The organism is Arthrobacter antibioticus (assembly GCF_030063205.1).
GTDB lineage: Bacteria > Actinomycetota > Actinomycetes > Actinomycetales > Micrococcaceae > Specibacter.
In genome coordinates this window covers 1-57,671 of sequence record NZ_JASISQ010000001.1, presented here as the reverse complement: position 1 = coordinate 57,671, position 57,671 = coordinate 1, and the positions used below count along the sequence as shown (strand labels likewise).

Sequence of the window (57,671 nt, the reverse complement as noted above, 5' to 3'; positions counted from 1 at the left end):
CCTCGTCAGGGCTGGCAATATGCAATGCCATCCGTGAGATGACCGCGGCGATGATAATGAGCACCACCAGCGCAGCAAGACCGATAAATACAGGAATGAGGTTCAGTAACATGAGACCTTTCGAATTTCACGGCGGCCCTCTCGGACTTCACGGTCCGCCTTCTGGGTCCAATCCTACGGACAATAGGATTATTCTCCACATGATGGAGTAATGTTCGCGCAATTTCCCGAATCTATGCGCGAATATCTCACACCAACCCGCTCATCCGCAGTTGAACAACCCGTAAGCACACTTATCGTCTTTACACGGGTGGGCCACTACAACACCCTGTCCCTATCCCTATCCCTGTCCCTATCCCTGTCCCTATCCCTGTCCCTATCCCTGTCCCTATCCCTATCCCTAGGGCATCATTCCCGACTGCACCGGCACGTAGTCAACGGCGTTGCGGCGATGTATATTCCTGGCCAGTCGGTCAAACCCCTTGGCATCAAGGTTGTTCCCCAACCTGTACGCTGCCAATGCCTCATCATAAATTTCATTCATCCGGCGGCCGCTGAATTCTGCCTGCGTGCCATCTGAAAATGTGATCGAAATTGTTGTCTTGGCGGGGAAATGCCTACTCATGCGAACATATCCGTCGCTGTCCTGTTTCAGTTGGATCATGGTGGTTCCGCCTTGGAATGTGAACGCCTCATGGAGCTAGAAACGTAACTGTTGTCCCCTGCTTCAGGCAAGGGTGAAAAACAAGACTCTCATAGACTCAGCGCTGTGCTGTTCTTTTAGTGCACAGGCATGCTCAGCTTAAGCTCTCCACTTGCGCCTAACACAGCTGCGCGGCCTTGATGGCTTGTGCGGACTGCGCAGCCGCATCGGCGAGTTGCGCACTGACCAGCGAGAGCGCCGTTTCAAAGGCTTCCGCTCGCTGGGCAGCTTTTGCATTCAGGGGTCTGGGCGTACTCCGGACACCTTCATCGGCTACTCGTTCAGCAGCCTTTCGCCGGTAATTAGTTGTGTATTTGTTGCGTGCCCGGCGCACCCGTTTGTGCAAAGCCAATAATTGGTCTTCGTCCAGCAAAGCCAACCGTTCAGACTCAACCTCACGAAGAAGCGAGGCTTCTTCAATTTTAAGTACACCCAACAAATTTTCCACGAGCGCCACTCCTCAACTAACCAATAAACAGGTATGAATCAGTTGCATATAAGCTAGCACGAGCTTTCATTGCAGGCGCTTACGCACCATTTCAGATATCATTTTGCCGTCAAAACGCCCAGCGATTTCGGTAGTGATCGGTTTCATGGCTGAGCCCATTTGCCGCATAGAGAACTTGCCTTGCTCAGCTTCTAGTCCCGTGATGATCCGCTCAACGATTCCAGCCGCTTCATCGGCGCTCAGAGGAAGGGGAAGGTAGGCTTCAATCACCTCCGCCTCTGCTATTTCTGCCGCGGCCCGATCCTGCTCTTGAGCCTGAATATAGATCTCTGCCGTATCTCGGCGTTTGGCAGCCTCTTTTTGCAACAGCGTGATGACCTGCGTGTTGTTGAACTCAATGGGAGTTTTTCCGCCCTTTTCGCGTGTTTCAATTTCACCCAAAACGTTGCGAACGGTGGTTAGCGCGATCTTATTGCCGGCTTTCATGTGCGCGACGACATCAGACTTGAGTTGTTGTTTAAGCGTTGACATGAGCTCCCTTATGATTCTGGTAATCAGCAGTTAGGCTGCCGTTATAAGTAATTATCCTCCCTCATGCCAGTGAACTGGCACCTCACCGGGATCCGGAACTATCAGACTGATGAAATCCTCCACCATCGAGTGGTGTTTGGGGCCGTTTGGTCCATTCTGGGCATGACCTTCGACGTGTTCTTTGCTCAGGACCCAAAGATAAGCTGCAGGCCTTGGCCCCGGAAGCCCCAAGTGACCCCAGAGAAGAAAACGGATACGCGCCAGCGTTGGGTCCATAATGTCGGTACCTACGCATAGGCTTGAAGCAGCAGGTTTTGTCCACGTGTTGCGGGATCAGAACAAAGAACCCGATAGTGCAAGGACGTGCCCTCATGATGGGAGCCCATCACGCTGCCAGCGGTGCCGCGCTCTGGCTGGCCCTGACAACACACTTTGAGGTGAGGCTCAGCGGCCTCTCACAATTACTGCCAGCCGTTCCAGAGCATCTTTCCATCGGGATGGGTATCCTTGATCCGACTCCTGCGGGTGTGGTTGTAGGAGCGTTGGTAACCGCAGGTGCTGGCCTGGTACCCGACGCCGACCACCGAAACGCAACCATTGCCAAGTCCCTCCCACCCCTGTCAAATATTGTGTGTCGAAAGATTGGCACGATATCTGGTGGGCACCGGCACGGAACTCACTCCATTTTGGGTCTCGCCTTCTTTATCAGCATCGCTGCCCTAGCCGGAATGTGGACGATTGAGCTGGCAAACTTCGGCACCATCTATCCGGGAGCGGGTTTGCTAGCTGTTCTGTTGGCATCCTTTGCTGCAAAAGCACTGAAGATCATTCCCGACACCATGCGAAAGTTCCCTTGGGTGCTGGGTATTGCTGTTGGCGTTTTCGTCATGATGTTTGCACCCCAAGAACCTTACTGGTTGCCTTTGACCATGGCGCTGGGCGTTGGTATCCACATAATTGGAGACATGCTCACGACAGGTGGCTGTAATCTTATCTGGCCCTTGCGAATCAGGCCCCCGAGTGCTTTGCGCGGGGTTGCTTTAGTAAATATTTTCTGGCGCCCTGGCGGCAGTTTTGCCGTGCCGATCCTCGGGAATGCTGGTTCAATACGCGAATGGCTGGTCCTTGTTCCTGTCAGTGGTTACGTCATCTGGGCAATTGCGGCAACTATTTTCCTTTGAGCGCCTGCGCTCACTAGACCATCTCCGAGCTTGGACCCATAGGAGCCAAAGGGCGGTTCCTGCTGTTAACATGGCAGTTATCTCCCTCGCGAAATTCATACCCGAGTGGCCCCTTTGAACCAGTCAGGACAGTGTCAGCCTTGTATATAAAGATTTGCGGATTGCAGACGCCCGAAACTGTTGCAGCGGCTGTGGACACAGGCGCCAATGCCATTGGTTTTATTTTTGCCCCTGGAAGCCCACGGACAATCACGGCAGCGCTCGCCGCCGAGCTTGGACGCGGCGTAGAAACGGGGTGCGGCGTCGAAACGGTGGGGGTGTTCCGCAACCAGCCCATCGATGAGGTACTCAGGACTGCACAGGGCGCCGCCGTAACAACTGTGCAATTACACGGGGATGAGTCCTTGAAAGACATGCATCGGCTTCGTGAGGAGGGTTTTCGCACCTTGCGGGCATTCTCGGCGCACGCGTACAGCTCTCTAAGCCCCAGCGAACGGCAGTTGTGGGAATCCGAACGCGTCTTGCTGGACGCCGTCGAGCCTGGTGCAGGGGTGAGTTTTGATACAAACATGCTCGCGAACGGTGTGCCGCCAGGTTTTTGGCTGCTGGCTGGGGGGCTGACCCCTGCCAATGTGGCAGGATATGCCAACGCGCTGCGCCCCAGCGGGGTGGATGTCTCTAGCGGTGTGGAATCCAGCCGCGGAGTCAAGGATGCCGGGCTTATTAGAGAATTTATAGAAGCGGCCAGGGCCGCTTAGCTGCAAACATGCGCTAAAGATGATCGAAGCCGGACGTCAATTCGAGGAGTATTTCTTGATGAGACGTTCGAGGGTACCCATGGTGCGGGAAGTTACGGGCACCCCAAGAACCCGTTCCAGCAGCACTGTTGCATCGCCTACCGTTCTCCTCTTTATCCAGCAGGCACTAATGGCATATTGCTGCGTCAGACGCCGTGTTTCAACGAGACCGTTCGTACTTTGAAACGGGACTTCTCTGGGTAGTTCAGTGTGGCAGTAGTCAAAGAACGAGACCATGATTTTGTGAAGTGTCTCCTCAGCTGGCACTACTGATTGCTCTGCAACGATGCGCACTAGATCTCCAAGGGGTCTAACAATCACTTCCTGCGAGAACCCGGAGGCTCGGAGTTTAGCCACGGCGGCTCGTGTGAGCGCTTTAGGCGTATCGGAGTGGAAGATAATAGTGCCGTTTGTCTGGTGATTCCTCGCCATATCTGGTCCGCCGAAAGCATCCACCAAATCCTTACTTGTGGGACTGCCCAATTTGCCGAAGTTAACGTAACGGAAGAAGGCAACATGTTTACTCATCGCTCACCAGCCTGTCCACGACTTGTTTCCTGTAGACCAGCATCAACTGTGGCTATGTTAGCGGCAACACGTAGGCGGTGAGCAGATTCATTCATTTTCTTCCGCATTTCTTCTGGTGAGCGAATAAAAAATGGCAGATTCGCGGACAGAAGGTAGACGGCAACAGTTTCGTAGGTGTCCGCACCGGTATGAACAACGCACGAGTTCTCATCCAGTGGCTCGATAAAGACCGCGTCAATCGGGAAAAGTGTGGCAACCTCTGACGCTGGTGCATGGAACACAGCCTCAACACGGAATGCATACGGAGCAGTGGCAATCGAATTGGCCGTGTATTGGGCCATGTCTGATCCCGGGGGCTGGCGAGGCACAAAATGGTGCTTACCAGGTAGGTAGGCAGCAATACGATCAATGCGCAGCGTTCGCCACTCGCCCTCGTGTGGATTCCAAGCAACCAGATACCAAAGGTAGTCATTTTGGATGACCTGGTGTGGCTCGTAAAGCTGTGCAGGCTGCGACAGTCCACGGGCATTGTAGGTAACTTCCAGTTGTAGACGAAGCCGACAATATTTGGCCAGTTCCCTTATGGTCGTCGCTGAAGTGCCGGGTACGGCGGCCTGGTATGAGGCAACATATCTGTTAATATCATCTACAGCCCGTTTATGCTTAGCAGGCAACAGGCGGGACAGCTTAGTGATGAGCAAGTCTCTATCAATGGCAGATGGCTGCAACGACATCGCTGCCGACGACGACAACCCTGCCAAAAGTGCCACGACTTCAGTCTCAGTAGGCAGCAAGGGAGCAACTCTGCGGCCCGGACCAAGTTGATACCCACCATGCGGACCGGGAACAGAGTCGATCCCGAATCCGACCTCTTTTAACGCTGAAATATGTCTGCGAATACTGCGTTCATTGACACCGAGAAGTTCCGCAATATTGCGCGCGGGTACGGGCACAGCAGCAGATTGCAGGACCTCAAGTAGCTCAAAACTTCGCCTCAAATATTCAGTCACGAACATCACTCTAATAACAAACCAGGACGGTTCAGCGCCGCATCTGTTGTTAACGTGGCAATACGGCTACTCCAAGCCCTACACCAGCCAGCAAAGAGGAACCATGAAGACGACACAAATCAGTCTTGCCAACCGTCCGAACCAGCAAATCAGGCCTGAAGACTTCGCCCTCGAAGTGGTGGAGTTACCTGAGCTCTCTGATGGAACGATATTAGTTAGAAACACTGCCATGGCGTTGACATCGGTCATGGCAGATCTGATGCGAGGAAATGACCTCCCCATGCCTCCTTACTGTCTTGGTGAGCCCCTATGGGGAGGTGCCGTAGGCGTTGTAGAGCAAAGTAAAAGTCAACGCTTCGTCCCAGGTGACATAGTCCAAAGCATGGCCGGGTGGAGAACACGTTTTGTGGCTGATCAGGATACGCTTTTTCCAGTTTCAAGCGCTCAGTTTCCCAATCCAGAAGTTTTGCTCAGTCAGGGGCCCACGGCCTATCACGGCATGGTGAATATTGCAGAAGTCGGAAACAATGACACCGTATTCATTACCGGGGCTGCTGGTGGTGTCGGATCACTTGCGGGCCAGATTGCACGGAAACGTGGAGCCCAGCGCGTGGTTGGCACAGCTGGTTCTGACGAAAAAGTAACTTGGCTCGTGGACGAACTTGGTTTTGATTCGGCCTTCAACTATAAAAATGCCGGAATTGAGGAATGGCTCGGCGAGCAGTTCCCCCAAGGCTTCAGTGTCTTCTTTGACACCGTTGGTGGCGCACAGTTTGAGATGGCGATCAGACATGCCGGCCAAAACGCTCGCTTCGCGCTGTGCGGGACTCTCTCCGAACAATTCTCCAAGGATGGGACGGATCAGCGCCCACGCTTCGACATCATGACGGGGATTCGCAAACAGTTGCATATTCGTCCGTTCAGCACCTACCACACACCGGAACAGATTCATGCTTGGACCACGCACTACGCCCAGTGGCTCGCCGACGGTGACTTTAGTTTTCCCCACACAAGAATTTCAGGCGGTCTAGCTGCCGGTCCGGAAGGCCTCATGACACTTATGCGCAGTGCCCATCGCGGCAATGTGATTCTTGATCTCAGCGAGATCATCCCCGAGTCGATTGCGAGATAAACAAAGCCCAAATCCCTGGGTTCCACGGGCAGTCTGCGCCAGGTTCTGACGCTGGGCCAGTATCTGCCAGTTAGTGACTTGTGAGAGACTTCAGCTCAAGGGCGCACCTTGACGTTAGATACTCCCATTGTGGGTATATTAGCTGATATGACTGAAGTAATGTTTTGGATTCTCGCAGCCCTTGCTGGTGGCAGACAACACGGATATGGCATCCTGCGCGATGTTGAAGCGCTAACGGCGGGAACCGTCTCGTTACGAGTGACCACGCTCTATGCCACGCTCGAACGGTTGGAGCGAGATGGACGCCTTCGTCGCGCAGGTGAAGAAACTGTTGACGGCCGCGCACGCCGCTACTACGAATTGACCGAAGATGGGCATCAAGCACTCATTCTAGAAACCGAGCGGCTCGCAGCAAGGGTTCTGGCCGCACAAAGTCGTCTACTAACGCCACGCCCTGCTCCGGGCAGACCCGCGGTGGCGACAATGTCATGGGCGCATCTCTGATGAGCAACCGCGGCAAGAGTCCTTACGGTCAACTGTTGCGCTGGTATTCAAGAGCGTGGCGGAAAGATCACGGGCATATTATGCTCGATACCCTAGAACAGCACGCAAGTGAACGTGGCAGTGCACGTCCCTCGATTTCCGAGGCTTGGTCCATCAGGGCTCACGGATTGAGTACAAGAGCCACACGACGTTGGGCGGCAATTAGCGCAGGCGCAGCGTTATTCGTCTATTTGATTGCAGGTTGGCTCCTACTCAGCAACGCGATAGTGCTCACAGGCGCAGAGAGTACTTACTACGCGCTAGCTTTTTTTGCTGCCCCGCTGGCACTTGCTCTCTCCGCCGTCGTACTCCTGCACCGGAGTGGGCAACTCTCCGCCCCGGCTGCCCTGTTAACTGCTGTCAGTGCCATACCTGCCTGTGCGTTTACGGCTTTTTCGGCAGCGAGCTTCTCAGTAGGGTTTGATGAAGCGGATGCCGGCCTGGGTTCTGGCTGGTTTGGATCCTCGACACTGATCTTTTTGGGACTGGCATGGATCGCTGGAACGTTCGCTCTTGTTGCACCGGCCAGTTCGGTACTGCCAAAAATTCGCATAGCAGCAATCCGTGTGCTGTTGCCCAGCCTTTTGGCGGCGATAGCTGTTCCTGTCGTGGGAATACTCATACACGCGGGCCAAATAATCGGAGTTATGAGTGCCACCACTCTCCTTGTCATGGCCCTGCGAGGTGACCCGTCCGTTCGGACGGCAGAAAAGCGTCAGTACAGTCCGATACTGGGCAAAGATCAAGCAACGATTTTGAACCCGAGGCTGACTCGTCGTGGGTACCTAACAATTAGTGTATGGGCAGGTGTGTCGCTAATTCTTGGAGCAGGCTGCGTTGTGTTCGCGCTCACAGGCAGTCTCATCTCCCCTGTTGCCCGCGATTCCACACATGCCATGAATCTAGGTTTGGCGGCAGGGGCCTTGGCGGCGATTCCAATTGTTATTGCTTACGGATTGACTCTTTTCCAGCGTTATGGCGCGCCTTTCCTAGCCGCCACACTGACCTGTTGTGGGAGCCTGGTCCTAGAATCGGCGGCCCAGGCGCTGGGGGCGGACCATTTGATGCAATGGCCCTTGACCCTCGCTTCGGCGCTACTCTTGGGCACTGCGCTTGCGCTACCTAGTGGACGCCTGCTCCCGGGCCGGGGCTCATTCCGGTTTGGTGTGACAGTAGCACTGGCTTTAGCTGCTTCAGCCATTGGAATCTTCATCGTGACGATGGCAGCCTTCATCGCCCCACTGGGAGCTGCGGCCCTGTTTATCTGGTCATTGGATAAACTCTCAAAACTAATGCAGCAACCAAACTTACCTATGGTCTATCCATCCTGAAACATCTCAAGCTCTTGGCGGGATTTCGGCTCTAAAGTTTGCGTGTAAGACTTAGGGAATGGCTGCGTTCAACGTCTTGACCTCTGCAGAAGTGTCAAACCACGAAATTCTCTCTTTATATGACTCTGTGGGGTGGATTGCGTATACAAATGATCCAGACCTGCTTTTTAGGGCCATCAGCAACTCATCATTCGTTGTTACAGCGCACAACGGCACGGGTCAATTGATAGGTCTTGCTCGGGCAATTTCTGACGACTCAACAATCTGCTATCTGCAAGATATTTTGGTTCGCCCGGAGTTCCAAAATACCGGCGTTGGCCGTGCGCTGATAGACCACGTCCAACAGAGATACCACCACGTACGGCAAACGGTGCTGATCACCGACGATGAGCCGAAGCAACGTGCTTTCTACCAATCACTCGGAATGGTTGAAGGCTCAAATGTCATTCCGAACGCAGTGCACGTTTTTGTTCATTTTAGATAGTTCAACCAGCAACTCAGGAGGATGTCTTGATGACCCTGCAGACAAAGCGTCTTGTCCTTGAACGCCTGGGGAACGAGGACGCCGAAGGAGAGCACTTAATCCGTAGTGACCCTTAGACTCTGGACACATGTTTGCGAGCATTCGGCACAGTGCAGCCCGGCAGATGACACACAATGCTGAATCGCCAGCTCAGATCGTGGGATCGAGACGAACTTGGGGCATGGATAGGCAGGAAACCCGGAGACTTCCAGATCATTGGGTAGGGCGGTTACTCGATTAGCCTTGGGGCGTATTGTAATCTCGGATATCGCTTCGCGTACGAAGCGCAAGGTCAAGTTTTTGACCACTGAACTCTCGCTTCTCGCCATGGAACAGGCGAGATAAAATCGATTGGCCTCCCGATCGTGGCGTATTTGCTTGAACGAATCGTCTCCTCAGCCCTGGTGGCGCAGAAAGCAGGTCTCTCGCTAGTGCACCGCTGCCTTGATGCTGGCAACCCCGAACCAACAGCTATAAGACTTGGTTATTTAGATCGGGATTTATCTCAGGTAGAACTGACCCAGACTACTGATTTTCGTCTCTAGGACACCGATGGTCGCACCCACGTGTTGACTGGTAACGAAGGAAGGACGTCGAGGATGACCGCATACAGTCAATTCGTTTTGACTCCAGGATCACTCCTAGGATGCGTATCTGGGATTAGCAAGAGCTGCCAGTCTTCCAGGGTCAAGGTTTGGAGCGTCGAGTCCTGAACGCCCTTGGGGGGAATGGAGATAGCCTGCAAGAATCAAGTGAAAGTGACTGATGTACTTATGAACCTTGAAACGGATCCGGAAGCTGCCACCCAACTCTGCCTCGACGCACAGGCAAGATTGGCATCCCGTGTGGCACACCTAACCGAAAAAGACATTCGTTCAGCGAGTCTCCTCCCGGATTGGAGCGTGGGCCATGTACTAACCCATCTGGCCCGCAATGCCGACGCACATGCCCGCCGTTTAGCAGGTGCATTGGCGGGAGAAGATGTACCGAAGTACCAGGACGGTGAACAGCAACGCCGTCACGAAATAGAACAAGGGGCCACGCGTTCCGCTGTTGAGATCATCACCGACCTTCATGCCAGCATGTCCGCACTCGAGCAGACCCTTGCCAAATGCAGCCTGGCGGGGTGGCCAAACGACAATTTTCTGGGTGGAGGAGACTACGGCGTTGCTGGATGTCCCGCGCACAGGTTGCGCGAAGTGGAGATGCACCATGTTGACCTCGGGCTTGGCTATTCACCTCTGGACTGGCCCGAGGAATACGTAGCTTGGGACCTGCCAGTGTTGCTTACAACTGTTCCGGATCGGTTGGAATCTTCCTCTGAGCGCCACTCCTTAATGGCATGGCTAGCCGGCCGTGGCCCACTAAGCACCACAACCAAACTTGAGTCCTGGTGAGCAAGAGTCCCCACCTAAGCCACGAGGACGAGAAGTCCACCAGCGCCCTGATAAGAGTTTGCGATTCTCTGGAACTGATTGTTTGTACCGGGTTGCTCCGACCTCACCAGTCCCCCGGAAAAGTCTTAAGGATCCGTAGTGTGGCTCCCAGTGAGCTGACCAACTACCCTCACAACCGTGTCCACTACCGCGTCCGGGCCATCCCTACCCGTTTGCACTAACTTCTGTCGGCGTGAGTAGCCCTATGCTGTCCTCATACCGCAGGCAGGAAGATGGAGAACTTCTGACCCAATTCTCGGATGGCGTGAACGCACGAACTAGTCTGCAGCTTGCTCATAAGCCAACTGCACTTCAACCCAGCTTGATGCCATCATGATTGAAAGTGTAGAACACCACCAACGATCGGCTGAGAACCTGGAGTATCACTAAAGGCACAGATTGCGAACGAGTCAAACTTATAGGACATCCGGACTGTCCGGAGCATTCTTTAAGGCACCAAAAAATGAAAGTGATCTCGTTAATAAAATGCGAGGGCATGAGGATTATTCTTCGCAAACACCGGCGCCGATAGCCGGTCCGGCAAATGCAAACCCAACAATTTCTCCATCAGTTTAATCGAGTCAAAGCTTACGGCTGGGACGTTCACTGGAGAGGATTTATGTCCCCCAATGCTCCCTCTGCGCTAGGGCGTCACTACCGAATCTGTCCCGGGGAGACAATGCGCCACAGGTTCCCGCCATGCTTCGCTGTGGACTGTGGACTGTGGAATGTGGAATGTGGACTGTCGACTGCGGCCAGAGCGTTGGCTGCGTTCACAGCTAGAGGTCGTATGAGCGTTCCTGTCTTGGTCACAGACCAGCCCTTCCACATTGGGTCACTTGGACCGCCGTGTCGATGCCAAATGGTTGACTAGCGGGGCTGGCCCAAACAGTTTCACTTCCTGGGTCTTACGCCCAGGCCGTGACGCGGCCACCACTTCCAGATCCAGCATCTTGAGGTTTGATGGACACCGGATGGGTGTGAGGACTACTCTTTATCCGCCAGCCCTGTACCCTCTGAATTCACTGAGTTCCCTGAATTCACTGGATTTGCGGCGGCCTGAGATGTGGGCGCAGTCCGCACCACCAAAACAGGGCTTTGCGCATGCGCGGTGCAGGCAGTGCTGACAGAACCCAGCAGCAATCCCTTGAACCCGCCCCGTCCTCGTGAGCCAAGGATCAGCATCACCGCAGACTTGCTTCGTTCCATCAAGACCTTTGCTGGTTGTCCACGAAAACACTCTGCGCTAAGTTCTTCGGGCACACTCTCGCCGAAAGCCTTGGATAAGGTCTCCGTGAGTATTTCTTGGGCGATCGCTTTGGGATGCCAGTCAGCTGCTGCGTAGGGACCGTAAACGGGCTCTAGTTGCCATGCGCTCACAGCTACGATCGTAGCGCCCAAAGCGGGCGCCAGTGTTGTTGCCCAGTGCAATGCAAGAATCGATTCCGGTGAACCATCAACACCGACCACAATTTCCGGAATACCAGCTGTTGTTGGAACTTTGGGAACTTGTTGCATAGTGTCTGCCGCCTTTTCATGAACCATAGGGCAGATCTCCGCCAGCCCGGTATCTACCATCATTGGCCTCTGGGGCTGATTTGGAAAGGCTTGACCCTCAATTGCCGAATTCCGCACAGTACCTCGCCGGTGGATTCAGAGAAACCAATGATGTCAATGCTGGAACGTACACCACAAATAATTTAAGTCAACAGGCTTTACAAAAGTACCCATGCTAGCTACATAATGGTCAGTGAGGGCCCTTTGAAAACATTGGCAGCCCCATATTTTAACAACTGAAAGAGGGCCCGTGCTCACATCCGATGACGATGTTTTGCAGGCAGTTCGCCGTAGACACGAGCTGCGCGTTCTGGACGCACTGGCAATTCATGGTACCCGCACCCGTCGTCAGCTGGAAACTGACACAAACCTCTCCCGCACAACCCTCTCGGCCATCGTTGGCGACCTGCGCCAGAACGGTGTGCTTGCTGAACATGACCAACTTATCCACGCCCCTGGACGGAGCGGCCGGCCCACCAAAGTACTCTCGCTTAACCCTAAAACATGCGCCGCAGTGGGCATCGAACTAGGCCGACGCCGTATCAGCATCACCGTCACAGGCTTTGACGGTTCACGCGTCACCCACGAAAGTGCGCAGATCCCCGGAACGCTCGCACTACAGGAAAAAGTCCAACACGCCGCCACCATGCTTCGCGAGCTTATTAGCTCTGGGGCCATCACCGCCGAAACCGTGATTGGCATGGGGGTTGGCATTGCCAGCAGGCACGCCAACCCCCACTCACTCTCAGACGGAGTGCAGCAACAAAGCGACCCTGAGGGCGCTTCCCTCCAACCACTCCGAGATGAATTAGCAGTCCCGTTGTTGTGGGATAACAACATTCGTCTGGCGGCAATGTCATATGTTAAATCCAACGACAACCTCCTCTATGCCGCACTCTCCGCCGGAGTGAGTTGCGCCGTCGTCAGCAATGGCAGGCTTCTGCGCGGCGCCAACGGAACTGCGGGAGAGCTAGGACATGTGAGTGTTGATTTCGCTGGTCCCGTGTGCTGGTGTGGACGTCGCGGTTGCTTGGAGAGTTACATCAATGAATCCAATGTCCTGCTTGAATCTGCACGTCGAGGCCAGACCTTTGATTCTATTGCCGCCATGGCCAAAGCGGCCGCAGACGGCAACAGTATTGCAAGGAGTGTAGTGGACTGGGCTGCTGAACTGCTGGCCCGAGCCATCAGTGGTGCCTGCGTGCTGCTGGATCCGAGCCGTGTGGTCATTGCCGGGGAACTTTCACAGTTTGGCGAACAGCTTTTAGTGCCCATCCGAAATGCTCTGGCAGAACAGTCCTTGGATATTGGTCCACGCTCCACCGATATCAGCACCGCTGTATTCGCGGTCGCCGCCGGAAGCGACGGAGCCGCACAGATGGTCCTCAAACACTGGGCCACGTCGAACCAAAGCTAGCCAAAGTCTCCCTAGAAGCGTTCCTGTGGCTCCAACGGTCAAGGAGGGAAATATGTCCGGACAATTTGGCGTCAACCCTACTTATGTAAATAGTCTTGACAGCATGTGATCTATGCCATAAATTTAAGCCATGGCACCAAAAGACACCGTCAGTCCGGTCTATGACGCACCCGCATCCACCGGCAGCCCAACCTCCGAAGAGGACCAGGGAATAAAAGCATCGAGTCCAAAGAAGTCGAGTCCACAAAAAACGCGAGGATCTGGCACTCGTAAGCTGAGCCGTCAGTCCATGATTGTGATCAATATAGTTTCTGTGGCGGCTGGCTTGGCAGCGTGGACGATTTTCTCAGCTTCAGGGCTGGTCACCTTGCCCGGCCCGTTAGAAGTAGGTGTTCGGGCCGGTGAGGTCATCGCTGACGGAACCTTGGCGGGAGACACTTGGGCCTCACTCTCCCGAGTCTTAAGTGGTTTCTTCCTAGGCAGCCTCTTGGCAATTCCGGTTGGTTTCATCATGGGTTGGTATGGCATAGGACGCGCAATTATTGAGCCCTATGTACAGTTTTTCCGCACCATTCCCCCACTGGCGCTGCTGCCTTTGGTCATGGTCACAATGGGGATTGGCGAGACACCAAAGATCTTTGTTATTTTCCTGGCTGCATTCCTCTCCTGCGTTATCTCCACTTATCAGGGAGTGGTGAGCGTTGACAACACACTCATTAATGCAGCCCGCGTACTCGGCGCGAACAGCTTTGTGATCTTCCGCCGCGTTGTAGTACCTGCATCGTCTCCATTCATCCTGGTCGGCATGCGCATCGGTCTTGGAGCTGGCTGGGCCACAGTGGTTGCCGCCGAATTGCTCGGTGCCGTCAACGGGCTCGGTGCCCGCATGCAGGCAGCCATGCAGTTTTATGACATGCCAACCATCCTCGTGAACGTGATCGCCATTGGAATTCTGGGTCTGGTCATGGACCGTCTACTACTCATGGTCGAAGCTCATTTGACCCGCTGGCAAGAACGCCGCTAAGGAATCTCAATGCCCACTCTTACCAATAACGCGATGATCCGTTTTGAGGACCTTCGCCAAGAATTCACCCTTACTGGAACCACGTTCACGGCGCTCGATGGCGTGAACCTGAACATAGCCGACGGCGAATTTGTCACCGTTGTGGGCCCGTCCGGCTGCGGGAAATCCACCATGCTGAATGCGGCGGCTGGGCTGCTGGATCCTACCAGTGGCCGTGTGGTGGTCGATGATCGTGAAGTGAACGGTCCCAGCACACGAACGGGTGTCATTTTCCAGCAATACGCACTCTTTCCGTGGCTGACAGTGCGCAAGAACGTGGAATTTGGTCTGGAGCTAAAGAAGGTACCGGCGAAGGAACGCAAGGCGATCGTGGACCACTACCTTGACCTGGTTGGCCTGACCCGCTTTGCCGAGGCCCTCCCCAAAGAACTCTCCGGCGGCATGAAGCAACGGTGTGCCATTGCCCGCGCCTACGCTGTCAACCCGGAGATTTTGCTCATGGACGAACCATTTGGAGCCCTTGATGCCCTGACCCGAGTGCATATGCAGGAGCAGCTACTTCACACGTGGACCAAGGAACGCCGCACAGTTATGTTCATTACCCACGACGTCGATGAGTCAGTCTTCTTGGCCTCCCGGGTCATCGTCATGGCGGCTCGTCCGGGCCGCATCTACAAAGAGATCCACATTGACCTCCCCTACCCACGAACGGAGCAAATGCGTCTCTCCGATGAGTTCGCAAGACTTCGGGCACAGGTATGGGAAGCCGTCTATCACCAGCCAGATGCCAAGGGCGCTGACGAATAAGCTACCGTCGCTTACCTCCGCCCGGCTCCATCCAGAACTGCACTCGCTAAACCAACTATCGAACTTACCCGGCCAACGAGGGCCAGCAACTACACCCAGGAGACACCATGACTTCATCTCTTTCACGCCGTAATGTTCTCCAGCTCTCCATCGGAGCAGCCGCCATTTCACTGCTGGCGGCCTGCGGAGGCAACACCGATTCCAAACCTGCCGGCACCGGTGCCGCAGCGAAAGATCCCGTGGAGATCAAGGTCGGTTACATCGCCGACTTTAACGGTGCCGCCTTGATGGCCGTTTCCGACCAAGAGGGCTACTGGGCCACCGCCGGTCTGAAGCCGAAGTACATTCCCTTCACTAACGGCCCCCTTGCTATCCAGGCACTGGGCACGGACAACGTGGACGTGGCGTACATCGGATCCGGCGCCCTCTGGCTGCCGGCCTCCGGCAAAGCCGAGATTTGGGCCGTCAACTCAGTTTCCAATGCGGACCGTATCATTGCCCAGTCTGAGTTCAAGACACTGGCTGATCTCAAGGGTAAGAAGATCGGCATCGCTACCGGCACCTCCGGCGATCAGTTGTTCTCCTTGGCGCTGGCCAAGGAAGGCCTTGACCGGGCCGACTTTGAAATCACACCCATGGACCCGCCCACGATCGTAGCCGCTTTTGCTTCGGGACAGATCGATGGGGCAGCGTTGTGGTACCCGCTGATCGACAGTGCCAAAAAGGGCAAGCCTGACATGGTTGAACTCTTTGGCAACGAGGACTTCATTGACCAGCTCACCTTCCCCTCCACGTTCGTGGCTGGGGCGGGACGTGCGGCAAAGGACAAGGAATTGGCCATTGCGTTCATTTCAGTGGTCAAGAGTGCCAATGACTACCGCAAGGAAAATCTTGACACCACTATTGCGGTGACCGCCAAGTTCCTCAAACTCAAGGAAGAAGACATGAAGGCCCAGGCCAGTGTGGCCAAGCTCTTCACTTCCAAGGAACTGGAAGATCTTTCCTCCAAGGGCACTATTGACACTTGGCTGAACGCCTTGCAGGAACAGTTCAAGGCCGCGGATAAGATCCCTGCTGTTGTGGACCCCAAGACGTTCTACGACTCGGAGCTGTATGCCTCCACAAAGAAGGCCTAACCGTCCATGACTGACAGTTCTCCTAACACAGGCGGCTCCCGCCGGAACATGCTGTTCCTGATGACGGACCAGCAACGTATCGACACCCTTGGCTGCTATGGCAACACTTCGCAACACACACCCAACCTCGACAGGCTGGCCGGGCGAGGGACCACCTTTGACCGCGCCTACACCCCCACAGCCATCTGCACCCCCGCCCGGGCCAGCCTGCTCACCGGGTTACAACCGTTTGAACACGGATTATTGGCAAACTACGAATGGAACTCAGGCCATCGTGAGGAGCTTCCTGATGGGCTGCCTACGTTCTCGGCGGCCTTGATTGAGCAAGGATATCGGCTCGGACACGTGGGCAAGTGGCATGTGGGCAAGGACCGTGGCCCCGAACATTACGGCTTTGAAGGAATCCACCTGCCCGGGGCGCTAAACGTCTTTGATGACCCAGGGTACGAAGGGTGGCTGAAGGCAAACGACTTCCCTGACTTCCGTATCTCCAGCCCGGTCTACACCACTCGTGCGGACGGCAGCCAGGGGCATTTGATTGCCGGGGTGACTGACCAACCAACAGAAGCTACCTTTGAGGCTTTCTTGGCGGACCAAACCATCGCGAAATTGCGTGAATTTGCTGCTGGAGCTTTGCAGGAAGGCGGAGATCGCACACCATTTTTCCTGTCCTGCCACATCTTCGGTCCACACCTGCCCTACCTGATTCCGCAAAAATGGTATGACATGGTTGATCCGGCCACAGTGGAACTACCGGGTTCCTTCGCTGAAACTTTCCATGGGAAACCCATGGTGCAGCAGGCCTACGCAGAGTACTGGTCCACTGACTGCTTCACGGTCGATGAATGGAAGAAGCTCACAGCTGTCTACTGGGGCTACGTAGCCATGATCGACCATGAAATAGGTCGCATCTTGGACGTCATGGACGAGCTGGGCCTCAGTGATACAACCGCAGTCATGTTCACCGCAGACCACGGCGAATTCACGGGCGCACACAGGCTCAATGACAAGGGCCCGGCCATGTATGAAGACATTTACCGCATTCCCGCCATCCTTGCCCTACCAGGGGAGCACGAGCGGCGGGAGGACCGTTTCATCAGTCTGCTGGATTTCACGGCCACCTTTCATGAGATCGCCGGGGCAGATGCCTCCGGGGTACGCGGCCGCAGTCTACTGCCCTTGGCTCATGGTGAAGAGGTCTCGGGCTGGCGCGAGAATATCCTGTGCGAATTCCACGGCCACCACTTCCCCTATGCTCAGCGAATGATCCGCAATAAAGAAGTGAAGTACATTGCCAATCCTGAAGGCATCGACGAGTTCTATGACATGGTGGCTGATCCTGATGAGCTGATCAATGTCGTTGATGTACCCGTTTATCGCGAGCGGGTGCGCACCATGCGTCTTGCCATGTACCGCCAGTTGGTGGAGCGTGGGGATAAGTTTGCCCAATGGCTAGCCTTTGCCGGTGATATACCGGCCAGTGAGCGAGTCCGCCCGGTCACTGCTGTGGAACGTTTCATCACCCAGTAACCAGCTATCCGGCAATACCAGTTTCACAGTCAGGCCTGCCGCAATAAGGCACCTGCCACGAAAGCCGGGCACCTACGGGTGCCCGGCTTTGTTGCTAGTTGGCTTCCTAGCATTGAGGTGCGCTAGTCGTTAGGGCTTACGGGCACTCCATGCCCAGGCAACCAGGGGTACCTGCAGGGGCAGTCGGACCGAGTGGATCTTCTTAGCTGTTGAATTTCCGTCCGGCCCCCAGGCCCGCCGCAAGGCCGTCACGTGCCCCGCGGTGAAAGCGATGAACATCAAAGCGGAGGCTGTCGCCGCGGCCTTGCGTGTCCGGGGAATCAAGAGTCCTACCGCAGCGAGTGCTTCCGGCACGGCCGAGGCAATCACCCACTGATGACGTGTCATTAGCGCAAATTTTCCGCCTTTATCGCTGCACAGTGACGGTGGAACAACGGCGTAATAAAACTTGGGGTCCTTGATGTGGTTGATGGCACTTGTACCCAGCAGAGCAGCCAGGGCCCACGCTTTGAGGTTGATTGAGGTCATTGACCCATCCTTGCATGCCTAACCCCGGGCGAAACTGAGAACTCAGGCGGCAACCAGCTTCCGGCGTCGCGCCGCATTCATCCGGGTAGAGATCAAACCATGGCGTGGGCTAAACAAATAGACCAGCGTAAAGGCAGCACCCTGTGCCAAAACCACCATGCCACCTGAGGCGGCGTCAAGGTAATAGCTGGCGTAGAGGCCCACGACTGCACAGACCGCTGAGATGGTTGGTGCCAAAAATAGCATCCGGCCAAAACGATCTGTGAGCAAATAGGCCGTGGCCCCAGGAATGATGAGCATCGCAACCACCAACACCACCCCCACCGCTTGCAAGGCAACTACGGAAGTCAGGGCCAAGAGACCCAGCAGGAATGCACCGAGCACGCGCGGGTTCAAACCGATGGCGTGGGCATGCGTGGGATCGAAGGCAAAGAGCGTGAAGTCACGCCGCTTGATGAGCAGGATCGCCAGGGTGAAAGCACCAAGAATCAGCACCTGCTTGAGATCAGAATGGCTCAACCCCAGCAAGTTTCCGAAAATAATGTGGGTGAGATCCGTTTGGCTTGGTGTCACCGAAATCAGCACCAGACCCAAGGCGAACAGGGTGGTGAAGACGATCCCAATCGCGGCATCTTCCTTGACCCGGCTGGTGTCACGAACCGCACCGATCAAAGCCACCGCGAGAAAGCCGAAGAGCACAGCGCCAACGGCGAAGGGGGCACCAACAATGTAGGCCAGGGCTACCCCGGGCAGAACGGCGTGTGAGACTGCGTCCCCCATCAGCGACCAGCCAATGAGAACAAGCCAGCACGAGAGCACGGCACACACCACCGCGGCAATTAACGTGACAGCAAGTGCGCGCTGCATGAAAACAAAATCGAACGGTTCAATCAAGAATTCAAGGATGCTCATGCCGAAACCCCGCTGCGGTGTGCCCCGCTCATGCCGGCAGCCGCCATATTTGCGGCAGCTGCATGTGTGCTGTCCAAACCAAAAGCCAAAGCAAGGTTCTCAGGCGCCAATACTTCCCCAGGAGTGCCGTGCATCAGTACCCGACGCATCAACAGCACCGCCTCGTCTGCCAGATCCGGGAGCGCATGCAAGTCATGGGTGGAAACTAAAATGGTGGCACCTTCCTGGGCAAGACCACGCAACAGGGCGGCGATAGTGGCCTCAGAGCGCTTGTCTACACCAGCAAAAGGCTCATCCAGCAGCAACGTTGTGGCGCCCTGCGCGATTCCACGAGCAACAAAAGTACGCTTTTTCTGGCCACCTGAAAGCTGACCAATCTGACGCTGCGCGTACTCCCCCAGTTCCACGCGTTCCAAAGCTTCCGCCACCACCAGCCTGTCGGCCTTGCGCGGACGACGGGTCAGTCCCATATGTCCGTAGCGGCCCATCATCACCACATCTTGTACCGAGAGCGGAAATTGCCAGTCCACGTCTTCACTTTGCGGGACATAACTAACGACGCCGGACCGCCTGGCTTTAGCAGGGGTGTCGCCATTAATCGTGAGCGTTCCCGCGTCCGGTTTCACCAAACCCATAATGGCTTTAAACAGGGTTGACTTCCCCGAACCGTTCATACCCACGAGCCCACAAATTCTTCCCTTTTCCAGCTTTAGGGTGGCCCCGTCGAGGGCAAGGACTTCCCCGTAATGGACTGTTACGGCATTGACATCAATAGCGGCATTCATGATTTTTCTCCCTGCTGCGCACTATCGGTGCCGCCCGTCAGTGCATCGACAATCACCTTGGCGTCATAACGAATGAGATCCAAATAAGTGGGGACGGGTCCATCGGGTTCGGAAAGCGAATCGACATACAAGGTTCCGCCAAAGACAGCATCCGTAGCCTCAACAACCCGGTCCATGGGTGCTGCCGAGACGGTGGACTCGCAAAAGACTGCCGGTACCTTGTTGGTCCGGACAAATTCGATGGCGCCGGTTATCTGTTGGGGTGTGGCCTGCTGTTCTGCGTTGACTGCCCAAATGTACTTCTCAGTCAGACCGGCGTCGCGGGCCAGATAGGAAAACGCGCCCTCGCAGCTCACGAGGGCGCGCTGGCTAACTGGGAGGACAGAGAGTTTCTCAACCAGGTCATCCTGGACCTCCTGTAGCGTTGCGTTGTAGGAGGCAGCGTTGCTTTCATAAAATGCGGAGTTATCCGGATCAAGTTTTTGAAACGCAGTCACCATGTTCTTGACATAGATCTGAACATTCTTAGGTGACATCCAAGCATGTGGATTCGGCATGTCCTTATAGACATCCTCAGCGATGCTGATGGCTTCCACACCCTCCGTTACAACGGCGTGAGGGGCCTTAACATCTTGCACAAACTGTTCAAACCACGCTTCAAGTCCCATACCGTTGTCAAGGATCAAATCAGCCTTGCCGGCCTTGCGGATATCCCCCGGAGTTGGTTCATAACCATGAATCTCGGCTCCAACTTTGGTGATCGATTCCACCTGTAACTTATCCCCCGCAATGTTCTGGGCAATATCAGCCAGCACAGTGAACGTTGTCAGAACTACCGGAGGTCCATCGCTAACTTCGGCGTCAAGTGCGGCATCTCCCGCGGTGCAGGAGGTCAGTGCAAGCGCCAGCGCAGCTAGGCCTGCAATCATGGCGCGGCGGTGGGTCTTCTGGGACCGGGGGTGGGCCGTGGACCGGGCAAGAGAAAATGACATGCAATGACCATAGTTTAGGCTTACCGAAATTACTAATTACTACTACACGTAAAATGCCGCTTGGACACCGTACTATTACTTTTGTGCCTTGGCACTAGCCCCGCAAAAAAAGTCTCTTTCCCTGCATGCGCATCGAGCTCCATGGCTCCAGATGGGCAGGCGACTACCTTTGCTGCGTGTGACCTGTGGCCCATAGGCCTGCTGAGGAAAAGAAATCTCCTGGCACCGCCTCCGTGAATACCCGCCAGCACCAGCTCCGGGATTTACCCCCGACCCTCGCCCCGGGGAGAAAACGCACCATGAGAATCAAGGACACTCCGCTGTTATCTAGCTCGGGATCGGTACAGGAATGGCTAGCCCACGCCGTCGTCCATCAAACAAGCCACATAAGAAATGGGAATAGATCCGAGAGTAGCTGCGCTTGCAAACGTGAGACAAAAGACTCCCCTAACGCCCACCCCACCAACGCGCCATTTCATCCATCAGCATTCAGGACCTCACATGACTATCGCCACCCAGAAAGCGCCTGAACGGCTCTCCTCTAAAGACCGCACCACCATCGCAGTATTGTTGGTTTCAACGTTTGTGGTGATCTTGAACGAAACCATCATGAACGTGGCGCTGCCCCGTTTGATGCATCAGTTCGACGTCTCATCCTCAACCATCCAGTGGCTGGCCACGGCCTTTTTGCTGACCATGTCAGTTGTCATCCCGGCCACGGGATATCTGCTGAGCCGGCTCTCCATACGTACCGTATTCATCCTGGCGATGGGTCTGTTTTCCACGGGTACCCTGCTGGCGGGACTGGCACCGGGCTTCGAGGTCCTCCTCCTGGCGCGGGTGGTCCAGGCATCCGGAACAGCGATCATGTTGCCGTTGCTCATGACCACTATCTTGGACCTAGTTCCATCACACCGCCGCGGTGCGATTATGGGTAATGTTTCCATCGTGATCTCGGTTGCACCCGCCATCGGCCCCACTCTCTCCGGCATCATTTTGAACTCACTCTCATGGCGGTTCATGTTCCTTTTGGTACTTCCGGTGGCCGTGATCGCATTGATCGTGGGAGCGCGCCTGCTCACCACTAAGAATCAACGGGCAAGTAGCAAACTCTCTATTCCGTCGGTACTGATATCCATCCCAGCCTTCGGCGGTCTTGTGTATGGCCTCAGCGGCATTGGCTCCCAGGACAATACGACGCAACAGATCGCTTTGCTCTCTCTTGTGATTTCATTGCTGTTCATGGCAGCGTTTGTTCTCCTGCAATTACGATTGCAGCGCAAGGACAGCGCACTGTTGGATCTGCGTCCATTCTTGATCCCACAATTCACACTTGCGCTTGCACTGATGGTCCTGGCAATGGTGGCGCTTTTCGGTGTCATTATTCTCTTGCCCATGTACCTTCAAAACGTCCGAGGGCTCGATGTTCTCACCACTGGGCTGATGCTCCTGCCTGGTGGGCTGCTCATGGGGCTGCTGGCACCCTGGGTTGGAAAGCTGTTTGACAGGGTTGGTGCACGCCCCCTGCTGATGCCCGGCGGAGCTCTATTGTCGCTTGCTTTATTCAGCTACACAAGGCTGGATGGAAACACGCCTCTGCTGATGATTATTGGCCTGCACTTGCTCATGTCCCTTGCGCTGGCATTCATCTTTACCCCTGCCTTTACGGCCGGGCTGAACCCCCTGCCACATTCCCTGCACTCACACGGATCGGCTGTGCTATCGACTCTCCAGCAGCTAGGCGCGGCGGCCGGCACGGCACTGCTTGTAGGTGTCATGGCGGCCGGTACAGTGGCTGCCGGCGCAGCCGGTAAGGATGAGATCGCCGCCCAAGTTAGTGGTTTAAGCAATGCGTTCACAGTTGCCGCCTGTGTTTCTGTGGGCATCGTTGTCATTGCCGCTTTTATGCGCAAGGTTGACTTTCCCGAGGATAACGATGCCGCCGCGGAGGTAGCTGCTGTAGCCAGCTAGCTGGCTTTGTGGCCTTTCCGTGGTGCCTGCAGCCACGGACGGAGCAATCTTGTGCTTAGCGGCAGGAAAAAGTAGGTCATGACAGGGGTCAAAACACAAACATTCAGCAGCACAGCGAGCACTAGGGGCCAATCTTCGGTGAGGGGGCGCAAAAAAATATTAGCCAGCAGACTTAATGGGAAGAACGGCAGGAAGATCCCTACTGCCTGCTTCCAGCGCGGGGGCACCACTGTCTCCGGTACCGTGACCGAGACGTCCCCGGGCTGGTCAAACCAGCCCTCAATGCCTGTGCGGTGCTCCACACGGGTCATTTTCATCAGGTCACCGCAACTGTCAATCCACCATTTACGCTCGTGGGAGTGGTCCCACTCCTTGAGTGTGTCAATGTTGGAGAAACGGTACATGACATGCCATTCATCGGACTCAGGGCTGGTCCGTACCCATCCTGAACCCAGGTAACCTGGCCATTCTCTGGCTAGTTCTTGGCCAGCATGAGCCCATGCGGCGAATTGGCGGTGGTAGCCGGGCTGGACACTGCGGGCGATGGATACTGTAACGGGATGCAATTTTGACACTGAAGAAGTCTACGTGCTTTTAGCAGTAGCTACAGCGAGCAGCAGCCAGCCCCCTATGGCGCGTGAGTCTACTTAGCGGTTTGGTTTTTCATAGGTGCCGTGGGTAGCGATCAAACCCATGATCACTGTGAGAATTACAATAACTGCTATGACAATAACAAGTCCCATCATGCTCATGACGTGTCAGCTCCTTAGTCCGAGGCCAGGGGTGATGGCGGCCTACGCTTGGCTTCTTTGCTGAATTCAGCTATCTCCATCATGCACCTAGTAGCGTGATGTCTCTAGAGGCTACACAGGTCCATCAGGGGTGGTCTCAGCCGGCGGCGCCTCTGAGTGCACAGGCTTGCCTCCAAGTGCACAGGCTTGCCTCTAAGTGCACAGCCGGGTTCAGAAACGCAGCTACCGGGTTGATCGTCCTCAGTCAGCCTGCATTGACAGCCAACCACCCGCGCTGCCAAGGATATGACCCGGTCACGCTCGGTGGGCCCGCCAGATCCTTCCGGATTCAGTTCCGCCATGACCTCCGCTAAGCACCCATCGTGACGTCACGGCAACCACGGCTCTACCATCTCCTCACTGCGTTGCCAGAGCTGCTGGGCCACGTCAGGATCGTTGGCTTGCCGGCTGATGCGAGCAGGCCTGCTTCTGGCGTAGTAACCGCCGGAAAACCAGTCAATGCCTGGCTCACCCAAAGCGAGCCACACAAGAGTGTGTGCTCCTTGTGCGGGGGTGAGCATGTATGTTCGCAACCCGCTGCCGTAGAGGAAACGCAAATAGCTTTTAGAACCGGCAGAAAAATTGGTGGCCACCCCGCCTGGATGAAAAGCGGCTGCGTTCAGGCCTTCAGCGGTGAAGCGGCGGTGAAGTTCCTTCGTGAAAAGGATGTTGGCTAGTTTGGCGTTCCCATAGGCCAGGTTGGAGGAGTACTTTTTCGTCGATGAAAGGTCGTTCAAATCCAATTGACCAAACAGTCTGTGGGCAACACTGGAAGTACTAATGACTTTGGCTTTGCTGGCCAGCAGCACGTTCTCAAGCGTTCTTGTCAGCAGGTACGGGGCCAGATGATTGACTTGAAACGTGCTCTCGTAGCCATCCTGGGTCAGCTCGCGTCTGCCCATAATACTTCCGGCATTATTGGCCAACAAGTCAATCCTGGGGTAGCTCTTTTTGAGGGTAATAGCTAACTCGCGCACCTGATCGAGACTGGAGAAATCGGCGACAAAATGTTCGGCACCAATGTCCTCCGCAACAGCTTGTGTCCGCTTGGGTGAGCGTCCAATAATGACAATTCTGTCCCCCGTCTGAGCCAGCGTGCGGGCAGCAGCTTCACCAATTCCACTACTGGCACCGGTAATGATGATGGTTTTCTGATCCATGGGTTGTCCTTAGCGGAAGGCCGGAATTCCGGTGATGTGGCTACCCAAAATCAAGGTGTGAACCTCATCGGTTCCTTCATAGGTTCGGACAGATTCAAGGTTATTGGCATGCCTCAGTGGCGAATATTCTAAAGTGATGCCGTTGCCGCCTAGGATTGCCCGGGCGTCACGACATATTTGAATGGCTTCCCTACAGTTGTTTAGTTTGCCCACAGAAATCTGAACCGGCTCTAGGGTGCCGGCTTCTTTCATGCGCCCGGTGTGGATAGCCAGCAAAGTGCCTTTCTGAATCTCAAGACACATATTCACGAGTTTTTGCTGCGTAATTTGATAGGCAGCCAGCGGCTTGTCGAACTGCAACCTTTCCAGCGAGTAAGCCAAGGCCGCCTCATAGCTGTCACGAGCAGCACCCATGGCGCCCCAGATGATCCCGTAGCGGGCCTCGTTCAAGCAGGAAAAGGGGCCGCGCAATCCCCTGGCCCCGGGAAGCAGCGCGTCATTGGGTAAGTGGACGTCCTCGAAGGTGAGATCGCATTGGATCGAAGCCCGCATGGACAGCTTTTCTTCGATGGGGGTAGCGGTAAATCCTGGCGTGCCGGTCGGCAACAAAAATCCGCGGACCCCGTCATCCGTCATGGCCCACACCACAGCGATATGGGCAATCGAGGCAAGCCCAATCCACCGTTTAGCCCCGTTGAGGACCCAGCCGTCACCGTCGCGGCGCGCAAAGGTTGCCATGGCGGAGGGATCAGAGCCCGCGGTGGGTTCGGTCAATGCGAAACAACCAATGATCTCGCCCGTCGCCATACCCGGAAGATACTGGTTTTTTTGCTCTTCGGAGCCCCAATGATGGATGGCAGTCATGGCCAACGAGCCTTGTACGCTGACAAATGTCCGCAGACCCGAATCGCCGGCCTCAAGTTCCATGGCGGCCAACCCGTATTCAACGGCGGAGCGCCCCGGGCAGCCATACCCTTTTAGCGTCATTCCCAGTAAACCCAGCGACCCCATTTCCTTCACAAGCTCTACGGGGAACAAGGCCCCGTCATACCAGCGGGCAATATTTGGGCGGATGCGCTCATCCACAAAGCTGCGCACTGTGCCGCGTAGTTCAAGCTCCTGCGCACTGAACAAAGCGTCGAGGTTGAGCACATCCGAACGTTGGCCCAGCTCTGTGTTGGTGGCAGGAGTGCTCATAATGATTCCTTCTGATCTGGCTGTTGCATGGACACCACTGAGACGATTGAGCCCGTTTTGAACTTCTTGGTGTCTATCGCCCAGCTGTTATGGGTTACTCACTCTGAGTCTAGGTTCATTCATCGCCAATATGCGTTAGCCGGTGAGTACGTTCATCTACACTGGCGACATGAACCAGTCACAAACCCTGGCCATCGTGGACCTAGCTTCGGGCCCAGCCCGATGGTGGGAGGTACTGGCCGCATTGGGCCCCCTCGCTGTTCTCATAGGCGCCATTGTTGCCGCAGTCGTTGGCGGGTTTACGCTCAGGCAGCGGGCTATAGCTGATGCACTCCAGTTGGCTCAAAAAGGGGAATCGGATAAGAAAGTACTTGACCAACAGCGCCTTGCCGATGACCGCAGTGAATGGTGGCGTCGCGCCCAATGGGCCCTTGACCGAGCGCTTTCTAGCAGTGAGGGTACCAAAGCCCTCGGACTAGCCACTTTGGAGGTCCTCGCGCACAGCTCGTTGGCTCGTACCGAGGAATTGGAGCTGTTTGACGTTGCCTGGGTCTCCGTTAGTAATCCACTGGGTGAGAGCTCAAACAAACACATTGCTCTTGCTCCGGAGCCACGGAGCGAAACCAGGAGCACCTTACCCCATCGGGTTCAGGTGGCTGCAGCCAGGCTGCAAGTTACACTTGATGCACGCCTGGCGCGCCCAACCCCAGAAGAAGTTAGCATCTTGGCCGGACAGCATTTATAGAGACTTTTGTGAGTTGATCCGGTTCCGGGATGACTGGCGCATGGTTGCCCTTCACATCACGCGTGCAAGACTTGGCACATGGACCTGGAGGTATTACCCACGCTCACGATTCCAGCCGCGGAGCTTGGCTGGCGTTTTTCACGCTCGTCGGGTCCAGGCGGACAGCACGTCAACACTTCGGATAGCCGGGTAGAACTGTTTTGGAATGTCTTGGGCTCGGCCACCCTGGATGATGAGCAGCGGGCCCAATTGGCAACACACTTGGGGCCCAGGCTCAACTCTGGGGTTATCACGGTGGCCGCATCGGAACAACGTTCGCAGCTACGGAACCGTGAAACTGCCTTGGCCAAGCTCGCCCAGATTATTGCCACCGGCCTAGCCCCGGAGGCTCCCTCACGGCGTCCAACCAAGCCCACACGCGGTTCTAAACGTCGGCACCAAGCAGCCAAATCCCAGCGTTCAGCCACCAAGTCACTGCGAAAACGGCCCACAGGCGAGTGATGCCACCCACGGCAGGCCCCTGAATGCACCAGCCTGCAGCGGGTCAGCCAGCACGCCCACTTCACTCCATAGCGGGAGTGTGTGCTGGATCAACTTCCTTGGCCGATGAGCTAAGTAGCGTCCTGGCCCGCCCCGCTGACCGGTAGCCTTGGGAGAGAATTCGGCACGTCCATTCTCAGTCAATGAAAGCAGGAGTATGCCTCACTTCGATTTAGTCATCATCGGCACCGGTTCAGGAAACTCGATCCCCGGTCCGGAATTTGATCATTGGAATATTGCCATTATTGAGGATGGCTCCTTCGGCGGGACGTGTTTGAATGTGGGCTGTATTCCCACCAAAATGTTTGTCCACCCGGCCGAGCTTGCTGACGCCACCCGGCACGGTAGCCTGCTAGGGATCGATGCACAGCTGAATTCAGTTGATTGGCCGGGCATCAGGGATCGAATCTTTGGCCGTATCGACGCCATAGAAGCCGGTGGACGGGAGTATCGAGAGGGCCCCGAGTGCCCAAACATCACGGTGTTTGCCGGGCGGGGAAAGTTCACCGGGCATAAGTCTTTGCGTGTTGACCTGCACGACGGCGGTACAACAGAGGTAACGGCTGAGAGGTTTGTGCTGGCCGCAGGTTCGCATGCGGTGGTCCCTCAGCTGCCGGGCCTTGCCACTGTTCCGGGCTCTTCCGGTCCCGGCACTGCGTTCCATACTTCTGACACAATCATGCGACTAGCCCAATTGCCGGCCAGCATCGCGATTTTGGGTGGCGGGTATATCGCGGCCGAGTTTGCGCATGTTTTTTCTTCCTTTGGCGTCCGCGTCACACAGATCGCACGCGGTTCTCGGCTGCTCAAGTCCCAAGACGCGGACGTATCTGCACAGTTCACCAAGGAAGCTTCAGCCCGCTACAAAGTCCTGCTCAACACAACGGTGCACAGCGTGGAGAACTCAGCCGACGGCGTCGAACTTCAGGTAGAGGACCCGAATGGGTTGGCTACTGTTCACTGCGAACTCTTCCTCGTCGCTATTGGCCGGGACCCCAACGGGGCAAATCTGGATGTGGGAAAAACCGGGGTGGATTTGGATGACCATGGCCGTGTGGTGGTTGATGAATTCCAGCGCACAGGCGTAGAGGGAATCTACGCGCTTGGCGACATATCTTCGCACTACCAACTCAAGCATGTGGCCAACCACGAAGCCAAGGTGGTCAAGCACAACTTGGCCAACCCAGAGAAGCGAATCCGCTCTGACCATCGCTTTGTGCCGGCCGCGGTGTTCTCCGATCCGCAAATCGCATCCGTGGGGATGACCCAGGCCCACGCCGTCAAGGCTGGCATTCCCCATGCGGTGAAGGTGCAAAAATATGCCGATATCGCTGCCGGTTGGGCACGCGAGGACACTGGCCACTTCTTGAAAGTGTTAGCCGATCCTGCCACCGGCAAACTCCTGGGCGCACAAATGATCGGCCCCGAGGCCGCCACCATCATCCAGCCACTGATCCAGGCCATGCATTTTGGTCAAACCGCGCATGAGGTGGCCAGCAAGCAGTACTGGATCCATCCAGCATTGTCCGAACTGGTTGAAAATGCGCTCCTGGGCTTGCCCGAACCCACAGGACTGTAGCTGTAAAAAGTAGGGTAGCTGCCAACAGTCCTATAGCAGCGTGGCCACGAGCCGGACACCTTCCTGAATCTGCGCAATTGACGCGGCGCTATAAGAAAGTCGAAGGTGCGCGGCAGGTGGTTCGTCAACATAAAACTGTTTGCCGTCACCGATTAGCACGCCAGCTGTATGCGCCCTTGCCGTGAGCGCCGTTGAGTCAGTTCCAGCCGGCAATTTCACCCACAGGTGGATGCCGCCGGTGGGGACGTGCTCCACCCGCGCTCCCATCATTGAGGAGTGTACCTGTGCCATCATGGCGTCGCGGCGCTCGCGCAAGCCTGCTCGCAGGCGCTTAAGATGACGAGGCCAGGCGCTAGAAGCCAGCAACCCCAGCGCGATCTCCTGTGTCAGGGCCGGAACACACATATCGTCGGCAATGCGAGCCGTGCGCAGACGCTCACCAGCAGGCCCACGTGCCGCTATGGCACCAACGCGGAGACCTGGGGCCGCCGGCTTGCTGAGAGTGGCAATCGAAACAACGTGTCCATCCGAATCTTGCGTAAACAGCGGCAGCGGCGCTGACCCTTCAAGGGAAAGGTGCCTAGCCCAGTCATCCTCAATGATGAACGCACCGTGTTTTTTAGCTAGGGCAAGAACCTCTACACGCCGTTCAGGACTCAAGATCGATCCTGTGGGGTTGGCGTAGCTTGGTTGCAGGTAAATGAGCTTGCCCTGAGTCCGCTCAAGTGTCTCAGCGAGCTTGTCAGGCCGTATCCCGTGCGAATCTGCTGGTACTGGTGCCAGCTGCAGACCAGCTGCCTGCGCGGCGATGGTGGCTCCGGGATAGCTAGGGCTTTCGGTGATGAGCGTGGAACCGGGATCGGCAAGTGTGCGCATGGCAAAGACCAGCGACTGCTGGCCGCCGGGCATGATCAGCATGTCTTCTGGGCTTGCCCGCAGTTCTGCGGCGAAAGCACTGCGCAACTCTGGAAGTCCCATGGGGGGCGCCATGGTCCAAGCCCGATGGCTTTTGGCACAGCGGGCCGCCAAAGTGCGAAGTTCATCGAAAGGCTGTAGCTCTGGTGCCAAGTAGCCCCATGAGAGCTGAACATGACCAGCGGTTCCTTTGACTCCTGGCCTGCCTGCCCGGTTCGGATCGGCACGGCTAGCATCAACGCGCGAGCGGCCAAGGGTTGATGACTGCCATGCATAGTCCGCTTCGATAAATTTGTCCCGCTCGGCCACAAACGTGCCACGTCCCGGTTCAGCACGCACCACACCTAGACCTGTGAGTGAGCTAATGGCGGCCGTGATTGTCACCGGACTCGCCCCAAACGCTTTCGACAGTGCTCTCACCGAGGGCATCTTGTCCCCCACCTGCATGCTGTCTGCTTGCAGGTGCAACCGGCTGGCTATCTCAGTGGCTCTGCAATCGATGGACACGAGTTCATTAGATAGCGTTACTGTATTTAGGTCAATATTTGCTCGAGATTGTTACTCCCCATGGCGTGCCCTGGTTGCTGCCGTGGGCGCGGGTCATCCGCAGACGTTCAGGTGCTGTCTTCTTCAGGTGCTGTCTTGTTCAGGTGCTGTCTTGTTCAGGTGCTGAAACTTTGATAGTCAGGAATCCCTTAGTGCTTCTATCAATTCTCCCTTGCGCTTACGCGAATACCCGGTCAAATTGATTTCTTTTGCTTTGGTACGCAGCTGTTCCACAGTCCACTCCTCATAAGAGTTGGCTTTACCGCCTTTGCGCCCGACTGAGCTGCGGCCCTTCTTAGCGGCTGCATTGGAGATGCGGGCGGCTTTTTGCTGGGACGCGCCGTCGTCTCGGAGCGCCTGATACATGTCAGGATCTTTGATGCTGGTGTTTTCTTTTTCTGGCATGTCATACTCTTTCTCTTCATAGTCCGTCTCTTCATGCGCCGTCTCTAGTCTCGGCCGCCACGGCGGTGCTGGCACTGCCGCTCTGGCACTGCCGCTCTCCCACTGCCGCTCTCCCACCGGCGTCATATCAGTGCAGCGCTATATCAGTGCAGCGTTATATCACTGCCCCTGACTAGCAACGTTGGAGATGGCCCAGAACAGAAGCAAGAACTCTGCTGCGGGTCTTTGGACCCTACCCACGCCACTGGAACACACTTAGAATCTATGCCATGACGGATACCCCAGCCCACGCCCATACGGAAGAGCTCCCTGCCCACGAGTGCTGGGATTTGCTCCGCGGAGTCTCTGTCGGCAGACTGGGCCTTTGGGTAGAAGATCATCCGGATATCTTTCCCATAAATTTTGCAGTGGACCACGGCACACTGGTCTTTCGCACGGCGCCAGGAACCAAGCTCTCCGCCGCCTTGGGGGACACTGCCGTGGCTCTGGAAGCTGACGGGGTTGATGCCATCAGCGGCGTTGCGTGGAGTGTTGTCATTAAAGGTATGTGTACTTTGATCAGTTCAACCGAGGAGGTTCTTGACAGCTTTTCAATCATGCTTTTTCCTTGGCATTCCGGCAGTAAGAATGCTTTCCTCCGAATTACTCCGAGCTCTATCACCGGCCGACGGTTCACTGTGGCTGCCCCGGGCGAGTGGTGGACTACCCAAGCTAAGGATCCCCATACTTCCGCTGAGTGAAACCCGGCGTTCGAATATGGCAATTTGGTTCCGGGCGACTTCACTGCCACAGCGGCAAGGCCGTTATTTCAGCCACCATCCTCACAGTACGCGGTGGCATGTTCCCTGGGTCATCGGCAACGCCAGGACAATCCAGCAGGACCGGTCAGTCCGGGCGTAGAGTCTTCACTCCTGCCATTAACAATTTTCCCTACGTAGTTAATTTCTCCTAGTGCCCCGGTTGCAGGAAACCAGTATTGGCGAAACAGTCCCTAAGCTTCAGCGAATGTGCTTCGCATCACCTTGACCCAACATACCCCTAGGGGGTATGTTGGGTCTGTTGTCAATGAAGTAGTTTGTCTCGACCGAGGATTATTCCGGCCGCCACTGCCGTTCAACCCCAACGCACCCTCCATCCTCATTCAAAGGAAATAACTGACATGTGCGCAAGTAACACCCCTAATGATCTCACCCTGACACCCGTTTCCGGCAGCGGCTGCGGGTGCTGCTCCACCGACTCAACGTCCATGAACTCATCTCCCGCAGTTGCGTCCAAAGCAGTTCTGGCCGAAGCAGTTCCCACCGAAACTGCAGACACGAGCTACGCGTTGGAAGGACTGACGTGCGGGCATTGCGTGAAAAGCGTAGAAACGGCCGTAGCAGCGTTATCGGGAGTGGATTCGGCCACAGTTGAACTGATATCCGGCGCAGTCTCAACGCTTTCCGTCACAGGCGATGCCAGCCGCGATACCGTGCAAGCCGCTGTTGAAAAAGCTGGCTATTCCCTCACCGCAGAATAAACAGCACCCAACTTTTTCTGCCCCACTGAGCCAGGAGTGACATGGACAAGCGCCACCATCCCATCGAACGACCATCCGCCAATCCAGGACCACCTCGGGACCCGCATCAGGACCTGCCTGAAGAACACCACATTGCCGGTGAAACGATGCCGGATCACTCCTCGCTCAGTCATGGCGGCATGACTGATGATGACCATGCTGTGCATAGCGGAGGTCAGCATGCCGGGCACAGTACTGCCATGTTCAAGAACCGTTTCTGGCTCACCTTGATCCTGTCCCTCCCCGTCGTGTTCTTCAGCCCCATGCTCGGGCATCTCCTGAACTACACCGTGCCGCAGTTCCCTGGTTCAAACTGGATTCCACCCGTACTGGGTACTGTGATCTTCTTCTATGGCGGCCAACCATTCCTTAAGGGTGGGTGGCAGGAAATTAAGTCCCGCCAACCGGCCATGATGTTGCTGATCTCCATGGCCATCACGGTTGCGTTTATTGCTTCGTGGGTGACGAGCCTGGGCCTTGGCGGTTTTGACCTGGATTTCTGGTGGGAACTGGCCTTGCTGGTAGCCATCATGTTGCTGGGCCACTGGATCGAAATGCGGGCGCTGGGCTCTGCCAGAGGAGCCCTTGACGCCTTGGCCGCGCTATTACCAGATGAGGCCGAGCGGGTAACCGACGATGGCACAGAGACCATTAGCATCGCAGAATTAAACCCCGGAGACATTGTTCTGGTTCGTCCCGGCGCTCGGTTACCGGCCGACGGCGAGATCACCGACGGTTCCGCGGAAGTGGACGAGTCCATGATCACCGGCGAGTCCAAAACTATTTCTCGTTCGGTCGGAGACCCTGTGGTGGCAGGAACCGTGGCCACCGATAATTCCCTACGGGTGAAGGTGACAGCTGTTGGCGATGACACTGCGCTGGCCGGAATTCAGCGGCTGGTGGCTGAGGCTCAGTCCTCCACGTCCCGGGCACAGGCACTAGCTGACCGTGCCGCCGCGTTCCTGTTTTACTTCGCCGCTGGCTCCGGCGTCATCACTTTCATTGTTTGGTCACTGCTGGGCAGCATTCCCGACGCCGTCACCCGCACCGTAACAGTGCTCGTCATCGCCTGCCCCCATGCTCTGGGTCTAGCCATTCCATTGGTCATTGCCATCTCCACCGAGCGTGCGGCCAAGGCAGGAGTCTTGATCAAGGACAGGATGGCGTTGGAGCGGATGCGCACCATCGACGTCGTCCTCTTCGATAAGACCGGAACCCTGACCAAGGGCGAACCAGCTCTCACCGACGTCGCTGCCGTTCCGGCACTGAGCACTGATGAGCTACTGGCACTGGCCGCTGCTGTGGAATCAGACAGCGAACACCCCGTGGCCCGCGCCATCATTGCCGCCGCCAGCAAGACCGAGACTCCAGCGCTCGCAGCCACTGCGTTCCAGTCAATGACCGGTCGCGGAGTTCAAGCCACCATTGACGGTGCCACCGTGGCCGTCGGCGGCCCAGCACTGCTGAAAGAACTCGGACTCACCGAACCGGAACAGATCGCAGCCGCGACTACTGGGTGGATGGACCGAGGCGCTTCGGTGCTTCACGTCATCAAAGATGGTGCCGTGATCGGCGCCGTCGCACTAGAAGATGAAGTCCGGACCGAATCCTTGCAGGCAGTCCACGCCCTGCAGGGACGTGGCATCAAGGTTGCCATGATCACCGGTGACGCGCAGCAAGTTGCCGATACTGTCGCCGCTAAACTGGGCATCGACGAGGTCTTCGCCCAGGTGCTGCCACAGGATAAGGACCAAAAAGTTGCCGAGCTACAAGGCCGCGGGATGAAAGTTGCCATGGTCGGTGACGGCGTCAATGACGCACCGGCCCTGGCCAGGGCGGAAGTTGGCATCGCGATCGGAGCCGGAACGGACGTCGCCATGGAATCAGCGGGAGTGGTCCTGGCGGGCAACGACCCCCGCGCTGTGCTCTCCACCGTGGATCTCTCCCAAGCCAGCTACCGCAAAATGTGGCAAAACCTGATCTGGGCTACTGGCTACAACATCATCTCCGTCCCGCTGGCTGCCGGGGTACTGGCCGGCATCGGTTTTGTACTCTCCCCCGCGGCAGGAGCAGTGCTCATGTCGCTATCCACCATCGTGGTGGCACTGAATGCCCAGCTGCTGCGCCGCCTCAAGCTCAATCCCGCGGATGTGAGCTAGTACAAGACTCACCGGAATCACCCAGTACGCTCCGGTACACTACACAACGACTGGAGTGTACAAACCATCAGGAAGGATCCCGTCATGACTTCGTCAGCCACGCTGCCTCTGCCGGGGTCCTTGCTGCGCTTGGGCGGGGCCCTCACCCTGATCCTGCTTCTTGTGGCCGGTATTCTGGGAATGCACATGATTGCTGGCGCCCAAGCGTCACCGATGGCAACGGCACACGCCGGCACATCAGCAACCATGTCGATCGCCGACCATGGCGAAGTTCCGAATACATCCAACCATCTGGGCGACGCCACGGTGTGCGGATGTTCTCCCTTAGGCTGCGAAATGCCCATGGCCGGCCACGGATCCTGTATCCCCGCTCCTGGTACCGGAACGCCAACGGCCCCGCAGCCCGGTCTCGTTCCCGACCCCTCCGCCGGTCCCACCGCATCGGATCAGGCTGGATACAAAATCTCGGGCCGACTTCTGGATCCGCCTTCTTTGACTCAACTTTCTATCAGCCGGACGTAAAACGTCCGATACTGACCTGTCACCAAGTGACGGGCCCACGTTAACGCACTCCACTAAAGGGTTGCGTCCATCTGTAATGAAAAATTGAGTTGAGGACTGTTTACCGTGAAAAAACTTCTGCCCCTTACTGCCACCGCATTTGCCGCCCTCATTGCCCTGGGTGGCTGTTCCACAGCCGCCGACCCCGGCTCGATGGAGGGCATGGACCACGGCGGTTCGGCCATGTCCACCGCCCAGCCAACCGAAGTCGGTACTGACACCGGGGCCGCGCATAACGCCGCGGATACGATGTTCGCCCAGATGATGCTGCCCCACCACTCCCAAGCGGTGGAGATGAGCGAGATCATGCTGGCAAAACCCGGCATGGACACAAAAATCGCAGCTTTGGCCAAAGACATCAAGGCCGCCCAAGCCCCGGAGATCACCACCATGACGAACTTTCTCAAGTCTTGGGGTGAACCCACCACCATGACCGAAGATCACGCCATGGCCGGCATGATGACCAGCACCGACTTGGACAAACTCAAGGCAGCCGAAGGCACTGAGGCAGCCAAATTGTTTCTTGTCCAGATGACAGCTCATCATGAAGGCGCCCTTGAAATGGCCAAGACTGAAGTAGCCGAGGGAAAGAACACTGACGCCGTCACCTTGGCCACATCAATTGTTTCCAGCCAAGAAACTGAAATCAATGACATGAAAAAACTGCTGGCCGCTCTGTAGAGACCGCCCGCTCTACACGCCGGTGGCGACCCTGATGGGCCGCCACCGGCCACAGCCCTCCCCTCTTCCTTTGGAGACCTCCTTGAAATTTCTAACCCTCTTCTCGCGCACTCGCCTTCCACTGCTCAGCGCAGCCTTGCTTCTGCCACTGACTCTGATTGGCTGCACACCACCGACAACCACTGCGGCTGCCCCCGAACCCGTCTCAGCTGATGACGGGCATGTCCACGGAATCGTTGTGGATCCTGTATCCAAGCAGATTCTCCTCGCCACCCACGACGGTCTCTACGACGCCACCAACAAAACCCCCGTCAAAATCGGAGCGCAGACGATTGACCTAATGGGCTTCACCGCAACAGCGGATCCTTTGGTGTTTTACGCCTCCGGGCACCCCGGCCCCGGCTCCACACTGCCAAACCCCGTGGGCCTGATCCGTTCCTTAGATGCCGGCAAAACGTGGGAACCTCTCTCGCGCGGTGGCCAATCAGACTTCCACGCTCTCAGCAGCACTGACCACGGACTCGTCGCCTTTGACGGAGAATTGCGCACCAGCGTCGATGGCGTCACATGGGCAACATCCACGGCGAGCTTTACCCCGGCAGTATTGGCCGGAAATCCGGCCACCTCAATAGTCTTGGCCACCACCGAAGATGGCTTGCAACGCTCCACCGACAGCGGGAAAACCTGGAAAGCAGTTCCAGACGCCCCGCTCATGCAGTTCGTGTCCTTCGCCAACGAATCTGCTGGAGCGGGGGCCGCACCCACACAGGCTGTCGGCATCACCCCCGACGGCAACGTCAATACCTCCAGTGATGCCGGACTGACCTGGACTCAAGCCGGGAAGGTTGAAGGGCAGGTTCAGGCCGTAACCGCTGTGGCCGGCACAGCCGGTAAACCCAGAATCTGGGCGGCCACTGCTGAAGGCGTGCAAAGCTCCTCCGACGGCGGAGCCACCTTCTCCCTGGCCACACCCTGACACGGTGAACGCTGGGGACTTCTTCGCCACCAACGCCACCGACGGTCCAACCGGACACCCGCAAAGGAATTCATTATGAACAACACCCCCACCCGGCGCTCCTTCCTAGGACTGTCCGTGGCCGCTACCGCCATAGCTGCACTCAGCGCCTGCACTCCCGCCACCACAGCAAGCCAGCAAAACCGGATCCTGCCCACGGATCCATTGATTGCTAAGATCGAAGCTGCCCGGGCCGCCACCGGAACAACCATCACCAAAACGCTGAGCCCGGCACCGCTGACCACCACCTTGGCTGGCAAGCCCATCACTACCGCCGGCTACAACGGTACCCTCGTGGCACCAACCCTGCGCGGCACCGTGGGCGACCAACTCACGATCACTATTGCCAACAAACTCAGTGCCGGCACCAGCGTGCACTGGCACGGCCTAGCCCTAAGCAACAACAACGACGGCGTCCCCGGTCTCACGCAGGACGCCTTCGCCCCCGGGTCCCAGAACGGCTACAACTTCAAACTTCCCCACCCTGGCACCTACTGGTACCACTCACACGTGGAAATGCAGCGCGAACAAGCTCTCTACGGGGCGCTCATCATCGAGGACCCGAACGAGACGCTCGTCTATGACAAGGAGTGGGTGATCGTCCTGGACGACTGGCTCGACGGCATCAGCGGAACCCCCACCGATGTTCTGAAGGAACTCTCCCAAGGCATGGGCGGGGGCATGTCAGGGGGCGGCATGGATGGCATGGGCCACGGCAACCCGGACCAGGAAAAGACAGACCAGGGAAAAACAAGCCAAGGGAACACTGGCCCGGGCGGCATGTCGATGGGCCACATGCTCATGGGCGCCTCCAGTGACTTTTTAGGTGGAGACGCCGGTGATGTTGCCTACCCCTTACATCTCTTCAACGGCAAAGACCCGGAGAATCCGGAAACGTTCACGGCCACACCGGGTGAGAAGATCCGTCTGCGCATCATCAACGCCGCCGGAGACACCGCCTACCGGGTAGGGGTTCCCGGTCAGCAGCTCACCCTGACTCACACCGACGGGTTACCCATCAAGCACACCGAGGTTGACGCCGTCGTGCTGGGCATGGGTGAGCGCATCGACGCTCTCCTGACCGCTAAGGACGGAATCACCCCCGTATTGGCGCTGGCCGAAGGGAAAGGGCAGATGACTTACGGGCTCATTGCCACCGGGACCGGGACCGTGCCGGCCAGGGAGTCCCTGCCCAGCACCCTGACCGGAACAGTTCTCCACGGCGGTCAACTCACCGCGGACCCCTCCGTGACGCTGCCCGCCAAGAAACCCGACCGGGTCCATGAACTGCGCCTGACCGGCGGAATGATGAAGTACGACTGGGGCATTAACGGACACCGCTTCGACCCGGCCCACCCCTTCGAGAACGCCTTTGACCTCAAAGCCGGGGAACGCGTGGAAGTGAAATTCATCAACGACACCATGATGTGGCACCCCATGCACATCCACGGCCACACGTTCCAAATCGGAACCGCTGGGGCCCGGAAAGACACCGTCATTGTCCGGCCCATGGAAACCGTGAGCGTCCAGTTCGATGCCGATAATCCGGGCCAATGGCTCTTTCACTGCCACAACGCCTATCATGCCGAACGCGGCATGATGGGTGTCTTCTCCTACCTCGCCTAAAGCCCAACGACCCTGGTTACAGCTGCGCAATACCGGATGGCAGATTCGAGACCCTCACTCTTGCCGTGAACTTTTGCATCTGCCTTCCCAAGGCACCTAGATATCTTTAATTTTTTGCTTCCACAGCGAGTCATTGTAGAGCGTCTTTGCCTCTGCTGCGGGCTCGTTAGGGACATTTATGACGTCGAAAACGGTGCTCCTGTTCTATTGGCTAGTTCAGGACCTAGGGCCCTATAAAGTCCGGCGCACAAGGCATAGGGTTGCTTTCATGACAAGTGAAAAGGCGCCGGCAGCGACTTCGTCGAAAGCACACCCCATAGAACACCTGACAAAGCCCGAGTGTTGGGATTTACTTAAAGAACAAGTGCTTGGCCGTCTAGCTGTTGTTGTTGATGATCATCCGGATATATTTCCGGTCAACTACGTGGTGGACGCTGAAACCCTCGTGTTCCGAACGGCAGAAGGCACCAAACTCTACGGCTCAACGAGCAATACGCCTGTAGCCTTTGAAATCGATGGCTACCTGCCCGAGACAGCGAAGGCGTGGAGCATTGTCCTTCGCGGTACTGTCATGCAAATCAAGGAACCCGCTCAAATCCAGACTGTGGAGAACCTTATGCTTCAGCCGTGGCAGGGCGGTATTAAAAACCACTTCATGCGTGTGCGTCCGTTAAATCTCAGCGGGAGACGGTTTCAGGTTGTAAACCCTGATATGTGGAGAACACCCTTGAGCGATGCAAGGCGTGCATCCTTTGAATAACTCACTAGACGGGACCAAAAACATGCCTTCTCAGGATCATCGCTCGCCCCTGGAACCTGGTGAAATCAAGCTATTGAACCGGTATTGGGATGCTGCCAACTACCTCACAGTTGCCCAGATCTACCTGCAGGAAAATGCTCTATTGCGTACGCCTCTACTTCCTGAGCAGATAAAGCCTCGTCTGCTTGGCCATTGGGGCACCAGTCCCGGCCTGTCATTAATCTATGTTCATTTGAATCGGCTAATTCGTAAAACTGGCGCCAAAATCTTATACATGGCGGGACCTGGACACGGTGGACCTGCCGTGATCGCGAACCTCTATTTAGAGGGAACGTATTCGCAAATTTATCCCGAAGTCAGTCAAGACAACGCTGGACTCCGACGGCTAATCCGTCAGTTTTCCACCCCGGGTGGCATTCCTAGCCATGTTGGCCCACCAACACCGGGATCCATTCATGAAGGCGGCGAGCTGGGCTACTCTTTGGCCCATGCCACCGGCGCTGTCATGGACAACCCAGAGCTGATAGTGGCCTGCATCATTGGCGACGGCGAAGCAGAAACAGCTCCGTTGGAGGGTGCTTGGAAAGCACCGTCATTCCTGAACCCCCAGCGGGACGGAGCCGTACTGCCCATACTTCACCTCAACGGCTACAAGATTTCCGGGCCCACAGTTCTCGGCCGGCAATCAGATGAGCAAGTCATTGCACTGCTGCGCGCCCACGGCTGGGATCCCGTGATCGTCTCAGGTGAGGATCCCGCCGTGGTACATCCTCAGCTCGCGCAAGCGTTAGAAAATGCCCACACACAAATTCTCCGTATCCAGGACCAGTCGCGCCGGCAAACAGTTGCCCACTGCGCGCCCTGGCCTGCGATCATCTTGCGCACGCCTAAGGGGTGGACCGGGCCAGATACTGTGGACGGCATTCAAATTGAAGGTACCTTTCGGGCCCATCAGGTCCCCCTGGCAGCAGTAAGAGAAAATCCTGCCCATCTGGCCCAGCTGGAGGCGTGGTTGCATTCCTACCAGCCGGACACCCTCTTTGACGCACAGGGTACTCTGGTACCGGAACTCGCTGCCTTGGCTCCTTCCGGTCAGCTGCGTATGGGAGCTAATCCTTGGGCTAACGGCGGCCCCGAGATAGCCCCGCTGCCGTTGCGCCCGCTGGAAAATTACGCGCTTGAAGTGGGGGTCCCGGGCTCCACGAAACATGAAACCACTAGAGTGTTGGGTGAATTTTTACGCGATATCTACACTGATACTTCCGAAGACCCCCGCTTCAGACTGTTCAGCCCGGATGAGACTAATAGCAACCGTTTGGGTGCTGTTTTCGAAGTCACGGACAGATGTCTGATGGAACCGCTGCAAGGCGGTGATGACCACCTCTCCCCGGATGGTCGGGTTATGGAAGTCCTCTCCGAGCATCTATGCCAAGGCTGGCTTGAAGGCTACGTACTCACGGGCCGTTACGGACTCTTCGCCACCTATGAGGCGTTTGCCATGGTCAGTGCTTCCATGACCATCCAACACACCAAGTGGCTCCAGCATGCACGCGAATTGCCGTGGAGAGTTCCTGTGCCAAGTCTGAACATTTTGCTCACCTCCACGTGCTGGCGCAACGATCACAATGGTTTCAGTCATCAAGGACCTGGCCTCATTGATACCGTCTTGTCCCTATCCGGTTCAGTCATCCGCATCTACCTTCCACCAGATTCAAACACCTTGTTGGCCGCCGCTGAGCATGTCTTACTCAGTAAGGACTACGTCAATCTCGTGGTGGTGGACAAGCAAGCGCACCCCCAGTATCTGAACTTAGAGGATGCACGCAAGCATGCAGCTGCCGGTGCCTCCATTTGGCATTGGGCCGGAAATGAGAACTCCTCCGAAACAGCAATTGCCATGCCCGACATCGTTATGGCTTGCGCCGGAGATGTGCCCACGGAAGAAACGTTGGCAGCGGCCTGGCTCATCCAGCGTTATATCCCCGCGCTGAGGGTGCGGGTCGTGAACGTCATGGACCTGCTGGTACTACCCCCTACTGACACGCACCCGCACGGTCTCTCCGACCCAGACTTCGAACTGCTCTTCACAGCAAATCGGGAAGTTATTGTCGCATTCCACGGATATGCCAGGGCCTTCCACCAGCTGCTTCACGGCCGGGCCAACCCAGGACGATTCCATGTTCGTGGTTACAACGAACAAGGCACCACCACTACACCCTTTGACATGGTGGTTCTTAATAAAATGAGCAGATATCACCTGACGTTGGAAGCTCTGCACAGAGTCAGTGGAGAATTTGAGGGCGCACAGGAACTGGCGGAGCACTGCAAACACATGCTGGCTCGCCATGAAGCCTACATCCACGAGCATCTGGAGGACATGCCGGAAATTCGTGACTGGCTGTGGTCACCACCGGAACTGTGAAAACCCCTGGTATGAACAAAATAGAAAGTTTCCATGAGAATGAACCACACACGGCTAACCTCGCAGGGCGGCTGAACTGGCTTCGAGCTGGGGTTCTTGGTGCTAATGACGGAATAGTCTCAGTTGCTGCAACCGTTGTTGGGGTGGCTGGTGTGACAAATTCGCCGGCTCCGATCCTCGTGGCCGGGATCGCTGCAGTTGTTGGCGGTGCAGTCTCGATGGCTCTTGGCGAGTACGTTTCGGTCAGTAGCCAGCGAGATAGCCAAAGGGCGTTGATCGAGAAGGAACGCCGCGAATTGGAGGAGGACCCTGAGACCGAATTGGCTGAACTCGCTGGTCTCTACCAAGCCAAAGGGCTCAGCGTCACAACAGCTGCGCAAGTGGCACTGGAACTGTCCGCACATGACGCTCTAGCCGCACATCTCTCGGTTGAACTAAACATCAATGAGCACGATGAAGTTAATCCTTGGCAAGCTGCATACGCTTCAGCGGCAGCGTTTACCATTGGTGCAGTCCTGCCAATGCTCGCCATCTTGCTTCCGCCAACTGAGCTGGCAATTCCCGTGACCTTCGTTGCTGTTTTGCTTGCCTTGGCCCTTACCGGTACCCTTAGCGCAACCATCGGAGGCAGCTCCAGAACCGTCTCAGCCACACGACTAGTTATTGGTGGCGCACTGGCATTGGCCGCCACATACGGCATCGGAAGTGCGCTCGGGGCAAGTGGCTTCATCCAGTGAGGCACTCGCTTTCCAACGTGCGTGTAGTCCAGATTTGGGCATCCTCTTTTCCGTCAAGGACGCGGATTCTGCCGGTCTCGGGAACTCGAGTGAATTTTCTTGTAGATCATTAATGGTCTAGTGTCGGGAAAATGTTAGATTCTCATGTTCCCACGCCACAGTTTCAAGCTTCTGATGAGCCGTTGGAGGGGTATGTACGCGTTCGAGGTGCTCGCGAGAACAACCTTAAAAATGTTGACGTTGATGTTCCGCGGGACGCGATTGTTGCCTTTACCGGCATCTCCGGTAGCGGCAAATCGTCCTTGGCGTTTGGAACCATTTTTGCTGAGGCCCAGCGCCGCTACTTCGAGTCAGTTGCACCCTACGCCCGGCGGCTGATCCAGCAGGGCAACACCCCGTTGGTGGAGGAAATTACTGGGCTGCCTCCTGCAGTGGCGTTGCAGCAGCGACGGGGAACACCAAGCACACGCTCGTCAGTAGGAACGCTCACAACCTTGTCGAACTCACTACGCATGCTCTTCTCCCGTGCCGGGGAGTATCCGGACGGCGCGGGGATACTGTATTCGGATTCTTTCTCTCCCAACACGGTGGCCGGAGCCTGCCACGTGTGCCATGGACTGGGTATTGCCCACACTGTCAGTGAAGAGCTCCTGGTCCCGGATCCCTCACTTACCATTCGCGAGGGTGCAGTGGCTGCTTGGCCGGGCGCGTGGCAGGGCAAAAATCTGCGGGATATCCTCGCCCACCTCGGCTATAACATCGACGTCCCGTTCAACCAGTTGCCACGGACGCAGCAAGAATGGATCCTGTATACGGACGAGCAGCCCGTCGTGGAGGTCACCCCACAGCGTGATCGTGTGGCAAAACCTTACAAGGGCAGGTTCTGGAGCGCACGTAGCCACGTTCTGCATACCCTTTCCGACTCCAAGAGTGCGTCCATGCGCGAACGTTCTCTGGCCTTCATGCATTCAGGTCCCTGCCCTAGCTGCGAGGGAAGTGGTTTGCAGGCAGCTGCCTTGGCAGTGACGGTGCAGGGGCGCAATATCGCCGCGATGAACACTCTTTCCTTGACGGATCTCACCTCAGTGCTGCAAGAGCTCGAAACCTGCGACCAGGGAGGGGACGGCACTAGCACGGCCGTTGCCGCGGCCATTGCTAAAGACCTGCTCCAACGCGTACGAGTTCTTTTGGATCTTGGGCTTGGGTACCTGAGCCTGGGCCGGGCCACGCCCACCCTCTCCCCCGGTGAAATGCAGCGACTGCGGATCGCCACACAGCTGCGGTCAGGTCTATTCGGTGTCATTTATGTCCTTGATGAGCCATCAGCGGGACTGCACCCAGCAGATGCCGAACCTTTGCTGGAGGTACTGGAGCAGCTGAAATCATCGGGCAACTCCGTCTTCGTGGTTGAGCACAATATGGACCTTGTGCGGCGCGCGGACTGGCTGGTCGATGTGGGTCCCCAAGCGGGAGAAGCCGGCGGACGAATACTCTACAGCGGACCTGTTGCCGGCCTCGCGCAGGTAGAGGACTCGGTGACCAGGCCCTTCCTCTTCGGCACGGCCTCACCTGCCGCGCCGATCAAAGCTGGTGTGGGTGCCCAAGCCAAAAAAACAGGTGAGGGAGAGAGCGCGCTCACTCATCGGGGCAACGCTAAGAACTGGGTTCAGATGGACGGCATCACGTTGCATAACCTGGTGGGTGTCGATGCGGCTATCCCCTTGGGCGTACTCACAGCTGTCACTGGTGTGTCCGGCTCCGGCAAGTCAAGCCTGCTTCAGGTCATGTCCAGGGCCGCGGGAGTTCACGTGCACACTGTAGATCAAGATCCCCTGCCAGCCGCGGCTGAGGGTGGCGAGCAGCAACCTCACGAGGGTGCGGATCAACCCATTGAGCTTGTGCGCAAAATGACCGGGCTGGATCCCGTGGATCGACTGGTTCAAGTTGACCAACGACCCATCGGCCGTACACCGCGTTCCAACCTGGCTACATACACTGGACTTTTTGACGCCGTTCGGCGCGAGTTTGCAGCCACAGAGGGGGCCCGCACTCGAGGATTCGGTCCAGGACGCTTCTCCTTCAACGTTGCTGGCGGGCGGTGTGAAACCTGTCTTGGAGAGGGCTCAGTAGCAGTAGAGCTCCTGTTTCTACCCGGCAGTTACGGACCCTGCCCTACTTGCCACGGATCTCGATTCAATGAAGAAACCCTTGCCGTGGAATACCACGGCAAGAACATTGCACAAGTGCTGGCCTTGAGTGTGGACGCGGCAGCTGCCTTCCTCTGCGATATTCCGGCGGCAGCACGCAGCTTGGCTACTCTCCTTGAAGTGGGCCTTGGCTACCTTCGCCTTGGCCAACCTGCAACCGAACTCTCCGGTGGTGAGGCCCAGCGCATCAAATTAGCCACCGAACTTCAGCGCGCCCGCCGCGGCCACACACTTTACCTTCTGGATGAACCAACTACCGGCCTTCACCCGGCGGATGTTCGTCTTTTGTTGCACCAGCTCAACCGGCTTGTGGACGCCGGTAATACGGTGGTGGTGGTTGAACATGACATGGACGTCATTGCAGCGGCCGACTGGGTCATTGATCTGGGTCCTTCCGGTGGAACCGATGGGGGGCGGATTATGGCAGCAGGCACGCCCGAATACGTCTCGACGGTTGAGGACAGCCGAACCGCTCCCTATCTCGCCAAAGCGCTGGAGCGCTCCTAAGCTGGAGCTCCCTTAAACATGCGCTGCCTAGTGGGCAGGGGTGCCTGCGGCCGCTGGCTCGAGCCGGACCACCAGATGTTTGGATACGGGAGTGTTGCTCTCCTCGGCCACCGCTTCCAGCGGAACAAGTACGTTAGCTTCCGGATAATATGCAGCTGCACAACCGATGGCACTGGGATAGGCCACCACACGGTAGTTGCGCAATACACGTTCCACGTCGTCTGCATATTCGCCGTAAATATCAACGTACTGGCCATCCGCAAGACCCAGGGTCGCGAGATCCGCCGGGTTGACAAAGACCACTTCACGACCTTTTTTGATCCCTCGGTAGCGGTCGTCATGACCGTAGATAGTGGTGTTGAACTGGTCGTGTGAGCGCATGGTCTGCAAGATCAGGCGCCCCGGCGGGCACTGCACGTGTTCAAGATCATTCACAGTAAACATGGCTCTACCAGTGGCAGTGTGAAAAGTCCTGGAGTCACGTGGGCCGTTGGCCATGACAAACCCGCCCTCCTGCCGGATTCGTTGGTTGTAGTTCTCACAGCCATCCACCACCCGCGAAATATGATCGCGGATCAGGTCATAGTTCCCCTCAAAACCAGCCCAGTCCACCTTTACTTTCTCTGACAAAGTTGCCTGGGCCAGCCGGGACACGATTGCCACCTCGGAGAGTAGATTTGGTGCCACTGCCTCCACCTTTCCCCACGATGGATGGACGGCACACACTGTGTCCTCCACTGAAACGAATTGTTCACCGCTTGCCTGACGGTCAATTTCAGTGCGGCCCATGGTGGGCAGAATCAGTGCCTCCTGACCGAGAACCGTGTGGGATCTATTTAATTTTGTGGAAATCTGAACGCTCATCTCCAAGTTCTCCATAGCCGCCTCCGCAGCGTGCGTATCAGAAATTGCGGCCACAAGGTTCCCGCCCATCGCCACGAAAACTTTCATGTCGCCGTCGCGCATTTTCACAATGGTCTGCACAGCGTCAGTTCCATGTCCGCGAGGCGGCTCAAAGCCAAACTCCTTTTCAAGTGCATCTAGAAATGCTGGCGGCATCTGCTCCCAGATGCCCATGGTTCGGTCACCTTGGACGTTGCTGTGTCCGCGGATAGGAGAGGCCCCGGCACCGGGTTTTCCGATGTTGCCACGCAGCAGCAGGAGGTTGATGATCTCCTTGATGGCAGCGACCCCCTTTTTCTGTTGAGTCAAACCCATGGCCCAGGTGATGATGACTCGTTCAGCTTTGAGATAACGCCCTGCCAGTTCATCAATCTCAGCCAAAGTCAGCCCGGTGGATTCCATGACGGCCTGTTCATCAAGTTGGTTCAGATGAGTTTTTAGCTCCTCCAGCCCCTCGCAATGGTCCTGGATGAACTCTCGGTCAAGGACAGTACCCGGATTAGCTTCTTCGGCGTCCAGTACCCGTTTGGATACAGCCTGCAGCAGGGCCATATCTCCGCCCAGGCGTATCTGCATAAACTGGTCGGCAATATCAGTGCCACGTCCTACGATGCCTTTAACTTCTTGCGGATTTTTATAACGTCGCAGCCCTGCCTCAGGCAGTGGATTGACGGCAACAATCTGGGCCCCGTTATTTTTTGCCTCTTCCAGGGCGGTGAGCATTCGGGGGTGGTTAGTGCCAGGGTTTTGTCCCATGATAATGATGAGATCTGATTTACCGAAGTCGTCGTAGGAGATAGTGCTTTTACCGATCCCCAGAGTTTCTCCCATAGCCCAACCGGTGGATTCATGGCACATATTGGAGCAGTCCGGCAGATTATTGGTGCCGAAAGCGCGTACAAAGAGCTGGTATGCAAATGCTGCCTCGTTGGAGGTGCGGCCACTGGTGTAGAAAACAGCCTGATCAGGTGACGCCAGGCTGTTCAACTTCTCCCCCAGGATCTTGAATGCCTCATCCCAGCTGACAGGACGGTAGTGGTCCTCCCCCGCTGGCTTGTACACCGGCTCGGTAAGTCGGCCCTGCTGGCCGAGCCAATACTCAGATTTCTGACGAAGTTCGCTGACAGAATGCTCTGCCCAGAAGCCCGAACTGACGGTGATGGGTGTGGCTTCCCACGTAACGGCTTTAGCTCCGTTCTCACAGAACTCGAAGGTCTTACGGTGATCGGGGTCAGGCCAGGCACAACTCATGCAGTCAAAGCCGTCCTTGTGGTTCATCGCCAGCAACGTTTTACGGCTCCGCTCCACACCCATGTCACGAAGTGCCGGCCCCATCGAATGTAAGACACCTGGTACTCCAGCCGCCCACTCCTTTGGGCTGCTAACCTCAATATTTTCCTGGCTTGGTTCTTCCAGGCGAGGAGATTTGTTCCGTGCCATGCCGCACTTCCCTTCAGCCACCCCGGCCGGTGATTGAAAAGGTGTGCCACCGGGGTCATCGCGCACCTACCCTAGGCCTAACAGCTATTCGGGAGAGCTGCAAGGCAAAACGCACTTTTCTCTACCCGGAGCCCTCACCAGTGAACACAATTTGGCGTTGACTACACCTGCGCACCCTGGCTGTACAGCGGGTGCCATAGGCCCCTAGCCGATACCCGCCTGTGGGGCTACGCTCAATTTTATGGATACTGAACGCATGTCAACCCAGGAGACATTCGTCATCGTTGGTGCTGGAATGGCGGGCGCAAAAGCCGCCGAGGCGCTGCGTGCGGAAGGGTTCCTTGGCCGTATTGTGCTCATCGGGGAAGAACCAGAGCGCCCCTATGAACGGCCACCGCTTTCCAAAGGGTTCCTACAAGGCACAGTGGAGCGGGAAAAGATCTTCGTCCACTCCAAATCTTGGTACACAAAAAACAAGATCGAACTTCGAAGTAGTACCAAGGCCACTGGGATCGATACGTCAGCGCACCGGGTGGATTGCGCTCGGGGAGGCTCTGTCTACTATGACAAGCTGCTACTGACCACGGGCGCGTCCCCACGCCCGCTGACCATATCCGGCAGTGACAGACACCGGGTTTACTATCTCCGTCGTATTGAAGACAGCCAGCAGCTGAAGTTTGCACTCTCAGTGAGCTCCCGCGTGGCCATCATAGGCGCTGGTTGGATTGGGCTGGAAGTTGCCGCCGCCGCACGGGATGCCGGCTTAGACGTTACTTTGCTAGAACGCGGGGAAATTCCTCTCCAACACATCCTGGGAGCTGAGGTAGCCGGGATCTTTGCCACCTTGCATACAGACCACGGAGTGGATCTACGCTGCAACACCCAAGTAAGACGTATCACAGGAGATAATCCCCGCCAGGGCACCGGCGTGGAATTATCTGATGGAACCGTGATCGATGCTGATCTCATTGTTGCTGGGATCGGAGCCGTGCCCAATACTGCCCTGGCGCAGGCAGCCGGTCTGGAGTTGGAGAACGGCATCAAGGTCAATGAACACCTGTGCACCTCCGACCCTGACATATATGCCGCCGGTGACGTTGCTAACGCTTTTCACCCGCTGTTGGGTCTACACATTCGTAGCGAGCACTGGTTCAATGCGCTGAGCCAGCCAGCAGTGGCGGCCCGGTCCATGCTGGGTCAAAACGCGGAGTATTCAGAGGTACCCTATTTTTTCACCGACCAGTTCGGGCTAAGCATGGAGTACTGCGGTTATGTGGCACCAGCCGGCTACGAGGAAGTTCTCTTCCGAGGAGATAAAGAAACCTTGGAATTCATGGTTTTTTGGCTCAAAGAGCACCGCGTAATCGCCGGGATGAACGTAAACATCTGGGATCAAACGGAACATATCAAGGCACTTATTCGCTCGGCTCTACCCGTCGATACCGAACAGCTGGCCAATATTGATGTCTCTTTGGAGACCATCCTTATGAACGCCCAGGCCTCCACCAAATAGTGCCCTCCTACGGATTCGTACAGCGCTCTAGCGTGTTGTCAGGTCGCGATCTAAGGTGTCCACATGAGAGCTTTGTTATGCAGGTGAAGACGAACAATGTGACCGGTGCACCATCAAGAAGTGCGCGCTCCACAGCGGCTCGATCCTCTGTGCTGCTCCACGCGGCAATGGCCGTCACCGGGCTGATCATGATCCTGTTCCTCCTGGCGCACATGTACGGGAACTTGAAGGTTTTCGAGGGTCAACAGGGCTTCGATGGATACGCGGGCTACCTACGTGAGATCGGGGAGCCACTTCTGCCCCATGCCGGAGTGTTGTGGATCTTGCGCGTAATTCTGTTGGCAAGTGTCCTGCTCCACATTTTCTCTGCCCTCACCTTGTGGCACCGCTCCCGGCACGCCACAGCAGGCAAAGGCGGATGGAGATACGAGAGTCGCAAGAACCGCCGTGGTGTCCAGCGAAGTTACGCCTCATTCACGATGCGTTGGGGCGGAGTCGTCATTGGTCTCTTCGTGATTTACCACCTTTTACACCTGTCAGCTGATGTCATTGCTCCTGGTGGGGCCTCGGCGAGCCCCTACCAAAGAATGGTTAACGGTTTCGCAATTTGGTGGGTTTTGTGTTCTTACGTGATAGCCCTGATAGCTCTTGGTTTTCATTTGCGCCACGGCATCTGGAGCGCGTTCGCGTCCCTTGGTGCCAATAAATCGTTATCCGGACGCCGTTTCCTCAACCAGTTGGCAATGGTGATTACGCTGGTGATCTTGGTGGGCTTTTTAGTTCCACCAGTGGCTATCTTTGCAGGATGGGTGAACTGATGGAACAGTTTTTCACAATCGGAGAACCCATTCAAGACACCAAGACTCCCGCGGGGCCTCTGGCCGATCAGTGGGAGTCTCGTCGCTTTGGCGCCAAACTGATCAACCCTGCCAACCGGCGCAAGCTCTCCGTCATCATGATCGGTACTGGATTGGCGGGCGCTTCGGCCGCGGCAACTCTGGGGGAGGCCGGTTATCACGTCAAGAGTTTCTGCTATCAAGACAGCCCTCGGCGCGCCCACAGCATCGCCGCACAGGGTGGGATTAATGCAGCTAAAAACTATCGCAACGACGGGGACAGCGTTCGCCGCCTGTTTTACGACACCGTCAAGGGCGGGGACTACCGTTCCCGGGAGTCAAACGTCTACCGCCTTGCGGAAGTCAGTTCTTCCATCATCGATCAGTGCGTTGCCCAGGGCGTTCCGTTCGCTCGGGACTACGGCGGACTATTGGACACTCGCTCCTTTGGCGGCGTGCAGGTTTCTCGAACTTTCTACGCTCGCGGCCAGACGGGCCAGCAATTGTTGTTGGGCGCTTACCAAGCACTTGAGCGCCAAGTCGCTGCGGGCACCGTGGAAGTCAACACACGCCACGAGATGCTTGACCTCATCGTCATCGATGGGAAGGCCAGGGGCGTTGTGGTCCGGGATTTGGTCTCCGGGGCCTTGGAGACTCACCTGGCCGACGCCGTCGTTCTCGCCTCAGGTGGTTATGGCAACGTCTATTATCTCTCCACGAATGCCATGGGCTGCAATACAACGGCCACCTGGCGGGCGCACCGCAAAGGCGCACTGTTCGCTAACCCGTGCTTCACACAAATCCATCCAACCTGTATTCCTGTCAGTGGAGAGCATCAATCAAAACTGACGCTGATGAGCGAATCATTGCGCAACGACGGGCGTATTTGGGTTCCGAAGAAAGCTGGTGATACCCGGTCCCCAGCGCAGATTCCACTCAACGAGCGGGACTACTACCTCGAACGTGCCTACCCCGCGTTCGGCAACCTCGTTCCCCGGGATGTGGCCTCCCGGGCAGCCAAGAGTCAATGCGATGCCGGGCATGGGGTGGGACCGGGCGGACGCGGAGTCTACCTGGATTTTGCCGACGCAATAGCCCGGCTGGGTCGGGCTGCCATCGAGGAAAAATACGGCAACCTTTTTGACATGTATCAAAAAATCACCGATGAAGATCCCTACCAGGTGCCGATGCGGATCTATCCTGCGGTGCATTACACCATGGGTGGGCTCTGGGTGGACTACGATCTGGAGAGCTCCATTCCCGGATTGTTCGTCATTGGCGAAGCGAACTTCTCAGACCACGGTGCTAATAGGCTCGGTGCCAGCGCACTAATGCAGGGTTTGGCCGACGGCTACTTCATTCTGCCTAACACCATCAATGACTATTTCGCCAGAAATCCTGTCACGGCCTTCGATTCATCCCACCCGGAGGCAGTGAAAGCGCTTGAGACGGTCCGAACTCGCCTGAAGTACTTCCTTGCCATCGACGGCAACCGGAGCGTTGATTCATTCCATAAGGAACTAGGCAGCATTCTCTGGGAATATTGTGGAATGGAGCGCAGCGCCCAGGGACTTGCCCAGGGGCTTGAGCTGATCCGTGCACTCAAACACGAGTTTTGGACAAATGTTAAAGTCACTGGCGTGAACGAGGAACTAAACCAGACACTGGAACGGGCCGGCCGTGTTGGTGATTTCTTCGAGCTAGCCGAGCTCATGTGCATTGATGCGTTGCACCGGGAAGAGTCCTGTGGCAGCCATTTTAGGACTGAGAGCCAGACGGCCGACGGCGAAGCGTTGCGCAATGATGGTGCGTTCACCTATGTTGCGGCGTGGGAATTCACGGACGAGGACTCCCCGCCGCGGTTGCGTAAGGAAATCTTAGAATACTCCAACGTTGAGCTGGCCCAGAGGAGCTACAAATGAACATCACGGTACGCATCTGGCGTCAACATGACCATACTGCCCCCGGCCAGATGGTTAACTACGCCGTGGATGGTATCTCTGCCGATATGTCTTTTTTGGAAATGCTCGACGTGCTTAATGATCAACTCACCACTGCCGGGGACGACCCTGTGGCCTTTGACCACGACTGCCGCGAAGGTATCTGCGGCATGTGTAGTCTTGTTATCAACGGCATCGCCCACGGTCCCGAAGCCTTGACCACCACCTGTCAGCTGTATATGCGCCACTTCAACGATGGCGACACGATCGACGTCGAACCTTGGCGTTCACAATCTTTCCCGATCCTGCGAGATCTCATCGTGGACCGAAGCGCCATGGACAGAATCATTCAGGCAGGCGGCTTCATCAGCGCCCCCACAGGATCTGCACCTGACGCTGCGGCGGCTCTGGTGTCCAAGAACGACGCCGACAGGGCATTCGACGCCGCTGTCTGCATTGGTTGCGGTGCCTGTATCGCCGCATGCCCCAACGGATCGGGAATGCTGTTCACAGGTGCCAAAGCGAATCATTTGGGAATACTTCCCCAGGGGCAGCCAGAGCGCCAGTCACGGGCATTGGCCATGGTTAATCAACATGATGCTGAGGGATTAGGCGGCTGCACACAGATTGGCGAATGCACGGCCGTGTGCCCTGTTGGCATCCCACTTGACATGATTTCCTTCCTGAACGCAGATGTACTCTCGGCGTTGGCCCACGAAAAAGACTGACCCGCTGGCTACTGTCAGCTTTCGTGAGGCGCAGTGAGAATGGCGTGGCATGTCAGCGCCGTCAGCGTGGGGGCTTTCGCAACCGTGCGTGGGTAGATACAGTAAAAACAGCACTTCTCCTTCGGGGCACAAACGCAATGCCAACGGGTTTCATCTGCCGCAGCGGCCCCGCAGGCACACCTTTTTGAAGTATGAAAACGTTCGGACAAGGAGACTCCATGAAAGCAAAATTGACCTTCCTAGCAGGTCTGGCCGTTGGCTACGTAGTAGGCACCCGAGTGGGACGCCGCGGCTACGAGAGCCTAAAGAAGAATGCCAAGAGTGTCTGGGAAACAGATATCGTGCAGGAAACTGTCACGACGGTGGAAGACACCGTAAAGGACCAGGCAAAGGATCTCGGCGCCCGTCTCGTGGGCAAAGTGGCCGGAACCGAATCGGGACGCCGAGTTGCCCGCGAAAAAGACTCTTCGGAAGTCGAACAACCAGCCCTCTCGGATGTGGATTCAGATCCCGCCTTGAACAATGATGTTGGGCAGGATTGGGCAGATGAAGGCGGAGCCCTCCCGTCAGGACCGGCACGCTAGTGCGCACGGAACGCTCCTGACCTTCAGAACTTGCAAATCAATTAAGCAGCACGCAAGGAGAACCTCATGAATAGTGATAAGAAAAACATGAATCCGCTCCACAACCAGTCTCCCGGGTCTGCATCAGTTGGATCGCAGGAGAGCACCCGAGCACTGGAGGAGGAGCTACCTGCTGGCAATACTGCCAATCCAGGCTCGCCTGACCCGACTATTCTGGGGCAGCAAACTGATGCCGAAGCCTTAGGTGCCGACCCCAGTTTGGGGGCGCCCGATCCAAGTTTCTTCCAAGACGAAGACTCTGGCAGCGATGGTGAGCCCGACGCGGGTCCTTTGGGCGGAACCCAGGATCAGTTCCATGCCGAAATGGACCGCAGCGACGCAGACGCGGCTCGCGTTGACCCAGCTGATGAATCTCCACGAGAGACCTGATAGGCCAGGACACAGTTGAGCGTGGAGCTTTACGCTGGATGTAGGCACTTTAGGGTCTAAGCATTTTTGGGCTGGTATTTTTGACCCACTGCTTCCCAGAAAGCTGCCACAAGGTCGGCTGGAGCATCTTCTGCTGATAGGCCGATTAGCTGTCGAGACAAAGCAATTTGGGGCACCTGTATCACCGTGATCCCGGCCGGACGTTCCAGCATTGCCAGCGACGGCACCATGGCAATCCCATGCCCCGCTGCCACTAATCTCAAAGTGGCTTGAAAGTCGTCACTGAAAGCGACAACACGTGGGTGAATTCCTGCATTGGCCAACACGGAATCAATGACGCTTGAATCACTAGAACCGCGCAGATGTAGAATCCATGGCATCCCCGCCACGTCATTCGCTCCAACCACTGCTGCTGAATCCATGCGCCAGCGCGCAGGCACAATGATCTGAAAGGGGTCCTCCCCCAGCCACGTCTTAGTGACCCCCTGCGGCAAGACCAGACCTGATTCCCCGAGCTGATACACGAGACAAACATCCAGTTCACCGCCCGCACGTAAACCAGGCACGGTAGCGCTTGGCTCACCAATAGTGACCAACAAGCCCACACCGCGTGACTGCCAAACTTGCGAATCCAACAGCATGGGAACAATGAACGTGGCCGCTGAAGGAAACGCGCCCACCCGTAAAGTCGCTTCATGACTGCCCCCGGCACTATTTCCTGCGGCAATTAGCAGTTCTGCCTCACGCATAAGTTTCACGCCGTGCAAACTCATAGCTTGGGCTGCTGGTGTGGGCTGGATACTCCGCGCGCTTCTAACGAACAATTGAATACCAGTCTCACGTTCCAAAGATGCCATTTGCTGGGAGACGGCCGAGGCTGTATAGCCCAGTCGATTTCCCGCCGCAGTGAACGAGCCCAGCCTCACCACTTCAGTCAGGGTACGGATGTGCACAATATTGAGCATTAGCTTTCCTTGAAGTCAGTACAGCGTATTCTCGGCGTTCATCAGCTCATATCCTGCCACAAAGTGTCCTAGAGTAGACAAAGTAGTTATTTGTGACTCATCCCACACTTTGTTTTCATCAATACAGCGGCCTGATGCCGCTCGAAGGATTAGGAATGCTTGAACAACGCTTATTTGTCAATGGACGCTTCTTAACTGAGCCGTCCAATCAGACTCCCGGATCATCCCCCACAGCTTTATTGAGCCACGGCGAAGAAATCATCGCGCTAGGTACTTCAGAGGAACTACGTGCGCACACTGTCGGCGCCATAGAAACGATTGATTTAGCGGGCGCTACCGTTATTCCAGGGCTAACTGATGCCCACATCCACACGGCGAACTTGGCCCGGGAGCTGGCTGCCGTTGACCTGCGTGGGGCCAAAGATCTAGAAGAGGCGCTAGAGAGAATCCGCACCTTCGCCCAGCCTCTGCCCCATGATGCTTGGATATTCGGCGGACGCTGGGATTTCAACGCATGGACTGTACCAATCCAACCCACCCGGCAAGCCTTGGATTCCGTCACAGGAGGACGCCCCGCCGCTCTGCCCAGTGTTGACGGGCATACCGTGTGGGCCAACACAGCAGCACTTCGCGCGGTTGGAATTACAGCTGCGAGCTGTGATCCCGTAGGGGGAGAAATTGAGCGGGACGCTTCTGGTGAGCCAACCGGAATCCTTCGCGAAGCAGCCCATGGACCCCTAGAAGCCATCATGCACAGCTCGGCAGCTGGAGACCTTACGCAGCAGCTCAAAACGGCACAGGATTTCCTACTCTCAGTTGGCCTCACGGGGATCCATGATTTTGATGGCGAAGACTGCTTGGCGGCCTACCGAACTCTTGAAGCTGCCGGAGATTTGCAACTTCGTGTACACAAAGCAATCCCTGCAGTTGCCCTTGATCTGGCCATCGCAGAGCGCCGATTCACTGGTGCTGGAACCCCTTGGCTACGCACTGGTCCTGTGAAATTGTTCTCCGACGGGGCACTTGGTTCACACACCTGCCATGTCTCGGAACCATTCCCGGGTGAGGACGGCAATGTTGGCATCGCGGTCACACCCTTTGAGGAACTGCTTCGCCTGGTCCGCCGTGCTGCCAGTGCTGGCATTGCAGTGGCAACACATGCCATTGGAGACCGAGCAAACCACTTGGTTCTCAACGCTTATGAAGACCTGACCAATCACCCGGTTTCCGCAACACGGCAGGGAGCTGGTGCACAGCCGTTACGTCATCGTATAGAACACACACAGCATCTTCTGCCCGGGGATGTTTCAAGACTCGCGCGTCTGGGTGTGATCCCTTCAATGCAACCCACACATTGCACCAGTGATTACAGACTGGTAACCAACCTTTTAGCGGATCGAAAATTGGCCTCCTACGCGTGGCGCTCACTGATCGATGCAGGGGCCATTCCCGCCTTTGGCTCCGATTCTCCAGTGGAACAGCCCCACCCACTGCACGGAATCCACGCCGCGGTGACCCGCCAAGACAGCAACCACCTGCCACAAGGCGGCTGGCAACCCTCCGAACGCGTCACTGTGCAAGAGGCGATAGCCGGATTCACCAGTGGGGCTGCCCACGCTTCCGGTGAAGAGCGGCTTAAGGGCCGGCTCAAAGCCGGCATGTTGGCCGATTTTACTGTCCTAGGTGAAGACCCCTGCCGAGTCTCGAGCTCGGATATCCGCGATATTCCTGTGGAAGCCACAGTGGTGGGCGGTCGTGTTCGCTACCGCAAGTCTGCTTAACTTTCTTAGCTAACAAACAACTATCAACACAACAATCGACAGGGAAGTACTATGCACCGTTTAGCCAGTAGCTCAAAGAAGAGTTTCTCCCCATGGGTCTTAGCATCCATTGCTGTCAGCGCAGCCCTCCTGACCTCAGCATGTGGTGGCCAGTCGCTCTCAGGTGTGGGAGCCGAACCTACACTTTCCAACAGTGCCTTTACCGCTGTCCCGGCACCCAGTGAAGACTTGGCCAAGGATGTCATCGATGCCGTCAAACCAGACGCTGAGCTGACATCCATGCTGCCCGCAACGATGGTGTCAGAGGGACTTCGTATGACCACCTCCGAGGGTTACCCGCCCATGGAAATGTTCGCCACTGATGGTGAAACGTTGGTGGGAGTTGATCCGTCGTTAGGCCGTGCCATTGCCAATAAGCTTGGCCTGGCCATCTCCATCAAGAATGAAGACTTCAACGCGCAGATACCCGGGATAACCACCGGACGGTATGACATCATCATGTCCTCCATGACGGACAATGAAGAACGCCGCAAAACCGTTTCCTTTGTGGACTATGTCCAATCGGGGTCCGGCTGGGTGGTGAAAAAAGGGAATCCAGCCAGTATGGGCGCTCCGGAGACTGCCTGTGGCAAGACTGTCTCGGTAGTTGACAATGGCTCTTCACTATCTCTTTTGGAAGACTTCGACAAAGAGTGCAAGTCATCCGGCAAAGCAAGCATCAACATTCTAAAATTTGCGGGCGATCAGGAAGCTATCCTGCAGGTTCGCAATGGGCGTGCTGACGCAGCTGTCAATGACTATCCGGTAGCCGCATACCGTGCTCAGACCTCAGAAAGCATTCTTGATGCCGTCATCATTGATGGTCCCACCAGCCCTTGGGGTATAGCTATCAGCCAGAAGGATCCAAAGGTCATCCAAGCGGTCCAGAAGGCTCTGCAGTCACTGATCGAGGAGGGCAGCTACGAAAAGATCCTGCAGGCCTGGAACGTTGAGAAGATGGCCGTTCCCTCCGCCATCGTCAATGACGGCAAGTAGCACGTGGCCATCCAACGCGGTGCACGCCCGACCAGCTTAAAGAGCCCTGACGGAACATTGGTTCCAGTTGTCAGACTCAAGCACACGGATCGATGGATTATCGGAACCTTGGCCCTCGCCGTGTTCGCGTGGTTGGCGTGGACTTTGGCATCCAACCAGAACATCCGCTGGAACGAGGTAGCAGCGTACCTTTTCTTCCCCAAGATCATCAGCGGCATCTGGATCACAATTATGATCTCGGTGGTAGCTACTGTGCTTGGACTGTTACTGGGTGTCCTTCTAGCCGTTATGAGGTTGGCGCATAACCCAGTGTTGAACTGGCTTGCCACTCTTTATATCTGGTTCTTTAGGGGCACTCCTGTGCTTGTGCAATTGATTTTCTGGTACAACTTAGCGTTCTTGTTTCCACTGCTGATCATCAAGATTCCTTTTACCACCATCGGTTATGCGTGGAACACGGGTTAGCGGCCAAAATGTGTGTACAGCCCGGGCGTGTCAGTGGCTTCTTCCGCCCCATCCTTGTTGAATTCCGTTGCCGTCTTCTGGGCTGAAGGCTGTGTCGTAGAGGGCAGGGCCGATGGGCT

The 57,671-nt window shown here is 56.4% G+C and carries 55 protein-coding genes (1 of these 55 running past the window's edge); 37 read left to right on the top strand and 18 right to left on the bottom strand.

The features are described from left to right. From QMG40_RS00275 to QMG40_RS00260, 4 genes are all read right to left on the bottom strand, one after another. A protein-coding gene (locus tag QMG40_RS00275) for a flotillin family protein (RefSeq protein ID WP_283526708.1) crosses the window boundary here: on the bottom strand, positions 1-112 show its 5' portion. Its footprint begins 1,400 nt before the window's first position; 112 of the gene's 1,512 nt are visible here — the first part of the coding sequence; the start codon lies at positions 110-112; its stop codon lies beyond the left edge, outside the window. Positions 113-400: 288 nt separating this feature from the next. Next, complete coding sequence (locus QMG40_RS00270) at positions 401-664, bottom strand: hypothetical protein (protein ID WP_283526706.1); 264 nt, start codon at positions 662-664, stop codon at positions 401-403. 157 nt (positions 665-821) lie between these two features. Beyond that, positions 822-1,151 carry a hypothetical protein gene (locus QMG40_RS00265; RefSeq protein ID WP_283526704.1) on the bottom strand — a complete coding sequence of 110 codons (330 nt, stop codon included), beginning with the start codon at positions 1,149-1,151 and terminating at the stop codon, positions 822-824. 66 nt (positions 1,152-1,217) lie between these two features. Continuing rightward, positions 1,218-1,682, bottom strand: coding sequence for a GatB/YqeY domain-containing protein (locus tag QMG40_RS00260; protein ID WP_283526702.1), 465 nt, complete (start codon positions 1,680-1,682; stop codon positions 1,218-1,220). A 353-nt stretch (positions 1,683-2,035) separates the two neighbouring features. Between QMG40_RS00260 and QMG40_RS00255 the strand changes: the two genes are divergently transcribed. Together QMG40_RS00255 and QMG40_RS00250 are read left to right on the top strand one after the other, a co-directional pair. Beyond that, positions 2,036-2,863 carry a metal-dependent hydrolase gene (locus QMG40_RS00255; RefSeq protein ID WP_283526700.1) on the top strand — a complete coding sequence of 276 codons (828 nt, stop codon included), beginning with the start codon at positions 2,036-2,038 and terminating at the stop codon, positions 2,861-2,863. A 131-nt stretch (positions 2,864-2,994) separates the two neighbouring features. Beyond that, entirely contained in the window at positions 2,995-3,621 is a 627-nt protein-coding gene (locus QMG40_RS00250; protein ID WP_283526698.1) for a phosphoribosylanthranilate isomerase, read from the top strand. 36 nt (positions 3,622-3,657) lie between these two features. Here the strand turns inward: QMG40_RS00250 and QMG40_RS00245 are convergent, their stop codons facing one another. Both QMG40_RS00245 and QMG40_RS00240 read right to left on the bottom strand, forming a co-directional pair. Beyond that, the gene (locus tag QMG40_RS00245; protein WP_283526696.1) at positions 3,658-4,188 is read right to left on the bottom strand and encodes a DUF1697 domain-containing protein; all 531 of its coding nucleotides are present in this window, start codon (positions 4,186-4,188) and stop codon (positions 3,658-3,660) included. Further along, a complete protein-coding gene (locus QMG40_RS00240; protein WP_283526694.1) occupies positions 4,185-5,198 on the bottom strand; it encodes a helix-turn-helix transcriptional regulator in 1,014 nt (337 codons plus the stop codon). The genes QMG40_RS00245 and QMG40_RS00240 overlap by 4 nt, the downstream gene beginning before the upstream one ends. 103 nt (positions 5,199-5,301) lie before the next feature. Between QMG40_RS00240 and QMG40_RS00235 the strand changes: the two genes are divergently transcribed. The 6 genes from QMG40_RS00235 to QMG40_RS00210 all read left to right on the top strand — a co-directional run bounded on the left by QMG40_RS00235 (position 5,302) and on the right by QMG40_RS00210 (position 10,124). Further along, positions 5,302-6,330: an MDR family NADP-dependent oxidoreductase gene (locus tag QMG40_RS00235; protein ID WP_283526692.1), complete on the top strand. Its 1,029-nt coding sequence runs from the start codon at positions 5,302-5,304 to the stop codon at positions 6,328-6,330. Between the two features lie 147 nt (positions 6,331-6,477). Further along, on the top strand, positions 6,478-6,834 hold the full coding sequence (locus tag QMG40_RS00230) for a PadR family transcriptional regulator (RefSeq protein ID WP_283526690.1): 357 nt from the start codon (positions 6,478-6,480) through the stop codon (positions 6,832-6,834). Then, positions 6,819-8,204 carry a hypothetical protein gene (locus QMG40_RS00225; RefSeq protein WP_283526687.1) on the top strand — a complete coding sequence of 462 codons (1,386 nt, stop codon included), beginning with the start codon at positions 6,819-6,821 and terminating at the stop codon, positions 8,202-8,204. Before QMG40_RS00230 ends, QMG40_RS00225 begins: the two co-directional genes overlap by 16 nt. 58 nt (positions 8,205-8,262) lie before the next feature. Then, on the top strand, positions 8,263-8,688 hold the full coding sequence (locus tag QMG40_RS00220; RefSeq protein ID WP_283526686.1) for a GNAT family N-acetyltransferase: 426 nt from the start codon (positions 8,263-8,265) through the stop codon (positions 8,686-8,688). A gap of 404 nt (positions 8,689-9,092) precedes the next feature. Beyond that, the gene (locus tag QMG40_RS00215) at positions 9,093-9,272 is read left to right on the top strand and encodes a hypothetical protein (protein ID WP_283526684.1); all 180 of its coding nucleotides are present in this window, start codon (positions 9,093-9,095) and stop codon (positions 9,270-9,272) included. A gap of 213 nt (positions 9,273-9,485) precedes the next feature. Continuing rightward, positions 9,486-10,124 (top strand): maleylpyruvate isomerase N-terminal domain-containing protein, encoded by a 639-nt coding sequence (locus tag QMG40_RS00210; RefSeq protein WP_283526682.1) that lies wholly within the window; start codon positions 9,486-9,488, stop codon positions 10,122-10,124. A 1,026-nt stretch (positions 10,125-11,150) separates the two neighbouring features. On the opposite strand, the gene QMG40_RS00205 is transcribed toward QMG40_RS00210, so the two are convergent. Continuing rightward, on the bottom strand, positions 11,151-11,681 hold the full coding sequence (locus tag QMG40_RS00205; protein ID WP_283526680.1) for a universal stress protein: 531 nt from the start codon (positions 11,679-11,681) through the stop codon (positions 11,151-11,153). Between the two features lie 289 nt (positions 11,682-11,970). On the opposite strand from QMG40_RS00205, the gene QMG40_RS00200 reads away from it, so the two are divergent. The 5 genes from QMG40_RS00200 to QMG40_RS00180 all read left to right on the top strand — a co-directional run bounded on the left by QMG40_RS00200 (position 11,971) and on the right by QMG40_RS00180 (position 17,634). Beyond that, complete coding sequence (locus QMG40_RS00200) at positions 11,971-13,137, top strand: ROK family protein (RefSeq protein ID WP_283526679.1); 1,167 nt, start codon at positions 11,971-11,973, stop codon at positions 13,135-13,137. Positions 13,138-13,267: 130 nt separating this feature from the next. Next, entirely contained in the window at positions 13,268-14,161 is an 894-nt protein-coding gene (locus QMG40_RS00195) for an ABC transporter permease (protein WP_283526677.1), read from the top strand. 9 nt (positions 14,162-14,170) lie between these two features. Then, positions 14,171-14,968, top strand: coding sequence for an ABC transporter ATP-binding protein (locus QMG40_RS00190; protein ID WP_283526675.1), 798 nt, complete (start codon positions 14,171-14,173; stop codon positions 14,966-14,968). Positions 14,969-15,075: 107 nt separating this feature from the next. Then, positions 15,076-16,104: an aliphatic sulfonate ABC transporter substrate-binding protein gene (locus QMG40_RS00185; protein ID WP_283526673.1), complete on the top strand. Its 1,029-nt coding sequence runs from the start codon at positions 15,076-15,078 to the stop codon at positions 16,102-16,104. A gap of 6 nt (positions 16,105-16,110) precedes the next feature. Beyond that, a complete protein-coding gene (locus QMG40_RS00180) occupies positions 16,111-17,634 on the top strand; it encodes a sulfatase-like hydrolase/transferase (RefSeq protein WP_283526671.1) in 1,524 nt (507 codons plus the stop codon). Between the two features lie 129 nt (positions 17,635-17,763). Here the strand turns inward: QMG40_RS00180 and QMG40_RS00175 are convergent, their stop codons facing one another. The 4 genes from QMG40_RS00175 to QMG40_RS00160 are packed head-to-tail and all read right to left on the bottom strand — an operon-like array spanning position 17,764 to position 20,851. Continuing rightward, positions 17,764-18,162, bottom strand: coding sequence for a DoxX family protein (locus QMG40_RS00175; protein WP_283526669.1), 399 nt, complete (start codon positions 18,160-18,162; stop codon positions 17,764-17,766). 42 nt (positions 18,163-18,204) lie between these two features. Next, a complete protein-coding gene (locus QMG40_RS00170) occupies positions 18,205-19,074 on the bottom strand; it encodes a metal ABC transporter permease (protein ID WP_283526667.1) in 870 nt (289 codons plus the stop codon). Continuing rightward, positions 19,071-19,859, bottom strand: coding sequence for a metal ABC transporter ATP-binding protein (locus QMG40_RS00165; protein ID WP_283526665.1), 789 nt, complete (start codon positions 19,857-19,859; stop codon positions 19,071-19,073). Before QMG40_RS00165 ends, QMG40_RS00170 begins: the two co-directional genes overlap by 4 nt. Then, on the bottom strand, positions 19,856-20,851 hold the full coding sequence (locus QMG40_RS00160) for a metal ABC transporter substrate-binding protein (RefSeq protein WP_283526663.1): 996 nt from the start codon (positions 20,849-20,851) through the stop codon (positions 19,856-19,858). The genes QMG40_RS00165 and QMG40_RS00160 overlap by 4 nt, the downstream gene beginning before the upstream one ends. A gap of 501 nt (positions 20,852-21,352) precedes the next feature. Here QMG40_RS00160 and QMG40_RS00155 point away from each other — a divergent pair. Further along, the gene (locus tag QMG40_RS00155) at positions 21,353-22,822 is read left to right on the top strand and encodes a DHA2 family efflux MFS transporter permease subunit (protein WP_283526661.1); all 1,470 of its coding nucleotides are present in this window, start codon (positions 21,353-21,355) and stop codon (positions 22,820-22,822) included. Here QMG40_RS00155 and QMG40_RS00150 read toward each other — a convergent pair. The 3 genes from QMG40_RS00150 to QMG40_RS00140 all read right to left on the bottom strand — a co-directional run bounded on the left by QMG40_RS00150 (position 22,819) and on the right by QMG40_RS00140 (position 25,970). Next, positions 22,819-23,397 (bottom strand): antibiotic biosynthesis monooxygenase, encoded by a 579-nt coding sequence (locus QMG40_RS00150; RefSeq protein ID WP_283526659.1) that lies wholly within the window; start codon positions 23,395-23,397, stop codon positions 22,819-22,821. The two genes, QMG40_RS00155 and QMG40_RS00150, sit on opposite strands and share 4 nt — an antisense overlap. Positions 23,398-23,942: 545 nt before the next feature. Next, positions 23,943-24,773 (bottom strand): SDR family NAD(P)-dependent oxidoreductase, encoded by an 831-nt coding sequence (locus QMG40_RS00145; protein WP_283526656.1) that lies wholly within the window; start codon positions 24,771-24,773, stop codon positions 23,943-23,945. Positions 24,774-24,782: 9 nt separating this feature from the next. After that, the gene (locus tag QMG40_RS00140; protein WP_283526654.1) at positions 24,783-25,970 is read right to left on the bottom strand and encodes an acyl-CoA dehydrogenase family protein; all 1,188 of its coding nucleotides are present in this window, start codon (positions 25,968-25,970) and stop codon (positions 24,783-24,785) included. Positions 25,971-26,139: 169 nt separating this feature from the next. On the opposite strand from QMG40_RS00140, the gene QMG40_RS00135 reads away from it, so the two are divergent. From QMG40_RS00135 to QMG40_RS00125, 3 genes are all read left to right on the top strand, one after another. After that, positions 26,140-26,715, top strand: a complete 576-nt coding sequence (locus tag QMG40_RS00135; protein WP_283526652.1) for a hypothetical protein — start codon at positions 26,140-26,142, stop codon at positions 26,713-26,715. 78 nt (positions 26,716-26,793) lie between these two features. Next, positions 26,794-27,216, top strand: coding sequence for an alternative ribosome rescue aminoacyl-tRNA hydrolase ArfB (gene arfB, locus QMG40_RS00130; RefSeq protein WP_283526650.1), 423 nt, complete (start codon positions 26,794-26,796; stop codon positions 27,214-27,216). Positions 27,217-27,412: 196 nt separating this feature from the next. Next, a complete protein-coding gene (locus QMG40_RS00125; protein WP_283526648.1) occupies positions 27,413-28,834 on the top strand; it encodes a mycothione reductase in 1,422 nt (473 codons plus the stop codon). A 30-nt stretch (positions 28,835-28,864) separates the two neighbouring features. Here QMG40_RS00125 and QMG40_RS00120 read toward each other — a convergent pair whose 3' ends face one another. Both QMG40_RS00120 and QMG40_RS00115 read right to left on the bottom strand, forming a co-directional pair. After that, positions 28,865-30,256, bottom strand: coding sequence for an aminotransferase-like domain-containing protein (locus tag QMG40_RS00120; RefSeq protein WP_283526645.1), 1,392 nt, complete (start codon positions 30,254-30,256; stop codon positions 28,865-28,867). Between the two features lie 177 nt (positions 30,257-30,433). Beyond that, the gene (locus QMG40_RS00115; RefSeq protein ID WP_283526643.1) at positions 30,434-30,700 is read right to left on the bottom strand and encodes a DUF7218 family protein; all 267 of its coding nucleotides are present in this window, start codon (positions 30,698-30,700) and stop codon (positions 30,434-30,436) included. 269 nt (positions 30,701-30,969) lie between these two features. On the opposite strand from QMG40_RS00115, the gene QMG40_RS00110 reads away from it, so the two are divergent. The 11 genes from QMG40_RS00110 (at position 30,970) to QMG40_RS00060 (ending at position 44,933) form a co-directional block, all read left to right on the top strand. Next, on the top strand, positions 30,970-31,440 hold the full coding sequence (locus QMG40_RS00110) for a pyridoxamine 5'-phosphate oxidase family protein (protein WP_283526641.1): 471 nt from the start codon (positions 30,970-30,972) through the stop codon (positions 31,438-31,440). A gap of 506 nt (positions 31,441-31,946) precedes the next feature. Continuing rightward, the gene (locus QMG40_RS00105) at positions 31,947-32,219 is read left to right on the top strand and encodes a heavy-metal-associated domain-containing protein (protein ID WP_283526639.1); all 273 of its coding nucleotides are present in this window, start codon (positions 31,947-31,949) and stop codon (positions 32,217-32,219) included. Between the two features lie 146 nt (positions 32,220-32,365). Further along, the gene (locus QMG40_RS00100) at positions 32,366-34,417 is read left to right on the top strand and encodes a copper-translocating P-type ATPase (RefSeq protein ID WP_283528530.1); all 2,052 of its coding nucleotides are present in this window, start codon (positions 32,366-32,368) and stop codon (positions 34,415-34,417) included. Between the two features lie 84 nt (positions 34,418-34,501). Further along, on the top strand, positions 34,502-34,939 hold the full coding sequence (locus QMG40_RS00095; RefSeq protein WP_283526637.1) for a DUF6153 family protein: 438 nt from the start codon (positions 34,502-34,504) through the stop codon (positions 34,937-34,939). Between the two features lie 105 nt (positions 34,940-35,044). Further along, on the top strand, positions 35,045-35,659 hold the full coding sequence (locus QMG40_RS00090) for a DUF305 domain-containing protein (RefSeq protein WP_283526635.1): 615 nt from the start codon (positions 35,045-35,047) through the stop codon (positions 35,657-35,659). A gap of 82 nt (positions 35,660-35,741) precedes the next feature. Next, positions 35,742-36,635 carry a F510_1955 family glycosylhydrolase gene (locus QMG40_RS00085; protein ID WP_283526633.1) on the top strand — a complete coding sequence of 298 codons (894 nt, stop codon included), beginning with the start codon at positions 35,742-35,744 and terminating at the stop codon, positions 36,633-36,635. 75 nt (positions 36,636-36,710) lie between these two features. Then, complete coding sequence (locus tag QMG40_RS00080) at positions 36,711-38,300, top strand: multicopper oxidase family protein (RefSeq protein WP_283526631.1); 1,590 nt, start codon at positions 36,711-36,713, stop codon at positions 38,298-38,300. A gap of 268 nt (positions 38,301-38,568) precedes the next feature. Further along, complete coding sequence (locus QMG40_RS00075) at positions 38,569-39,060, top strand: pyridoxamine 5'-phosphate oxidase family protein (RefSeq protein ID WP_283526629.1); 492 nt, start codon at positions 38,569-38,571, stop codon at positions 39,058-39,060. Positions 39,061-39,082: 22 nt separating this feature from the next. After that, a complete protein-coding gene (locus QMG40_RS00070) occupies positions 39,083-41,482 on the top strand; it encodes a phosphoketolase family protein (RefSeq protein ID WP_283528528.1) in 2,400 nt (799 codons plus the stop codon). An 11-nt stretch (positions 41,483-41,493) separates the two neighbouring features. Then, entirely contained in the window at positions 41,494-42,219 is a 726-nt protein-coding gene (locus tag QMG40_RS00065) for a VIT1/CCC1 transporter family protein (protein ID WP_283526626.1), read from the top strand. Positions 42,220-42,350: 131 nt separating this feature from the next. Beyond that, positions 42,351-44,933, top strand: a complete 2,583-nt coding sequence (locus QMG40_RS00060; protein WP_283526624.1) for an excinuclease ABC subunit UvrA — start codon at positions 42,351-42,353, stop codon at positions 44,931-44,933. A gap of 27 nt (positions 44,934-44,960) precedes the next feature. Here the strand turns inward: QMG40_RS00060 and QMG40_RS00055 are convergent, their stop codons facing one another. Then, the gene (locus QMG40_RS00055) at positions 44,961-47,276 is read right to left on the bottom strand and encodes an FdhF/YdeP family oxidoreductase (RefSeq protein WP_283526622.1); all 2,316 of its coding nucleotides are present in this window, start codon (positions 47,274-47,276) and stop codon (positions 44,961-44,963) included. A 241-nt stretch (positions 47,277-47,517) separates the two neighbouring features. Between QMG40_RS00055 and QMG40_RS00050 the strand changes: the two genes are divergently transcribed. From QMG40_RS00050 to QMG40_RS00025, 6 genes are all read left to right on the top strand, one after another. Continuing rightward, entirely contained in the window at positions 47,518-48,789 is a 1,272-nt protein-coding gene (locus QMG40_RS00050; RefSeq protein WP_283526619.1) for an NAD(P)/FAD-dependent oxidoreductase, read from the top strand. A gap of 77 nt (positions 48,790-48,866) precedes the next feature. Next, a complete protein-coding gene (locus tag QMG40_RS00045) occupies positions 48,867-49,607 on the top strand; it encodes a succinate dehydrogenase cytochrome b subunit (RefSeq protein WP_283526617.1) in 741 nt (246 codons plus the stop codon). Next, on the top strand, positions 49,607-51,547 hold the full coding sequence (locus QMG40_RS00040) for a fumarate reductase/succinate dehydrogenase flavoprotein subunit (protein ID WP_283526615.1): 1,941 nt from the start codon (positions 49,607-49,609) through the stop codon (positions 51,545-51,547). Before QMG40_RS00045 ends, QMG40_RS00040 begins: the two co-directional genes overlap by 1 nt. Then, complete coding sequence (locus QMG40_RS00035) at positions 51,544-52,293, top strand: succinate dehydrogenase/fumarate reductase iron-sulfur subunit (protein ID WP_283526613.1); 750 nt, start codon at positions 51,544-51,546, stop codon at positions 52,291-52,293. Before QMG40_RS00040 ends, QMG40_RS00035 begins: the two co-directional genes overlap by 4 nt. Positions 52,294-52,511: 218 nt before the next feature. Then, positions 52,512-52,877: a YtxH domain-containing protein gene (locus QMG40_RS00030; RefSeq protein ID WP_283526611.1), complete on the top strand. Its 366-nt coding sequence runs from the start codon at positions 52,512-52,514 to the stop codon at positions 52,875-52,877. Between the two features lie 66 nt (positions 52,878-52,943). Next, entirely contained in the window at positions 52,944-53,306 is a 363-nt protein-coding gene (locus QMG40_RS00025; protein WP_283526609.1) for a hypothetical protein, read from the top strand. A gap of 56 nt (positions 53,307-53,362) precedes the next feature. Here the strand turns inward: QMG40_RS00025 and QMG40_RS00020 are convergent, their stop codons facing one another. Further along, a complete protein-coding gene (locus QMG40_RS00020) occupies positions 53,363-54,271 on the bottom strand; it encodes a LysR family transcriptional regulator (RefSeq protein ID WP_283526607.1) in 909 nt (302 codons plus the stop codon). A gap of 155 nt (positions 54,272-54,426) precedes the next feature. Between QMG40_RS00020 and QMG40_RS00015 the strand changes: the two genes are divergently transcribed. From QMG40_RS00015 to QMG40_RS00005, 3 genes are read left to right on the top strand one after another with little or no spacing between them, the layout of a single operon-like run. Beyond that, positions 54,427-56,052 (top strand): amidohydrolase, encoded by a 1,626-nt coding sequence (locus tag QMG40_RS00015; protein WP_283526605.1) that lies wholly within the window; start codon positions 54,427-54,429, stop codon positions 56,050-56,052. 51 nt (positions 56,053-56,103) lie between these two features. Then, positions 56,104-57,087, top strand: a complete 984-nt coding sequence (locus tag QMG40_RS00010) for an ABC transporter substrate-binding protein (RefSeq protein ID WP_283526602.1) — start codon at positions 56,104-56,106, stop codon at positions 57,085-57,087. Positions 57,088-57,090: 3 nt separating this feature from the next. After that, positions 57,091-57,552, top strand: coding sequence for an ABC transporter permease subunit (locus tag QMG40_RS00005; RefSeq protein ID WP_283526600.1), 462 nt, complete (start codon positions 57,091-57,093; stop codon positions 57,550-57,552). The last annotated feature ends 119 nt before the right edge of the window (positions 57,553-57,671 follow it).

Excerpts from the sequence above, each read along its gene's own strand:
- QMG40_RS00270 (WP_283526706.1), bottom strand. The coding sequence starts at position 664 with ATGATCCAACTGAAACAGGACAGCGACGGATATGTTCGCATGAGTAGG.
- QMG40_RS00260 (WP_283526702.1), bottom strand. The coding sequence starts at position 1,682 with ATGTCAACGCTTAAACAACAACTCAAGTCTGATGTCGTCGCGCACATG.
- QMG40_RS00245 (WP_283526696.1), bottom strand. The coding sequence starts at position 4,188 with ATGAGTAAACATGTTGCCTTCTTCCGTTACGTTAACTTCGGCAAATTG.
- QMG40_RS00235 (WP_283526692.1), top strand. The coding sequence starts at position 5,302 with ATGAAGACGACACAAATCAGTCTTGCCAACCGTCCGAACCAGCAAATC.
- QMG40_RS00230 (WP_283526690.1), top strand. The coding sequence starts at position 6,478 with ATGACTGAAGTAATGTTTTGGATTCTCGCAGCCCTTGCTGGTGGCAGA.
- QMG40_RS00225 (WP_283526687.1), top strand. The coding sequence starts at position 6,819 with ATGGGCGCATCTCTGATGAGCAACCGCGGCAAGAGTCCTTACGGTCAA.
- QMG40_RS00220 (WP_283526686.1), top strand. The coding sequence starts at position 8,263 with ATGGCTGCGTTCAACGTCTTGACCTCTGCAGAAGTGTCAAACCACGAA.
- QMG40_RS00205 (WP_283526680.1), bottom strand. The coding sequence starts at position 11,681 with ATGCAACAAGTTCCCAAAGTTCCAACAACAGCTGGTATTCCGGAAATT.
- QMG40_RS00195 (WP_283526677.1), top strand. The coding sequence starts at position 13,268 with ATGGCACCAAAAGACACCGTCAGTCCGGTCTATGACGCACCCGCATCC.
- QMG40_RS00190 (WP_283526675.1), top strand. The coding sequence starts at position 14,171 with ATGCCCACTCTTACCAATAACGCGATGATCCGTTTTGAGGACCTTCGC.
- QMG40_RS00185 (WP_283526673.1), top strand. The coding sequence starts at position 15,076 with ATGACTTCATCTCTTTCACGCCGTAATGTTCTCCAGCTCTCCATCGGA.
- QMG40_RS00180 (WP_283526671.1), top strand. The coding sequence starts at position 16,111 with ATGACTGACAGTTCTCCTAACACAGGCGGCTCCCGCCGGAACATGCTG.
- QMG40_RS00175 (WP_283526669.1), bottom strand. The coding sequence starts at position 18,162 with ATGACCTCAATCAACCTCAAAGCGTGGGCCCTGGCTGCTCTGCTGGGT.
- QMG40_RS00170 (WP_283526667.1), bottom strand. The coding sequence starts at position 19,074 with ATGAGCATCCTTGAATTCTTGATTGAACCGTTCGATTTTGTTTTCATG.
- QMG40_RS00165 (WP_283526665.1), bottom strand. The coding sequence starts at position 19,859 with ATGAATGCCGCTATTGATGTCAATGCCGTAACAGTCCATTACGGGGAA.
- QMG40_RS00160 (WP_283526663.1), bottom strand. The coding sequence starts at position 20,851 with ATGTCATTTTCTCTTGCCCGGTCCACGGCCCACCCCCGGTCCCAGAAG.
- QMG40_RS00155 (WP_283526661.1), top strand. The coding sequence starts at position 21,353 with ATGACTATCGCCACCCAGAAAGCGCCTGAACGGCTCTCCTCTAAAGAC.
- QMG40_RS00145 (WP_283526656.1), bottom strand. The coding sequence starts at position 24,773 with ATGGATCAGAAAACCATCATCATTACCGGTGCCAGTAGTGGAATTGGT.
- QMG40_RS00140 (WP_283526654.1), bottom strand. The coding sequence starts at position 25,970 with ATGAGCACTCCTGCCACCAACACAGAGCTGGGCCAACGTTCGGATGTG.
- QMG40_RS00135 (WP_283526652.1), top strand. The coding sequence starts at position 26,140 with ATGAACCAGTCACAAACCCTGGCCATCGTGGACCTAGCTTCGGGCCCA.
- arfB (WP_283526650.1), top strand. The coding sequence starts at position 26,794 with ATGGACCTGGAGGTATTACCCACGCTCACGATTCCAGCCGCGGAGCTT.
- QMG40_RS00125 (WP_283526648.1), top strand. The coding sequence starts at position 27,413 with ATGCCTCACTTCGATTTAGTCATCATCGGCACCGGTTCAGGAAACTCG.
- QMG40_RS00115 (WP_283526643.1), bottom strand. The coding sequence starts at position 30,700 with ATGCCAGAAAAAGAAAACACCAGCATCAAAGATCCTGACATGTATCAG.
- QMG40_RS00110 (WP_283526641.1), top strand. The coding sequence starts at position 30,970 with ATGACGGATACCCCAGCCCACGCCCATACGGAAGAGCTCCCTGCCCAC.
- QMG40_RS00105 (WP_283526639.1), top strand. The coding sequence starts at position 31,947 with ATGAACTCATCTCCCGCAGTTGCGTCCAAAGCAGTTCTGGCCGAAGCA.
- QMG40_RS00100 (WP_283528530.1), top strand. The coding sequence starts at position 32,366 with ATGCCGGATCACTCCTCGCTCAGTCATGGCGGCATGACTGATGATGAC.
- QMG40_RS00095 (WP_283526637.1), top strand. The coding sequence starts at position 34,502 with ATGACTTCGTCAGCCACGCTGCCTCTGCCGGGGTCCTTGCTGCGCTTG.
- QMG40_RS00080 (WP_283526631.1), top strand. The coding sequence starts at position 36,711 with ATGAACAACACCCCCACCCGGCGCTCCTTCCTAGGACTGTCCGTGGCC.
- QMG40_RS00075 (WP_283526629.1), top strand. The coding sequence starts at position 38,569 with ATGACAAGTGAAAAGGCGCCGGCAGCGACTTCGTCGAAAGCACACCCC.
- QMG40_RS00070 (WP_283528528.1), top strand. The coding sequence starts at position 39,083 with ATGCCTTCTCAGGATCATCGCTCGCCCCTGGAACCTGGTGAAATCAAG.
- QMG40_RS00065 (WP_283526626.1), top strand. The coding sequence starts at position 41,494 with ATGAACAAAATAGAAAGTTTCCATGAGAATGAACCACACACGGCTAAC.
- QMG40_RS00060 (WP_283526624.1), top strand. The coding sequence starts at position 42,351 with ATGTTAGATTCTCATGTTCCCACGCCACAGTTTCAAGCTTCTGATGAG.
- QMG40_RS00055 (WP_283526622.1), bottom strand. The coding sequence starts at position 47,276 with ATGGCACGGAACAAATCTCCTCGCCTGGAAGAACCAAGCCAGGAAAAT.
- QMG40_RS00050 (WP_283526619.1), top strand. The coding sequence starts at position 47,518 with ATGGATACTGAACGCATGTCAACCCAGGAGACATTCGTCATCGTTGGT.
- QMG40_RS00045 (WP_283526617.1), top strand. The coding sequence starts at position 48,867 with ATGCAGGTGAAGACGAACAATGTGACCGGTGCACCATCAAGAAGTGCG.
- QMG40_RS00040 (WP_283526615.1), top strand. The coding sequence starts at position 49,607 with ATGGAACAGTTTTTCACAATCGGAGAACCCATTCAAGACACCAAGACT.
- QMG40_RS00035 (WP_283526613.1), top strand. The coding sequence starts at position 51,544 with ATGAACATCACGGTACGCATCTGGCGTCAACATGACCATACTGCCCCC.
- QMG40_RS00030 (WP_283526611.1), top strand. The coding sequence starts at position 52,512 with ATGAAAGCAAAATTGACCTTCCTAGCAGGTCTGGCCGTTGGCTACGTA.
- QMG40_RS00025 (WP_283526609.1), top strand. The coding sequence starts at position 52,944 with ATGAATAGTGATAAGAAAAACATGAATCCGCTCCACAACCAGTCTCCC.
- QMG40_RS00020 (WP_283526607.1), bottom strand. The coding sequence starts at position 54,271 with ATGCTCAATATTGTGCACATCCGTACCCTGACTGAAGTGGTGAGGCTG.
- QMG40_RS00015 (WP_283526605.1), top strand. The coding sequence starts at position 54,427 with ATGCTTGAACAACGCTTATTTGTCAATGGACGCTTCTTAACTGAGCCG.
- QMG40_RS00010 (WP_283526602.1), top strand. The coding sequence starts at position 56,104 with ATGCACCGTTTAGCCAGTAGCTCAAAGAAGAGTTTCTCCCCATGGGTC.